This window comes from Ruegeria sp. CRTD044, assembly GCF_059613485.1.
Genome location: NZ_JBXWSP010000004.1, coordinates 500,394 through 557,321, shown reverse-complemented (window position 1 = coordinate 557,321; position 56,928 = coordinate 500,394). Strand labels below are relative to the sequence as shown.

General features: G+C 61.0%; 54 protein-coding genes (1 of these 54 cut by a window edge). 22 read left to right on the top strand and 32 right to left on the bottom strand.

From position 1 onward, the window contains the following. The 3 genes from tig to AC2FNL_RS05695 form a co-directional block, all read right to left on the bottom strand. On the bottom strand, nt 1-645 hold the start of the coding sequence (tig, locus tag AC2FNL_RS05705; RefSeq protein WP_170338051.1) for a trigger factor. 687 nt of this gene lie to the left of the window's left edge; only the first 645 of its 1,332 coding nucleotides appear in the window; it begins with the start codon at nt 643-645; the stop codon falls past the left edge of the window. Between the two features lie 186 nt (nt 646-831). Further along, complete coding sequence (locus AC2FNL_RS05700) at nt 832-1,953, bottom strand: porin (RefSeq protein ID WP_170338049.1); 1,122 nt, start codon at nt 1,951-1,953, stop codon at nt 832-834. 308 nt (nt 1,954-2,261) lie between these two features. Further along, nucleotides 2,262-3,854: an NAD(P)H-hydrate dehydratase gene (locus AC2FNL_RS05695; protein ID WP_496832795.1), complete on the bottom strand. Its 1,593-nt coding sequence runs from the start codon at nt 3,852-3,854 to the stop codon at nt 2,262-2,264. A gap of 169 nt (nt 3,855-4,023) precedes the next feature. Here AC2FNL_RS05695 and AC2FNL_RS05690 point away from each other — a divergent pair, with 169 nt between their 5' ends. From AC2FNL_RS05690 to AC2FNL_RS05670, 5 genes are all read left to right on the top strand, one after another. After that, complete coding sequence (locus AC2FNL_RS05690; protein WP_093962420.1) at nt 4,024-4,362, top strand: P-II family nitrogen regulator; 339 nt, start codon at nt 4,024-4,026, stop codon at nt 4,360-4,362. Nucleotides 4,363-4,393: 31 nt separating this feature from the next. Next, a complete protein-coding gene (gene glnA / locus AC2FNL_RS05685) occupies nt 4,394-5,800 on the top strand; it encodes a type I glutamate--ammonia ligase (protein WP_093962421.1) in 1,407 nt (468 codons plus the stop codon). A gap of 142 nt (nt 5,801-5,942) precedes the next feature. Then, entirely contained in the window at nt 5,943-6,779 is an 837-nt protein-coding gene (locus tag AC2FNL_RS05680; protein ID WP_496832794.1) for an amino acid ABC transporter substrate-binding protein, read from the top strand. A 16-nt stretch (nt 6,780-6,795) separates the two neighbouring features. Continuing rightward, nucleotides 6,796-7,590, top strand: coding sequence for a lytic murein transglycosylase (locus AC2FNL_RS05675; RefSeq protein ID WP_480774889.1), 795 nt, complete (start codon nt 6,796-6,798; stop codon nt 7,588-7,590). Nucleotides 7,591-7,788: 198 nt separating this feature from the next. Continuing rightward, entirely contained in the window at nt 7,789-8,697 is a 909-nt protein-coding gene (locus AC2FNL_RS05670) for a hypothetical protein (protein ID WP_496832793.1), read from the top strand. 37 nt (nt 8,698-8,734) lie between these two features. On the opposite strand, the gene AC2FNL_RS05665 is transcribed toward AC2FNL_RS05670, so the two are convergent. Continuing rightward, nucleotides 8,735-9,478, bottom strand: coding sequence for a heme-dependent oxidative N-demethylase family protein (locus tag AC2FNL_RS05665; protein WP_496832792.1), 744 nt, complete (start codon nt 9,476-9,478; stop codon nt 8,735-8,737). Nucleotides 9,479-9,601: 123 nt separating this feature from the next. On the opposite strand from AC2FNL_RS05665, the gene dddP reads away from it, so the two are divergent. Continuing rightward, on the top strand, nt 9,602-10,945 hold the full coding sequence (dddP, locus tag AC2FNL_RS05660) for a dimethylsulfonioproprionate lyase DddP (protein ID WP_496832791.1): 1,344 nt from the start codon (nt 9,602-9,604) through the stop codon (nt 10,943-10,945). A gap of 3 nt (nt 10,946-10,948) precedes the next feature. Here dddP and AC2FNL_RS05655 read toward each other — a convergent pair whose 3' ends face one another. Continuing rightward, complete coding sequence (locus tag AC2FNL_RS05655) at nt 10,949-11,143, bottom strand: hypothetical protein (RefSeq protein ID WP_496832790.1); 195 nt, start codon at nt 11,141-11,143, stop codon at nt 10,949-10,951. Nucleotides 11,144-11,379: 236 nt separating this feature from the next. Here AC2FNL_RS05655 and AC2FNL_RS05650 point away from each other — a divergent pair, with 236 nt between their 5' ends. Continuing rightward, entirely contained in the window at nt 11,380-12,618 is a 1,239-nt protein-coding gene (locus AC2FNL_RS05650; RefSeq protein WP_496832789.1) for a bifunctional alpha/beta hydrolase/OsmC family protein, read from the top strand. 392 nt (nt 12,619-13,010) lie between these two features. Here AC2FNL_RS05650 and AC2FNL_RS05645 read toward each other — a convergent pair whose 3' ends face one another. Together AC2FNL_RS05645 and AC2FNL_RS05640 are read right to left on the bottom strand one after the other, a co-directional pair. Beyond that, on the bottom strand, nt 13,011-13,670 hold the full coding sequence (locus tag AC2FNL_RS05645; RefSeq protein WP_496832788.1) for a hypothetical protein: 660 nt from the start codon (nt 13,668-13,670) through the stop codon (nt 13,011-13,013). 6 nt (nt 13,671-13,676) lie between these two features. Then, on the bottom strand, nt 13,677-14,009 hold the full coding sequence (locus AC2FNL_RS05640; RefSeq protein WP_496832787.1) for a hypothetical protein: 333 nt from the start codon (nt 14,007-14,009) through the stop codon (nt 13,677-13,679). An 87-nt stretch (nt 14,010-14,096) separates the two neighbouring features. Here AC2FNL_RS05640 and purB point away from each other — a divergent pair, with 87 nt between their 5' ends. The 5 genes from purB (at nt 14,097) to AC2FNL_RS05615 (ending at nt 18,531) form a co-directional block, all read left to right on the top strand. Further along, complete coding sequence (purB, locus tag AC2FNL_RS05635) at nt 14,097-15,401, top strand: adenylosuccinate lyase (protein WP_496832786.1); 1,305 nt, start codon at nt 14,097-14,099, stop codon at nt 15,399-15,401. Nucleotides 15,402-15,528: 127 nt separating this feature from the next. Beyond that, a complete protein-coding gene (locus AC2FNL_RS05630) occupies nt 15,529-15,681 on the top strand; it encodes an adenylosuccinate lyase (protein WP_141138470.1) in 153 nt (50 codons plus the stop codon). Nucleotides 15,682-15,782: 101 nt separating this feature from the next. Continuing rightward, complete coding sequence (locus tag AC2FNL_RS05625; RefSeq protein ID WP_496832785.1) at nt 15,783-16,322, top strand: tetratricopeptide repeat protein; 540 nt, start codon at nt 15,783-15,785, stop codon at nt 16,320-16,322. A gap of 66 nt (nt 16,323-16,388) precedes the next feature. Then, a complete protein-coding gene (locus AC2FNL_RS05620; RefSeq protein ID WP_496832784.1) occupies nt 16,389-17,489 on the top strand; it encodes a flagellar motor switch protein FliG in 1,101 nt (366 codons plus the stop codon). 118 nt (nt 17,490-17,607) lie between these two features. Then, entirely contained in the window at nt 17,608-18,531 is a 924-nt protein-coding gene (locus tag AC2FNL_RS05615) for a lysophospholipid acyltransferase family protein (protein ID WP_496832783.1), read from the top strand. A gap of 8 nt (nt 18,532-18,539) precedes the next feature. On the opposite strand, the gene AC2FNL_RS05610 is transcribed toward AC2FNL_RS05615, so the two are convergent. Further along, nucleotides 18,540-19,241, bottom strand: a complete 702-nt coding sequence (locus AC2FNL_RS05610) for a DUF1223 domain-containing protein (protein WP_480694699.1) — start codon at nt 19,239-19,241, stop codon at nt 18,540-18,542. A gap of 226 nt (nt 19,242-19,467) precedes the next feature. Here AC2FNL_RS05610 and acnA point away from each other — a divergent pair, with 226 nt between their 5' ends. Beyond that, entirely contained in the window at nt 19,468-22,158 is a 2,691-nt protein-coding gene (acnA, locus tag AC2FNL_RS05605; protein ID WP_260063187.1) for an aconitate hydratase AcnA, read from the top strand. Between the two features lie 110 nt (nt 22,159-22,268). Beyond that, the gene (locus tag AC2FNL_RS05600) at nt 22,269-22,970 is read left to right on the top strand and encodes an SDR family NAD(P)-dependent oxidoreductase (protein WP_496832782.1); all 702 of its coding nucleotides are present in this window, start codon (nt 22,269-22,271) and stop codon (nt 22,968-22,970) included. A gap of 8 nt (nt 22,971-22,978) precedes the next feature. Here the strand turns inward: AC2FNL_RS05600 and AC2FNL_RS05595 are convergent, their stop codons facing one another. The 10 genes from AC2FNL_RS05595 to yajC all read right to left on the bottom strand — a co-directional run bounded on the left by AC2FNL_RS05595 (nt 22,979) and on the right by yajC (nt 29,945). Next, nucleotides 22,979-23,518, bottom strand: a complete 540-nt coding sequence (locus tag AC2FNL_RS05595; RefSeq protein WP_496832781.1) for a DsbE family thiol:disulfide interchange protein — start codon at nt 23,516-23,518, stop codon at nt 22,979-22,981. Next, nucleotides 23,511-23,669 carry a heme exporter protein CcmD gene (gene ccmD, locus AC2FNL_RS05590; protein ID WP_005982370.1) on the bottom strand — a complete coding sequence of 53 codons (159 nt, stop codon included), beginning with the start codon at nt 23,667-23,669 and terminating at the stop codon, nt 23,511-23,513. Before ccmD ends, AC2FNL_RS05595 begins: the two co-directional genes overlap by 8 nt. After that, nucleotides 23,666-24,439: a heme ABC transporter permease gene (locus AC2FNL_RS05585; protein WP_005982368.1), complete on the bottom strand. Its 774-nt coding sequence runs from the start codon at nt 24,437-24,439 to the stop codon at nt 23,666-23,668. The genes ccmD and AC2FNL_RS05585 overlap by 4 nt, the downstream gene beginning before the upstream one ends. Nucleotides 24,440-24,498: 59 nt before the next feature. Next, entirely contained in the window at nt 24,499-25,155 is a 657-nt protein-coding gene (gene ccmB, locus AC2FNL_RS05580) for a heme exporter protein CcmB (protein WP_093962439.1), read from the bottom strand. After that, nucleotides 25,152-25,766 (bottom strand): heme ABC exporter ATP-binding protein CcmA, encoded by a 615-nt coding sequence (gene ccmA, locus AC2FNL_RS05575; protein ID WP_093962440.1) that lies wholly within the window; start codon nt 25,764-25,766, stop codon nt 25,152-25,154. The genes ccmB and ccmA overlap by 4 nt, the downstream gene beginning before the upstream one ends. A 125-nt stretch (nt 25,767-25,891) precedes the next feature. After that, a complete protein-coding gene (locus tag AC2FNL_RS05570) occupies nt 25,892-26,245 on the bottom strand; it encodes an Mth938-like domain-containing protein (RefSeq protein ID WP_496832780.1) in 354 nt (117 codons plus the stop codon). 8 nt (nt 26,246-26,253) lie between these two features. After that, nucleotides 26,254-27,000, bottom strand: a complete 747-nt coding sequence (locus AC2FNL_RS05565) for a TSUP family transporter (protein WP_496832779.1) — start codon at nt 26,998-27,000, stop codon at nt 26,254-26,256. Beyond that, the gene (secF, locus tag AC2FNL_RS05560) at nt 26,993-27,961 is read right to left on the bottom strand and encodes a protein translocase subunit SecF (protein WP_093962443.1); all 969 of its coding nucleotides are present in this window, start codon (nt 27,959-27,961) and stop codon (nt 26,993-26,995) included. The genes AC2FNL_RS05565 and secF overlap by 8 nt, the downstream gene beginning before the upstream one ends. Before the next feature lies 1 nt (nt 27,962). Continuing rightward, on the bottom strand, nt 27,963-29,624 hold the full coding sequence (secD, locus tag AC2FNL_RS05555; protein ID WP_496832778.1) for a protein translocase subunit SecD: 1,662 nt from the start codon (nt 29,622-29,624) through the stop codon (nt 27,963-27,965). A gap of 33 nt (nt 29,625-29,657) precedes the next feature. Then, complete coding sequence (gene yajC, locus AC2FNL_RS05550) at nt 29,658-29,945, bottom strand: preprotein translocase subunit YajC (protein ID WP_093962445.1); 288 nt, start codon at nt 29,943-29,945, stop codon at nt 29,658-29,660. A gap of 203 nt (nt 29,946-30,148) precedes the next feature. Between yajC and AC2FNL_RS05545 the strand changes: the two genes are divergently transcribed. Beyond that, complete coding sequence (locus AC2FNL_RS05545) at nt 30,149-31,810, top strand: mechanosensitive ion channel family protein (protein WP_496832777.1); 1,662 nt, start codon at nt 30,149-30,151, stop codon at nt 31,808-31,810. 85 nt (nt 31,811-31,895) lie between these two features. Further along, nucleotides 31,896-33,188, top strand: a complete 1,293-nt coding sequence (serS, locus tag AC2FNL_RS05540; RefSeq protein WP_496832776.1) for a serine--tRNA ligase — start codon at nt 31,896-31,898, stop codon at nt 33,186-33,188. A gap of 57 nt (nt 33,189-33,245) precedes the next feature. Here serS and AC2FNL_RS05535 read toward each other — a convergent pair whose 3' ends face one another. From AC2FNL_RS05535 to AC2FNL_RS05515, 5 genes are all read right to left on the bottom strand, one after another. Beyond that, nucleotides 33,246-33,809, bottom strand: a complete 564-nt coding sequence (locus AC2FNL_RS05535) for a helix-hairpin-helix domain-containing protein (RefSeq protein ID WP_496832775.1) — start codon at nt 33,807-33,809, stop codon at nt 33,246-33,248. 90 nt (nt 33,810-33,899) lie between these two features. Then, nucleotides 33,900-34,886 carry a fatty acid desaturase gene (locus tag AC2FNL_RS05530; protein WP_496832774.1) on the bottom strand — a complete coding sequence of 329 codons (987 nt, stop codon included), beginning with the start codon at nt 34,884-34,886 and terminating at the stop codon, nt 33,900-33,902. A gap of 163 nt (nt 34,887-35,049) precedes the next feature. Beyond that, nucleotides 35,050-36,504 (bottom strand): ribosome biogenesis GTPase Der, encoded by a 1,455-nt coding sequence (gene der, locus AC2FNL_RS05525; protein WP_170438848.1) that lies wholly within the window; start codon nt 36,502-36,504, stop codon nt 35,050-35,052. Between the two features lie 48 nt (nt 36,505-36,552). Next, on the bottom strand, nt 36,553-37,875 hold the full coding sequence (locus AC2FNL_RS05520) for a PQQ-like beta-propeller repeat protein (RefSeq protein ID WP_170337998.1): 1,323 nt from the start codon (nt 37,873-37,875) through the stop codon (nt 36,553-36,555). A 46-nt stretch (nt 37,876-37,921) separates the two neighbouring features. Next, nucleotides 37,922-38,593 (bottom strand): hypothetical protein, encoded by a 672-nt coding sequence (locus tag AC2FNL_RS05515; protein WP_496832773.1) that lies wholly within the window; start codon nt 38,591-38,593, stop codon nt 37,922-37,924. A gap of 226 nt (nt 38,594-38,819) precedes the next feature. On the opposite strand from AC2FNL_RS05515, the gene AC2FNL_RS05510 reads away from it, so the two are divergent. Both AC2FNL_RS05510 and AC2FNL_RS05505 read left to right on the top strand, forming a co-directional pair. After that, the gene (locus AC2FNL_RS05510; RefSeq protein ID WP_093962453.1) at nt 38,820-40,046 is read left to right on the top strand and encodes an efflux RND transporter periplasmic adaptor subunit; all 1,227 of its coding nucleotides are present in this window, start codon (nt 38,820-38,822) and stop codon (nt 40,044-40,046) included. Further along, nucleotides 40,043-43,831, top strand: a complete 3,789-nt coding sequence (locus tag AC2FNL_RS05505) for an efflux RND transporter permease subunit (RefSeq protein ID WP_496832772.1) — start codon at nt 40,043-40,045, stop codon at nt 43,829-43,831. The genes AC2FNL_RS05510 and AC2FNL_RS05505 overlap by 4 nt, the downstream gene beginning before the upstream one ends. Before the next feature lie 57 nt (nt 43,832-43,888). Here the strand turns inward: AC2FNL_RS05505 and AC2FNL_RS05500 are convergent, their stop codons facing one another. Further along, complete coding sequence (locus tag AC2FNL_RS05500) at nt 43,889-45,679, bottom strand: ABCB family ABC transporter ATP-binding protein/permease (protein ID WP_496832771.1); 1,791 nt, start codon at nt 45,677-45,679, stop codon at nt 43,889-43,891. 91 nt (nt 45,680-45,770) lie between these two features. Further along, complete coding sequence (locus tag AC2FNL_RS05495) at nt 45,771-47,186, bottom strand: LysM peptidoglycan-binding domain-containing protein (protein WP_496832770.1); 1,416 nt, start codon at nt 47,184-47,186, stop codon at nt 45,771-45,773. A 126-nt stretch (nt 47,187-47,312) separates the two neighbouring features. On the opposite strand from AC2FNL_RS05495, the gene AC2FNL_RS05490 reads away from it, so the two are divergent. After that, the gene (locus AC2FNL_RS05490; RefSeq protein ID WP_093962457.1) at nt 47,313-47,864 is read left to right on the top strand and encodes an LOG family protein; all 552 of its coding nucleotides are present in this window, start codon (nt 47,313-47,315) and stop codon (nt 47,862-47,864) included. A 48-nt stretch (nt 47,865-47,912) separates the two neighbouring features. On the opposite strand, the gene AC2FNL_RS05485 is transcribed toward AC2FNL_RS05490, so the two are convergent. From AC2FNL_RS05485 to AC2FNL_RS05475, 3 genes are all read right to left on the bottom strand, one after another. Beyond that, nucleotides 47,913-48,374 (bottom strand): host attachment family protein, encoded by a 462-nt coding sequence (locus AC2FNL_RS05485; RefSeq protein ID WP_093962458.1) that lies wholly within the window; start codon nt 48,372-48,374, stop codon nt 47,913-47,915. Between the two features lie 216 nt (nt 48,375-48,590). Continuing rightward, nucleotides 48,591-49,472, bottom strand: a complete 882-nt coding sequence (locus tag AC2FNL_RS05480) for a metallophosphoesterase (RefSeq protein WP_496832769.1) — start codon at nt 49,470-49,472, stop codon at nt 48,591-48,593. Nucleotides 49,473-49,475: 3 nt separating this feature from the next. Further along, nucleotides 49,476-50,075: a superoxide dismutase gene (locus AC2FNL_RS05475; protein WP_093962459.1), complete on the bottom strand. Its 600-nt coding sequence runs from the start codon at nt 50,073-50,075 to the stop codon at nt 49,476-49,478. A 97-nt stretch (nt 50,076-50,172) separates the two neighbouring features. On the opposite strand from AC2FNL_RS05475, the gene AC2FNL_RS05470 reads away from it, so the two are divergent. Together AC2FNL_RS05470 and AC2FNL_RS05465 are read left to right on the top strand one after the other, a co-directional pair. After that, on the top strand, nt 50,173-50,934 hold the full coding sequence (locus AC2FNL_RS05470; protein WP_496832768.1) for an FkbM family methyltransferase: 762 nt from the start codon (nt 50,173-50,175) through the stop codon (nt 50,932-50,934). 105 nt (nt 50,935-51,039) lie between these two features. Further along, entirely contained in the window at nt 51,040-51,426 is a 387-nt protein-coding gene (locus tag AC2FNL_RS05465) for a hypothetical protein (protein ID WP_496832767.1), read from the top strand. A 55-nt stretch (nt 51,427-51,481) separates the two neighbouring features. On the opposite strand, the gene AC2FNL_RS05460 is transcribed toward AC2FNL_RS05465, so the two are convergent. The 3 genes from AC2FNL_RS05460 to AC2FNL_RS05450 form a co-directional block, all read right to left on the bottom strand. Beyond that, a complete protein-coding gene (locus AC2FNL_RS05460) occupies nt 51,482-52,048 on the bottom strand; it encodes a sarcosine oxidase subunit gamma (protein WP_496832766.1) in 567 nt (188 codons plus the stop codon). Further along, nucleotides 52,041-55,055 carry a sarcosine oxidase subunit alpha family protein gene (locus AC2FNL_RS05455; protein WP_496832765.1) on the bottom strand — a complete coding sequence of 1,005 codons (3,015 nt, stop codon included), beginning with the start codon at nt 55,053-55,055 and terminating at the stop codon, nt 52,041-52,043. The genes AC2FNL_RS05460 and AC2FNL_RS05455 overlap by 8 nt, the downstream gene beginning before the upstream one ends. 67 nt (nt 55,056-55,122) lie before the next feature. After that, the gene (locus AC2FNL_RS05450; RefSeq protein WP_496832764.1) at nt 55,123-55,452 is read right to left on the bottom strand and encodes a sarcosine oxidase subunit delta; all 330 of its coding nucleotides are present in this window, start codon (nt 55,450-55,452) and stop codon (nt 55,123-55,125) included. A gap of 50 nt (nt 55,453-55,502) precedes the next feature. Between AC2FNL_RS05450 and AC2FNL_RS05445 the strand changes: the two genes are divergently transcribed. Continuing rightward, the gene (locus tag AC2FNL_RS05445; RefSeq protein ID WP_170337973.1) at nt 55,503-55,664 is read left to right on the top strand and encodes a hypothetical protein; all 162 of its coding nucleotides are present in this window, start codon (nt 55,503-55,505) and stop codon (nt 55,662-55,664) included. Nucleotides 55,665-55,666: 2 nt separating this feature from the next. On the opposite strand, the gene AC2FNL_RS05440 is transcribed toward AC2FNL_RS05445, so the two are convergent. Next, nucleotides 55,667-56,911: a sarcosine oxidase subunit beta family protein gene (locus tag AC2FNL_RS05440; RefSeq protein ID WP_170372272.1), complete on the bottom strand. Its 1,245-nt coding sequence runs from the start codon at nt 56,909-56,911 to the stop codon at nt 55,667-55,669. Between the last annotated feature and the right edge of the window lie 17 nt (nt 56,912-56,928).

Genomic DNA, 56,928 nt, shown 5'->3' with positions numbered 1-56,928 from the left:
TTTGACTTCCTCAGCCTTCACGCCAGCAAGTTGGTCCTCGAAACCGGGGATGAAACTGTTCGAGCCCAGCACCAACGGGTAATCCTCGGCCGAACCGCCTTCGAAGGCTTCGCCGTCAACCTTGCCGACGAAATCGATGACGACCTGATCGCCTTCCTTCGCCTTTGATCCCTTGCGGCGGGCTTTGAAATCCTGAGCGGTTTCAGCCAGGTTCTGCAGGGCTTCTTCCACGGCTGCGTCGTCCGCCTTGACGACCAGCTTCTCCAGCTCGACCGATTTCAGGTCAACTTCGGGGATTTCCGGCAGGGCTTCATAGGACATTTCGACGTGAACGTCGTCGCCCTCTTTCCAGTCTTCATTGGTCATCTTGACCTGAGGCTGCAGCGCCGGACGATCACCACTGTCTTCGAAGTGCTTGTTCATCGCACCGTCGATGGTTTCCTGCATTGCTTCGCCCAACAGGCGCTGGCCAAACTGCTTTTTCAGCAGTGCCATGGGAACCTTGCCCTTGCGGAAGCCTTTCATCTCGATTTCCGGCTGAGCTTCGATCAGTTTCTCATTGACCTTCTCGTCCAGCTCGGCGGCGGTGACAACGATGTTGTAGCCGCGTTTCAGACCCTCGTTCAGCGTCTCGGTAACCTGCATTCTGGTAGTCCCCATAGGTTTCGGGGCGCGCAAAACGGGCGCGCCGGGCAAATTTGACGCCTTCTATTTGCCTAGCCGCCGAAGGGCAAGGGGCAAGGTGCCAGATTGGCCTTGTTTTGCCACCCTGCCCCACAAAAAACGCCCCGGACAGAGCCGGGGCGCCATGAATTTAAAACAACGTCGGGATCAGAACTTCCAGCGGGCCCCCAGGACCCAAGCTTCGTTCTTGTCAAACGACGTCCCGTCGTTGAAGTCGTGGTTGCGATACTTCAGGTAGGCATCGGTGTTGATGCTGTCGATGCGCTGCACCACTGCGATACCCCAGGACTCGGTGCTGGACCCGTCCGTGTTGAAATCGGAACCATCATAGTAGTCGATGCCGATACCGGTCTTGCCCCAGGACACCCAATTATCTTCGTAAGCGATTTTTGTGTACCAGAAGTTGGGATCGCTTTCGCCAGACACGTTGTTTCGGGTACCGGCAGCAGCGGTGAAGCTGAAGCCGCTGGGCAGCAGTACCGACGCCGAGCCGATCGTGTCTTCACGGTCGCCCGAACCGTCGTCGAAATCACGCACCGCATAGGCCACGCTTGCCGCGAACTCGATGCCACCGGCAAAGGTGTTGTTGTAGTTCAGAGCAACGTCGTAATAGTCGTCGTCATCGCTGCTGGACAGGATGTTCTGACCATAGGCGAAGCTGGCCGAAAAGCCGCTGAAATCCGGCGTGTCATACCGCACGCGGCCACGGCGCGCGCCGTCAAAGTTGCTGCTGGAGTCGCCGACGGTGATGTCGCTGAGGGTTCCGTCGGTTCCGCGGTAGAAGAAGCCCGAGTTTTCATCATTGGTGAACGAATACAGCGCGGTGCCGACATAAGACAGGTCAGTCTCCGCTGCACCGTCAGACGCCATGCTGCCCTGACCGGCCGAGAATTTACCCCAGCCACCTTTCAGCGCAAAATCCACGTGACGAATGTCTTCCCGGGTCCAGCCGCTGAAATCGGTGCCCAACTGGTTCCACTCACTGGAGTTCGGCAGACCCAGCGCGGTTTCAAAGCGGAAGGTGAATTCGTTCTGGCCAAACGGCTGCATCAGGCTCAGGCCGACGCGGCTGTTGGACAGGTCGTTGTCCAGCAGGCGGGTATCGGTCTCTTGGCCGTCGTCAACCGAGATGATTGCCGGGTTGAACTGCCCATACAGCAGAACATAGCCACCGCTGTTGTTCTCGTATTTCAGCTCTGCCGCGGCGGGGATGGCCGTGGTGGCCGCAAGAACAGCAGCGACTGAGGAGAGTTTGATATTCAATGTCATAGCACTCACCATGAAAGGTTCGGGTTTCAGGTACTGCCCAGATGTTCAGTGGAACTGTCCGGTTCCAGAGGCCCCTACGCCATTCAGCTCGATCATTGCAAATCCGCCACAAAGACAAAGTGGCAGAAAAGCAAAATTTCCGTGTTATCAATACTTTAACAACAAACGTGCGCAGGCTTCAGACGGCCCGCAAGAGAATTCTGCCATCCGGCCATGCGTTTGGCAAACACTCGCTATGCATTTGCGCAGTCTTGACAGCAAAATCCTGCCGATATTCTAGCCTTGCGCCTTGGGAGCACGCAAGAACTTCATATCTGAAGACGCTTGAGCACACCGGGCAGTTGCTCGGGAAGGTCTTCCGCGATCAATCCCGGGCCAAAAGCGCGCGCACACTCCACGTGAAGCCAGACGGCGGTTTCGGCCGCTTTCAGCGGGTGCAATCCACGTGCCAGCAGCCCGGTCAAAAAACCCGCCAACACGTCGCCCGCGCCTGCAGTCGCCAGCCACGGCGCGGCCCGATCATAGTGGGCTGAATGGATCGAGCACTGACCGTCCGGACCCGCAATCACAGTGTCCGGTCCCTTGAAAAGAACCACGCACCCTGCCCTGCCGGCCGCCTCGCGCACGGCATCAACCTTTGAGAAAGCTGGTCCATCCTCGGGATGTAAGGAAAGCTTGGCCGAGATATCGGGGAACAGACGGGCGAATTCACCGCCGTGAGGTGTCAGGACGCAGTTTTGATGCAGGATCTTCATCAGTGACGCCGGATCCTCGGCAAATGCCGAAAGAGCGTCGGCATCCAGCACGGTTGCCCTTCCGGACTCCAATGCCACGGGGACCAGCGATCGGGCCCTGTCCAGGCCCAATCCGGGCCCGAGGCACAGCGCGTTCAGGCGTTGGTCCCGCAATGCAATGGCCAGCCCATCCGCGCCTTCGATCTGCTCAATCATGACCGCGGTGACTTGGCTGGCGACTTCCTGCAATGCGGCGGGAGGGACACCCAGCGTGATAAGACCAGCACCTACGCGCAACGCTCCGCGCGCAGCCAATCGCGCAGCGCCTGTTTTTCCAGTTTCGCCCGTCAGGATCAGCGCATGACCGTGACCGTATTTGTGATCGAAAGCCGATTTCTGCAGATCAGGCAGGTTTTCCGGGTCCAGCAACACGCTCGGCCGGCCATCTGGTGTTTCTTCAACTGACAGAGCCGGCAGACCGATATCGACAACGGACACCCTACCACAGCATTCTGGTCCCTCGGCCAGATAATGGCCCGGCTTTGCGGTATGAAACGTCACCGTCAGGTTGGCCGAAGCGGCGCAATCTTCGGGGGCAAATCCCTCTGACACCAAACGCCGACCACTGTCCGCACATAGGCCGCTGGGAATGTCCACACAAACGACACGTGGGTAACCAACTTCCGACTGTGACGCTTTCCACTGGCCCAATTTACGGATTGTCCGTGGCAGCCCGGCTACCGGTCTCGTCAGCCCGGTTCCGAACAAGGCATCTACCGCCAGAACAGTATCCGAACGGGCCGCGGCGTAGGCATCAAGCGCGTCATCGGACAGCGCATGGCACGAACCCATCGCGCACCAGCGCTCATAATTCGCCCGCGCGTCTGCAGGCAACTTCTCGGGGTCGCCCAACAGGAAAAGGTCCACGACCCACCCCCACTCTTTCAGAATGCGCGCAACTACAAAACCGTCGCCGCCGTTGTTGCCCGGCCCGCACAACACAACGGCCCGCCCTGACCCCGCCGCCAGGTCAGGCCAGGTTTCAAAGACGGCCTCGACCACCCCGCGACCTGCGCGCTCCATCAGCTCAAGGCCGGTGACAAACCCGGATTCGATTGCGGCGCGTTCGGCCGCCCTCATCTGGGACGAAGTCAGCAGTTTTGGCATCCGAAACCCTCGCACGATTCAAATCTGGTTACTTTTTGTGCAACTTGCCTAAAAATTGGACCACCGCCCAGAATCCCTTCACCAGCAGACGGTCAATTCGGCAATCGCATTGCCGCCCGATCTTAGACGTGATCACTGCCATTCTGACAACCATGCGAGGTGAGCCCGGATGAAAAAGATCGAAGCGATCATCAAGCCGTTCAAATTGGACGAAGTGAAAGAGGCCCTGCAGGACGTTGGCGTCCAGGGCCTCAGCGTGATCGAAGTCAAGGGCTTCGGCCGCCAGAAAGGACACACCGAACTGTACCGCGGTGCGGAATATGTCGTGGACTTTCTGCCCAAGGTCAAAGTTGAGGTCGTTCTGGATGCCGATCAGGTCGACGCGGCCATCGAAGCCATCGTGTCGGCCGCCAAGACCGACAAGATCGGGGACGGCAAGATCTTTGTCTCGTCCGTTGAACAAGCCATTCGCATCCGGACCGGCGAGACCGGCTCGGACGCGCTGTAAAACCAATTCTGCAATCTAGAGGAACATAGTAATGAGCAAGGACGCAGTTCTTCAGCTGATCAAAGACGAGGGTGCCGAGTATGTCGACATCCGCTTCACCGATCCGCGTGGCAAGCTTCAACACGTGACCGTCATGGCCGACCAGGTCGACGAAGACTTCCTTGAGGAAGGCTTCATGTTCGACGGTTCGTCCATTGCCGGCTGGAAGTCGATTGAAGCATCGGACATGAAACTGATGCCCGATACCGAAAGCGCGTATGTCGATCCCTTCTATGCGGAAAAGACAATCTGCCTGCACTGCTCGGTCGTGGAACCCGATACCGGCGAAGCCTATGAGCGTGACCCGCGCGGCACCGCGCAGAAGGCCGAAGCCTACCTGAAGTCTTCGGGCGTTGGCGACGTGGCTTACATGGGCCCCGAGGCCGAGTTCTTCCTGTTCGACGACGTGCGTTTCTCGAACAGCATCAACAAGGTGTCCTACGAAGTTGATGCAACCGATGCATCCTGGAACACCGACACCGAATACGAGATGGGCAATATGGGCCATCGTCCGGGCGTCAAGGGTGGCTACTTCCCGGTCAACCCGATCGACGAGGCGCAGGACCTGCGTTCGGAAATGCTGTCGACCATGAAGCGTCTGGGCATGAAGGTCGACAAGCACCACCACGAAGTGGCCTCGTGCCAGCACGAGCTGGGCCTGATCTTCGACAGCCTGACCAAACAGGCGGACGAGCTGCAGAAATACAAGTACGTCATCCACAACGTCGCGCACGCCTACGGCAAGTCGGCCACTTTCATGCCGAAGCCGATCGCGGGTGACAACGGCACCGGTATGCACGTCAACATGTCGATCTGGAAGGACGGCAAGCCGCTGTTTGCAGGCGACAAATATGCCGATCTTTCGGACGAAGCTCTGTGGTTCATCGGCGGCATCCTCAAGCACGCCAAGACCCTGAACGCCTTCACCAACCCGTCGACCAACAGCTACAAGCGCCTGATCCCGGGCTTCGAAGCGCCGGTTCTGCGCGCCTACTCGGCCCGCAACCGCTCGGGCTGCGTCCGTATTCCATGGACGGAATCGCCGAAAGCCAAGCGCGTCGAGGCCCGCTTCCCCGATCCGTCGGCAAACCCCTACCTGGCGTTTGCGGCACTGCTGATGGCCGGTCTGGACGGCATCAAGAACAAGATCGATCCGGGCGAAGCCATGGACAAGAACCTGTACGATCTGCCCGCCGAAGAACTGGCCGGTATCCCGACCGTCTGCGGCAGCCTGCGCGAGGCGCTGGAATGCCTGGCGGCTGATCACGACTTCCTGCTGCAGGGCGACGTGTTCACCAAGGACCAGATCGACGGCTACATCGCGCTGAAGATGGAAGAGGTCGAAACCTACGAGCACACTCCGCACCCGGTCGAATACGGCATGTACTACAGCTGCTGACCCCGGTCGGAAGTCCAATGAAAAGACCTTGGGGGCGTCCTGTCGGGCGCCCCTTTTCAGTGCCGCAGGGTCCCCATATTTCCCTTTGTGACAGGCGCCTTTGCCGCTAGGCTGAAGATCAATTCAATTATCAGGATTATTCATGCGCCTTCTCGCCCTCACCCTTTCCGCTGCACTTCTTGTTTCGGGCGCTGCTGCGCAGACGATCGACCGGATCAAAGAAACGGGCGAAATCCGATTTGGGTTTCGCACGGATGCTGCCCCGCTTTCGTTCATCAATGACAAGGAGCGTCCGGACGGGCTGTCCGTGATGATCTGCGACCAGGTTGCCCGAGCCATCGCCAGCCGACTGGGTGCGGATGACCTGACCGCACAATTCATTCCGGTGCAGTCGGATACGCGCTTTGACATGGTCGCCTCTGGCCAGATCGACCTGTTATGCGGCGCGGCGACAATCACTCTGTCGCGGCGGGAAACCGTTGATTTCTCGATCCCGATCTTCGTAGACGGAACATCCGTTTTGCTGCCGATAGATGCGGATGTCACGATGGCGTCGCTTTCCGGCAAGAAAGTCGGCATGCGCAGCAGCACGACCACCGAAGAAGCCGTATTCAACTCGTTCGGATCAGCGGGTATCGAGGCAAAGCTCGTTCGGTTCGCCTCACATCCCGACGGGATCAAGGCTTTGAGGGACGGAGAGATCGACGCCTATTTCGCCGACCAATCCATTCTTTTGGTCAACTATTTGGCAGCCGGATTGAAGGACGACTTCAAAATCTCGCAAGAGATTCTGACGATTGAAAAGCAAGGTCTGGCCCTTGCGCGCGGCGAGGATGACTTTCGCCTGATGGTCGATGAGATCCTGTCGCAGATGTATGCCCAAGGCACGATGGAAGAGATCTTTCGCGCCGCACTGCCCGGGATTGAACCCAGCGAGGCCCTGAAAGCCCTGTACGTTATCGCACCCACCCTGCCCTGATTTCCAGGAGGTCCCCATGCGCCTTACGGTCCTGTCCGTTTTCATTGCACTGAGTGCCCCCGTGGCGGCGCAGTCCGCTCCCTGCGGGAACACAGGCGCTGGTTTTGAAGCCTGGAAGGCCGATTTTGCCAAGCAGGCGCGCAAAGCCGGAGTAAAGAAAAAAGGGCTGCAGGCTCTGGCGCAAACCCAATACGCCACACGGACCATCGCCGCGGATCGGGGGCAGAAAAGCTTCAAATACTCCCTCGACAAGTTCATGAAGGTTCGAGGGGCGGATACGATCGTGGCCCAGGGGCGCAAGCGCAAGGCCCGAAACCCGGAATTCTACGCGGCGCTGGAGCGTCAGTACGGTGTCCCGGCCGGCGTTCTGATTGCCATTCACGGCATGGAAACCGGGTTCGGAAACTTCATGGGCGACAGCCAGGTTGTTTCCGCAATCACAACATTGGCCTACGATTGTCGACGGTCCGACTTCTTTGTTCCCCATGCCATCGGAGCGCTGAAACTGGTCGATCAGGGGGCGATCACGGTGGCAACAAAAGGGGCAAAACATGGCGAGTTGGGCCACACCCAGTTTCTGCCCGGCAATGCTCTGACCTATGGCGTGGACGCCACGGGTGACGGGCGCGTGGACTTCTACAACATGACGGATGCCTTGGCCTCAACCGCAAATTTTCTTCGGCAGAAAGGGTGGAAACCCGGCCGGGGCTATCAACCCGGCGAAGCGAATTTTGCGGTGATCCAGCAATGGAACGCCGCCTCGGTTTACCAAAAATCGATTGCGATCATGGCAGCTCGAATCGACAACTGAGGCTTTGTCGGCAACCGGGCCACCGCACTCAATTCCGCCACATTGCTGCCACAGTGTCAGGCGGAACGCTCTAATTTCTTGGTTTCCAAAGCGTAATCAATCGTCGCAAAAATTCATTTTTTTGCAATATGGTCAAAATTTGACCCTCATCACCGACTAGAGTGTTGGTTCAGTATTCGTACGGCAGAGGGCAAGACTGTGACCACGAAGCACAGATACCACGGTGGCCTGCAATTCAACGGCGACACGAACGGCGCGTTGGAGCGGTTCGGCCATATCGTGGTGGCAACTCTTGAGGACTACGGGCATCTTGTGGAACGCAAGACCCTGCTGAGCCAGACCGAGGCAACCATCGTGTCCAGCCAGTACCTTGTCCGTTTGACCCTCGAGTCCGAACCCCGGGAGACCAGCGACCGCTATGGGCGTCTGGACCGTACGGTTGGTCTGAAGACCATGGTGCGCCCATCGGCGACACGCCCGCGCAACCGATTGGTGATTTCGGTCTCGCCTGTTTCAGGCCTGATGGATGATCCCGAGATTTCCGAGTTGATGCTTGTCGTCATGCTGTATCGGATGGTCGACATCTGCTCGACGCAACGAGTGGAATGGCTGTCGCCGAAAACCGTTTTGACGATCGAACAGTTCATGGGCGCGTTTGACTCGTTGATGCCACGCAAGCAGCGGAACCGCCGTGAGGCGTTCGAGGCGGTCAGCGGACCTTTCGCAGGCCTTGAGCCCGCAGCAACTGATGACCATGAAGCCGTCAAATCACCGGCAAAACCGCCACGCCCGATTCAACTGACCGATGAGCAGCTGCTCAGCATCGCCTTCCGTTCCGACGAGGCCGACGCACCCGTTTCCGATGCACCGGCCGCGACGGATGGCGATGAAGACCGGCCCAGTGACGCGTTGCGACTGACCAGCTGGGCCCTGACCGGTGCCGTTGCCAGCCTGTCGGCCCCGATCGCTCTGTCGATGGCCGCTGTGAACCTCATCCGGGGCGAAGACTTTCGCCTGAACACTCAGGTCCTGGCCTATACGGTCGCCATCGTGTCGCTGAACTCAAGTGGTGCGTTTGCCGATGTCGCCAATGCGATCGGACTGTAACTGAATTACCAGAAGACCCTCCTTGGAGGCCCCGCCATCAGGCGGGGTTTTCCATTTCTGGCAGGTGCTCGACCGACACGACATAGGTGTGGATCGAGAACACCACGGCCCGTGTCTCGGGCAACCGCAAAAGCGTTTGTCGCTCGCTGCGCAGATACCGGGTGGTACCACGGTCACGGATCTCGCGCGGGGCGCTGGCGCTTCGGGGCTGGTGCAGTTCGGGGTCGTCGTACCACAGCGCGTTGAAGCGCCACAAAGGCCGGTCGACCTGAATCCCGTCGAACAGGCGCTGAACCCGGCGCGCGATGTTGGGGTCATAGCTGTCGACCGGCTCGTGAATGGCAATCAGCGGGCGCATGAATTTCTCGGACAGACGCCAGCTGGCGGGAAAGCACAGGATGGCCCCGGTCAGTACATGCTGGTCGCCCTGTTTCTGCAGGATGCAGAAATCCTCCTGCGCCAGCAGGCAAAGCGTATCCAAAGGGGTGTCGCGGTCAATCGGCACAGCGACCCCGTCCGGGCGCTGCGCGGTGTCGGTCGCCTCGGGATAGGCCTGCGCCAAGACCAGATCCAGCAGTTCGACGGCGGCCGGGTGCGCCTGCGCGTCCAGCGCCAGAACGTCGTCCCGGCGGGTTTCAAGCAGTTGTTGGCGGTGGCGCATCTGCGCGGCAAAGGCATCATCGCGATGCAGCCAGTCCTCCATCGTGGTCGGCGCGATCCCCGGCAGCGGGCGCTGTTGGGTCGGATCGTAGGGCAGAGTCTGTTGCAGAATGACTGTCATGGCGTTGGGTTAGCACTCAAAACAGGCCATGTCGGTCAAAAAGCGACTGGCAAATCGTCGCAATTCACCCAGACGGGGCCGCCCTGCCCCTTCAGGCTGAACCGGCAAGCAGGGAGGCGCGCCGTGAACCACCACTACCGAGACACCCGCAAGATCGACCCCAGCCGCGGCGCGACGCTGGGCGACGGCACGCCGAACGACAATGACCGGATCGAGATCGGCCCCACCCAACTTGCATTCAACGAATGGGCCGCCGCCGGTTTGCAGTTGCCCAACCTGGACCGGATGCGCGAATATCGCTGGAAGCGGTTGACCCAGGCGATCGTCGATCGGGGCTATGGCGGGCTGCTGATGTTCGACCCGCTCAACATCCGCTATGCGACCGACAGCACCAACATGCAGCTGTGGAACACGCACAACCCGTTCCGGGCGGTGCTGCTGTGCGCCGATGGTTATTTGGTGATCTGGGACTACAAGAACTCGCCCTTCCTGTCGAAATTCAACCCGCTGGTGCGCGAGCAGCGCTCGGGCGCGGACCTGTTCTATTTCGACCGCGGCGACAAGGTGGACGTACAGGCGGACGTGTTCGCCAATGAGGTGCGCGGGCTGATGCAAGACCACGCCCCCGGCCACACCCGGCTGGCGGTGGACAAGATCATGCTCCACGGCCTCCGCGCGCTCGAGGCGCAGGGCTTCGAGATCATGGAAGGGGAAGAGGTCACCGAAAAGACCCGCGCCATCAAGGGCCCTGACGAGATCCTGGCCATGCGCTGCGCCAGCCACGCCTGCGAAACCGCCGTGGCCGAGATGGAGAAGTTCGCCCGCGCCAATGTGGGCGACGGCAAGACGTCCGAAGATGACATCTGGGCCGTTCTGCACGCCGAGAACATCAAGCGCGGCGGCGAGTGGATCGAAACCCGTCTGCTGGCCTCGGGGCCGCGCACCAACCCGTGGTTTCAGGAATGCGGGCCGCGGATTACTCAGAAGAACGAGATCATCGCCTTTGATACCGATCTAATCGGCAGCTACGGCATCTGCGTCGACATCTCGCGCACCTGGTGGATCGGGGATCAAAAGCCGCGCCCCGACATGGTCTATGCCATGCAGCACGCGCACGAGCACATCATGACCAACATGGAGATGCTGAAGCCCGGCGTGATGATCCCCGAGTTGACCGCCAACTGCCACAGGCTGGACGACAAGTTCCAGGCGCAGAAATACGGCTGCCTGATGCATGGCGTGGGCCTGTGTGATGAATGGCCGTTGGTGGCCTATCCCGACAAGGCGGTGCCAGGCTCATATGATTATCCGCTGGAACCCGGCATGGTTCTGTGCGTCGAGGCTGCCGTGGGCGAAGTCGGCGGCGATTTCTCGATCAAGCTGGAAGATCAGGTTCTGATCACCGAAGACGGCTTTGAGAACCTGACCCGCTATCCGTTCGATTCCGCGCTTATGGGGCTCGACTAGGTCTCAATCCGCCCAGTGAGAGCGACGCACATTTCCGTGCCAATCCTCAAGCACCGGCTCTGCCGATGCGCCCGGTGAAAACGTGTCTTGGGGCCAGTGCAGTCCGGCGGCAAATCCGATGGCCGTGGCCAGAAGGACAGCAACCGCCGTACCGACCTGTACAGCTTCGAAATGCGCTGCGTTTGTCGAATTTGTCATCTCCGCGCTCCTTGATCCTTTGTTTCGGTTAGGCCGAACATGGGAGCTTCTGAATCATTGTAAAAACGAATTGTTGTTCGCTTAGACTTCACAAATTGTGATCACTTCCCGGACAAAGGGCGCCTCACGATCACCGCCTGCGCCCTCACCTTCCCGTGACGGTCCTGTCACAAGGGTTGAGACTGCACTGCCTTGTTCACAGTATTGCGCCTAGCATCACAGCCTGAGGACTCGACATGCCCACAGAACGCGTCACATTTTCCGGTCACGATGGTGGCAAACTGGCTGCTCGGCTGGATCTCCCCGATGGGCCGGTGCTGGCAACTGCGCTGTTTGCGCATTGCTTTACCTGCTCCAAGGACATTCCCGCGGCCCGACGCATCAGCGCGCGGCTGGCCGCGATGGGATTTGCCGTTCTAAGGTTCGACTTCACCGGGCTGGGCCATTCCGAGGGCGAGTTCGCCAACACGACGTTCACTTCGAACGTTGAAGATCTGATCGCCGCTGCGCAGTTTCTTGTGGGCCGGAACATGGCGCCCGACCTGCTTGTCGGGCATTCTTTGGGCGGGGCCGCAGTCTTGCGGGCGCGGGCCGGAATCCCCTCGGTCAAGGCGGTGGTCACGATCGGCGCCCCGGCCGACCCCGGCCATGTGGCTCATCACTTTGAAGACGCGCGGGGCCAGATCGAACAGGATGGCAGCGCGGAAGTTCTGCTGGGTGGGCGCCCCATCCGCATCGGTCGAGAGTTTGTGCGCGACATCTCTGAATCCAAACTGACGCCCTCGATTGCCGAGTTGAAGGCCGCGCTGCTGATCCTGCATGCGCCGCGCGACGAAACCGTAAGCATCGACAATGCCAGCACGATCTTTCTGACCGCCAAGCACCCCAAAAGCTTTGTCACGCTGGACGACGCAGACCACCTGATCACCCGTTCAAAGGATGCAGAATACGCCGCTGACGTCATCGCCGCATGGGTATCGCGCTATGTGCCGCTGTCGCCGCCCGCCCCGCCGCCGGGCGCCCCCGAAGGCGTTGTGCGCGTGACCGAGGTGGACCCGGGCGGTTTTCTTCAGGACATTCAATCAGGTCCAAGCCATCATGCCGTGGCCGATGAGCCGGCCTCTTACGGCGGGACCGATCGCGGCATGTCGCCTTATGGCTTCGTTTCCGCCGGGCTTGGGGCGTGCACTTCGATGACGATCCGCATGTATGCGCGACGCAAGCAATGGCCCCTGACCGGGATCAGCGTGGATGTCTGTCACAACAAGGTGCACGCGCAGGACGCGGGGCTGGCGGGGGATGGAAAGATCGACCAGTTCCGCCGCAAGATCCGACTGGACGGACCCCTGGACAATGACCAGCGGACCAAGCTTCTTGAGATCGCCGACAAATGCCCGGTGCACCGCACGCTCGAGAATTCCGCGCATATCACCACCGAACTGCTGCCGCCGGAACCGGTTGCGGCTCCGGCGTGAACCGATATCCGTTCCGAATGGCCTATCGCCGAGGCGCAGGCCTGTGAATCGGGGGCCTTGCCGCTGGTGGGCGGGCCACGGGCGGTCGAGGGCGCGCCGGCGGCTTGGCGATCGGAGGTTTCGGCCGCGCAGGCGGTTTCGCAATTGGCGGCTTGGGTTTGGGCGGCGGTTTTCCACCCGGCGGTTTACCCGGCGGCGGAGGACGGTCCACGTCAATGTCAACATTCACGTTGCGGTAATAGTCGTTCCACAGCATCGAGTCATAGAACGGGTCATATCCGTATCCTACGCCGACCGTGACACCCTCACAGCCCGAGAGGGTAAATCCACCGGCCCCAAGCCCCAGAACGATGACGGATCGCTTCAAAAATGTTCTTGCCATTGTCACGCCCTCACTGCATCGACCGGAATGACGCGAAGATGGCATTCAGATCCTCGACATAGCCAGGATCTGCACCGTCGCGCAGGATGGTCACCACAACCGCGACACGGTTGCGCGGCAGGTCGATCACCGTTGCGGTGAAGTTGACCCCGCGCCCGTCACGGGTGCCGATGCCGCGAATGACCCGGGCCGGCAAACCGCCGATGCGCATGTTCGCATCACTTGTCACCTCTGGGTTTTTCACCAGAAACTTGTCGACATCCTGCAAGTAACGGACCCCGTCCTCGATGCTGGCAACGCCGAACGGCGACACGAATCCGATCCAGACCGAGTCATCTGTGACCGGGCGCGCGGCCATCACCCGGCTTACGGACCGGGTATCGCCCAGTTGCGTATCCTCAAGATCGCGTGGGCCGCCCGTACGAAGCATCCAAAAATCCGGGACATCGAACTGAAACAGCGCACGCCCCCCTTCGGTGTAGGTGACCGGCGTATCGCTCACCCCCGCATCCGCCATCCCGACCCAAAAAGCCGCTCCGATGGCAAAAAGGTTTTTCTTAAACAAGCTGATATCTCTATTTGTTGGTGTCATCGTCCCGAGGATGAGCGATGCAACCCGCGCTTGTCCAGTTTTTAAAGAGTTTTGCTCTGGGGCCAGCCCGACCTGCATTGCCGCCTAGTCTGCATATACCCCGACTGTCGCATCGCCCGCCTCACCCACAAATCGGATCCGCGTACCGTCCGACTGAACATCGTAACAGGCCCAAAAGTCAGACGGTGGCCAGATCGAACAATATCTGTCATCCCGCACCGCCCAGCGCCCCGAGCTAGGTCGACCCGAGAAATACTGCGTGGCCATAGACGGCTCGAAGACCTGTGTGGCTCCGTTGTCATAGTCCAGCGTCCGGCCTGACAGGGCGTTGAGAATCTGCGCGCCCGTCAGCGGTCGGAACGTGTCGGCCGCCAGAATTCCGGGCCAAACCAACAAAATCAGGGCAAACCGTCTCATCCCGCGTCTCCTGCCTTGTCCCAACGGTCCGGCGAGTCTATCACCCGCGCCAACACCCATTGCCAACCGAAAAAGGTGCCGCCGCCCATGATTCCCCGCTATTCCCGCCCCGAAATGGTTGCCGTCTGGTCGCCCGAGACCAAGTTCCGCATCTGGTACGAGATCGAGGCCCATGCCTGCGACGCGATGGCCGATCTGGGCGTCATCCCGCGCGAAAACGCCGAGGCCGTCTGGAAGGCCAAGGACGTGGAATTCGACGTGGCCCGCATCGACGAGATCGAGGCCGTCACCAAGCATGACGTCATCGCTTTTCTGACCCATTTGGCCGAGCATGTCGGCAGCGATGAGGCCCGCTTTGTCCACCAAGGCATGACCAGCTCGGACGTGCTGGACACCTGCTTCAACGTGCAGCTGACCCGCGCCGCCGACATCCTGATCTCCGATCTCGAAGGCCTGCTGGCCGCACTCAAGCGCCGCGCCTACGAGCACAAGGACACTGTCCGCATCGGCCGCAGCCACGGCATTCATGCCGAGCCCACCACCATGGGCCTGACCTTCGCGCGCTTCTATGCCGAGATGGACCGCAACCTGTCACGGATGCGCGACGCGCGCGCCGAGATCGCCACCGGCGCCATCAGCGGTGCGGTCGGCACCTTCGCCAATATCGATCCGCGCGTCGAAGAGCATGTCTGCGAAAAGCTGGGCCTGGTGCCCGAGCCGATCAGCACGCAGGTCATCCCGCGCGACCGCCATGCGGCCTTCTTTGCCACGCTGGGCGTGATCGCCAGCAGCATCGAGAACATCGCCATCGAAATCCGCCACATGCAGCGCACCGAGGTTCTGGAGGCCGAGGAGTTTTTCTCCAAAGGCCAAAAGGGCTCGTCGGCGATGCCGCACAAACGTAACCCGGTGCTGACTGAAAACCTGACCGGCCTGGCCCGGCTGGTGCGCATGACCGTGATCCCGGCGATGGAGAACGTGGCCCTTTGGCACGAGCGCGACATCAGCCACAGCTCGGTCGAGCGCAATATCGGCCCCGACGCCACCGTGACCCTGGATTTCGCCCTGTCGCGCCTGACCGGGGTGATCGACAAGCTGGTGGTGTATCCGGACAACATGCTGGCCAACATGAACAAGTTTCGCGGTCTGGTCATGAGCCAACGCGTGCTGTTGGCCCTGACTCAGGCCGGCGTCAGCCGCGAGGACGCCTATCGTCTGGTGCAGCGCAACGCGATGAAGGTCTGGGAAGAAGGCAAGGACTTCAAAACCGAACTGCTGGCCGACCCGGACGTGACCGCAGCGCTGAGCAAGGAAGAGATCGAAGAGAAATTCGACCTTGGCTATCACACCAAGCATGTCGACACGATCTTCGAGCGGGTATTCGGCGAGTAACCCTCGACGCAGGAACGGCTTTTGCCGGGGCCCGGGTCGCACAGCGCGATCCGGGCCCCTGTCTTTTGCGGAAACGTCGGAAATCGGCTATGCTGGGTGGGCAATTTCCGTTCAAGGAGAGCCCACCATGATCCGCACGACCCTCTGCGCACTGGCCCTTGCCCTGTCCGCCTCGTCCGCTTTCGCCTGCCAAGGCCACAGCAAGCAATCGCAATCCTGTGCGCCCGGTACGACTTGGGATTCGGCCTCGGAAAGCTGCGTGAAAAACGCCAGCAGCTGAATTCTTGTCCTACTTGTGAATAAAAGCGAGCCATTGGTTGTTAGCTTTTTTGAAGAACGCACTATGCTTCTTGCGAGCAGCCCTTGGAACGGAGTAGGACAATGCGCCTTTTGATGGCCACGGCACTAGCCCTTCAGACCTTTGCCTTTGCCCCTGCGGTCAGCGCCGCCGGCGGTGACAGCAGCCCCCCAAAACCAACAAATACCACCAAGAAATGCCTGTTCGGCCGCGTCTATGACGAAGCAGCCGGCCGTTGCGTCAAGCCGAACAAGACCAATTTCAGCGAAGAGCAATTGTATCAGGCCGTGCGCGAGCTTGCCTATGACGGCCAGTTCGAAAATGCGCAGAACGTGTTGCGGGTCATGGATCAAGACGATGATCGCGTTTTGACGTATTGGGGTTTCACCTACCGCAAAATGGGCGAAGCCGAGCTGGCCAACACCTATTACCAACGCGCAATCGAAACCAATCCTGACAACATTCTGGCCCGCAGCTACATGGGCCAGGGATATGTCACCGAAGGGAAAACCGAACTGGCCATCACGCAATGGCGCGAGATCAAGGCACGCGGAGGAGAAGGGACCTGGGCCGAAGCGTCTCTGCGCGAGGCGATCCGCACGAGGCTGACTTACAGCTACTAGGTTCAGTCTTTCTTTACTCGACTCTCGCTAATCTGCCTGCGGAACAAAAATTGACACCGCAGGCAGATGCAAGATTCACATGCTTTGGTACAGACCGCGCCGGGCAATTCTGCTCCGGCCGCGAAACAGACGGATGACGCCCCTCGCGTCGTTCCTCGTCAACTCACGCCCGGCCAGAAGGCCGCCATCATCGTACGCCTGCTGTTGAACGAGGGGGCCGATCTTCCGTTGGAGGAGTTGCCCGACGAACTGCAGGAACGGCTGACCCTCCAACTGGGCCGGATGGGGCTGGTTGACCGCGTGACCCTCGCTGCTGTCGCGCAAGAATTCGCGGATGCATTGGACAGCGTCGGACTTGCCTTTCCGCACGGCTTGGCCGGGGCGCTGGACGCGGTAAATGGCAAGATTGCCCCGGCGACCGCTGCCCGGCTTCGCAAGGTCGCGGGTGTGCGCCAGGTCGGCGATCCATGGCTGCGCCTGCGTGACACCCCTGCAGAAGACCTCGCGCATATGGCTCAGGCGGAAAGCACAGAAGTTGCAGCCGTTATGCTATCCAAGCTCGATACGGCAAAGGCAGCACAGTTGTTGGCGCAATTGCCCGGGCCGGTGGCCAGACGGATTACCTATGCCGTGTCAAAAACCGTCAACGTGACGCCCGAGGCGGTGGAACGGATCGGCTGGTCGCTGGCCGCGCAACTCGATCAACGCCCGGTTCCGGCCTTCACCGATTCACCCGACGCGCGTGTTGGGGCGATCTTGAATCAATCCCCCCCAACCACGCGTGACGGGCTGCTGAACGCGCTTGACGAGGAGGATTCTGAGTTCGCCAGCGCTGTCCGCAAGACCATTTTCACCTTTGCACACATCGCCACGCGTATCGCTGCACGGGATATGCCTGCCATCCTGCGCGAAGTCGATCAGTCACTTCTGATAACCGCTCTGGCTGGCGCAAGAGCCGAGGATGACAAAGCCTCGGTCGACTATCTGTTGTCCAACATATCCGCACGGATGGCCGACAGCCTGCGCGAAGAAATTGCTGAACGCGGCAAGGTCAAGCAGGCCGAAGCAGAGGAGGCCATGACCCAGATCGTCGGGGCGATCCGCACACTCGTGGACGCCGGCACAATCACCTTGGTCGAAGCGGATGCCGACGGCAATGACGACTAAGGGCTGCCTGCCGCTGGCTCGGATGCCGTAGAACCCGGGATCGGGACAATACTTGTGGTTGTTGCGCGCGAGCTGTATGTCTGAATCCGCAATTCACAACACCCGGTGAGATCCCCCGATGCCCGTCGAAAAGTCGGAACTGAGCCGTTTTGAGCTTGGTCAATACTATGTCGCCAACCTGTTCCTGAAAGGCATGATCGGCGCAATGCGTCTTTTGCCCTATGAGCCGCGCATTGCGACGATGGGGGCGTTCGTGCGCGGGTTGGCTCCGGCGGTTGGGTTCACCAAACGCGTGCGCAGCAACCTGAAACTGACCTGCCCTGACCTGCCCGAGACCGAAGTGAAACGCATTTGCCGTGCGGTGCCCGATAACGCGGGCCGCGCGATCATGGAACACTTCTCGCCCGAGGATTTCACTGAACGGCAGAAGAACGCAAAAGTATCAGGTTCAGGAATCGCCGCCTTTGAACAAGCGGTGGCCGAAGGTCGGCCGGTGATGATGATCACCGCACATTTCGGCCACTACCTTGCTGCGCGGATCGCATTGCAGGCGCGCAGCGGCAAGCCGATTGGCTGCCTGTACCGCCGCATGGCCAATCCGTATTTCAACGAGATGTATGTCGACGCCTTCCACAAAACCGGCGAGCCGATGTTCGAACAAGGCCGGCGCGGCATGGTGGAAATGGTTCGGTCCCTCAAGAAGGGCGGCATCATCGCCATTGTATCTGACCTGCACGCCCATGGCGGTGAAGAGCTGACGTTTTTTGGCAAACCCGCAGTCACGTCGGTTTTGAACGCGGAATTGGCAATGAAATACGATGCCGTTCTCATTCCTTGTTATGCAGTGCGCCAAGCCAACGGTATCGATTTCGAGATCGTTTTGCATGATCCGGTGCCGCATACGGACCCCAAGACCATGACCCAGTTCATCAACGATGACCTGGAAGGCATGGTGCGGAAACACATGGGCCAATGGTTCTGGATTCACCGACGGTGGAAAGCCTGGAATGGGCTGGGTGTTCAGCCTCAGGACATGCCCTGAGCCGCCGTCTATTTTACCCTTGTTGAGGCGATGATCGGGCCATTGCCGGTACCCTGAATCAGAACCACCGCAGGCAGGTCCGAAGACAGTTCGATCTGAAAATCCTGTTCAGCCGACCCGTTCCATCGGCCCGCATTGTGCCATTCCTCAACGACATTCGCGTAGTCCAGATCGTGTCCGGCCAGCTCGCCCCGTCGAATCGACGCGTGGCGCAAGGGCGTGTATTGCACGACCACCACGTCATAGTTTTTCGCAGCGGCGAGATCGACCGGAGCAACGCGGACCGTTACCATGTTCCCGGACCTCTGCGCCGAAACCGACGCGGTGGGCGCGGCGGTCAAATGCGCGTCGATCAATCGGTTCAAATCGCGGGTTTTGGCACCGACGACATCCTGCTGTCCATTGATCACCATCTGAGGGGTATAGATCATCGAACGGCCGCCGCGCCGCGCATACGCTCGTTGACGGTCCGTATGCGCCGGATCGGCATACTCGTCCTTCCAACCGATGTAGTCCCAATAGTCCACGTGCAGCGCCAAGCCGATCACGTCGTCGCGCTTGGCGAGATCGTGCATGATCGCATCTGCCGGCGGGCAGGACGAACACCCCTGCGAGGTAAACAATTCGACCACCACTGGGCTGTCCGCCCAGGCCGAAGACGCCGACAGGAATACGGACGCAAGAACTGTGGTCAGGGCTGATCTTTTCATTTCACTCTCGGTTTGAGGGGCCTGCAAGCACCGGTGTACTCCGCCACCGCATCAAGCGCCAATCAAGGTTTCTTGAGACAGGTTTCGGCGGCAATCCGCAAAAATGTGTGCAATGGTATACAAAAATTGCCGCACCCGCCCTGTTGGACCTTGAACCGCAGGCCATGGTGATGCAGATACCGCTCAGCGAATCCCAATTCCACGTCATTTGAGAGGGAGGCCACAGATGCCCATCAAAGTCGGACAGGATACCGCCAAGACACGCCGCAGCCTGAGCGTGAATGGCAAGTCCATCTCGTATTACTCGATCCCCGCCGCGCAAGAGGCCGGCCTGGGCGATTTCTCCAAGCTTCCCGCCGCGCTGAAAGTGGTGCTGGAAAACATGCTGCGGTTCGAGGACGGCGGTTTTTCGGTCTCGGTCGATGACATCAAGGCCTTTGCCGAATGGGGTGCCAACAACGGGAAGAACCCGCGCGAGATCGCCTATCGCCCGGCACGCGTGCTGATGCAGGACTTCACCGGCGTTCCTGCCGTAGTGGACCTGGCCGCGATGCGCGACGGCATCAAGGCACTGGGTGGCGACGCCCAGAAGATCAACCCGCTGAACCCGGTTGACCTGGTCATCGACCACTCGGTCATGATCGATGAATTCGGCAACCCGCGCGCCTTCCAGATGAACGTGGACCGCGAATATGAGCGCAACATGGAGCGCTACCAGTTCCTGAAATGGGGCCAGAGCGCGTTCAACAACTTCCGCGTGGTACCGCCGGGCACCGGCATCTGCCACCAGGTGAACCTGGAATACCTGGCCCAGACCGTCTGGACCGACACCGACCAGAACGGCGAAGAAGTCGCATATCCCGACACGCTGGTCGGCACCGACAGCCACACCACCATGGTCAACGGCATGGCCGTTCTGGGCTGGGGCGTTGGCGGGATCGAGGCCGAGGCCGCGATGCTGGGTCAGCCGATATCGATGCTGATCCCCGAAGTGATCGGGTTTGAACTGACCGGCGAGATGGTCGAAGGCACCACCGGCACCGACCTGGTTCTGAAGGTCGTGGAGATGCTGCGCGCCAAGGGCGTGGTGGGCAAGTTCGTTGAATTCTACGGCGAAGGCCTGGACCGTCTGCCGCTGGCCGACCGCGCGACCATCGCCAACATGGCCCCCGAATACGGCGCGACCTGCGGCTTCTTCCCCATCGACAACGAAACCCTGCGCTACCTGCGCAACACTGGCCGTGACGAGGACCGCATCGCGCTGGTCGAAGCCTACGCCAAGGAAAACGGTTTCTGGCGCGACGAGAACTATGCCCCGGTCTACACCGACACCCTGACGCTGGACATGAGCACCATCGTTCCGGCGATCTCGGGTCCCAAGCGTCCGCAGGACTATGTGCCCCTGACCAACGCCAAGGCTGCCTTCCGCCAGGAAATGGAAAACACTTTCAAGCGCCCGATGGGCAAGGAAGTGCCGGTCAAAGGCGAAGACTACACCATGGAATCGGGCAAGGTCGTGATCGCTTCGATCACGTCGTGCACCAACACCTCGAACCCCTATGTGATGATCGGTGCGGGCCTTGTCGCACGCAAGGCGGCGGCTTTGGGCCTGAACCGCCAACCGTGGGTCAAAACCTCGCTGGCCCCGGGATCGCAGGTCGTATCCGCATATCTTGAGGCCGCTGGCCTGCAGGAAGATCTGGACAAGATCGGCTTCAACCTCGTTGGTTATGGCTGCACCACCTGCATCGGCAACTCGGGCCCGATCCAGAAAGAGATCTCGGAAGCCATCGCCGAGGGCGACCTTGTGGCGACCTCGGTCCTGTCGGGCAACCGCAACTTCGAAGGCCGGATCTCGCCCGACGTGCGCGCCAACTACCTGGCTTCGCCGCCGCTGGTGGTTGTCTATGCGCTGGCCGGCACGCTGGACATCGACCTGACCTCGGAACCGATCGGTCAGGACAAGGACGGCAACGACGTCTACATGAAAGACATCTGGCCGACCCAGAAAGAGATCGCCGAACTGGTCGAGGCAACCGTAACCCGCGAGGCATTCCAGTCGAAATACGCTGATGTCTTCAAGGGCGACGAGAAATGGCAATCGGTCGAAACCACCGATGCCGAGACCTATGACTGGCCGCCAACGTCGACCTATATCCAGAACCCGCCCTACTTCCAGGGTATGGGGGCACAGCCGGGCACCATCTCGAACATCGAAGGCGCCAAGGTTCTTGCCATTCTGGGCGACATGGTCACCACCGACCACATCTCGCCGGCTGGTTCGTTTGCAACCACCAGCCCCGCGGGCAAATACCTGCTGGAGCGCCAGGTGCAACCGCGCGAGTTCAACTCGTACGGGTCGCGCCGTGGCAACCACGAGGTCATGATGCGCGGCACCTTCGCCAACATCCGCATCAAGAACGAGATGCTGGACGGCGTCGAGGGTGGTTACACCAAAGGCCCCGATGGTCAGCAGACCTCGATCTATGACGCATCGATGGCCTATCAGGCTGAAGGCACTCCGCTGGTCGTGATCGGTGGCGAGCAGTATGGCGCCGGTTCCTCGCGGGACTGGGCGGCCAAGGGCACCGCGCTGCTGGGTGTCAAGGCCGTGATCGCAGAAAGCTTCGAGCGTATCCACCGCTCGAACCTGGTGGGCATGGGCGTCATCCCGTTCGAGTTCACCGCCGGCGACAACCGCAAGACGCTGGGCTTGAAAGGCGACGAGACCTTCTCAATCCACGGTCTGGACACGATCCAGCCGCTGCAGGAGGTGCCCTGCACCATCACCTATGCAGACGGGACCGAGAAGACCATCACGCTCAAGTGCCGCATCGATACCGCACCCGAGATCGAATACATCGAAAACGGCGGCGTGCTGCACTATGTGCTGCGGAACCTGGCCAAGGCCAGCTGAGCCGGCACAAAGCCAAGAACGCAAGGGCGCCCCGACCGGGCGCCCTTTTTCGTTTCAGGTCTAGCCACTATCGCGTTGTGTTCCGTGCAGATAAGCGGTCTGCTGGGGGCATGGAAAAAGTTGCCTTGATAACTGGTGGTGCTCGCGGAATTGGCCGGGCCATCGCGGTTGATCTGGCCGTGGATCATCGCGTCGCCCTGACGTGGCACACGACCGAACCGCAGCCCTTGCCCGATGACCGACCGGCCCTGACCCTGCACAGCGATCTTACGCAAGAAGGTCAGCCAGAAGACGTGGTGCGCCGCGTCATCGACAGGTTCGGCCGGTTGGATGTGATCATCAACAATGCCGGGCTGGTTCAGGCCACGCCGAAGGAACGGTTCAGTCAAAAGGACCACAGGGCCATTCTTGATCTCAACCTGCTGGCTCCGGCCGCGCTGCTGGCTGCCGCGTTGCCTCACCTGCAGCGGGGAGCGTCGATCGTCAGTATCTCGTCAGTCAATGCCCAGCTTCCCCCGCGCGACGCCGCGACCTATGGGGCCAGCAAGGCTGCGCTGAACCTTTGGACCCGCGCCATGGCGAAAGAATTGGGTCCGGACGGCATTCGCGTCAACGCGGTGGCGCCCGGAGCGATCAATATCCCCGAAGCCCCCAGACCCGACGATCTGACCGACTTGTTCGTTCAGAACACCGCGCTGGGGCGTGTTGGCACCCCCGAAGACATCGCGCGCGCAGTTCGCTTCCTCGCATCCGAAGACGCGTCCTTCATCACCGGAGAGGTGCTGACCGTCTCTGGCGGGTATCGCCTTTAGCCTCGGCGTTACTGCGCGGCGGCTTTTTCCAATGCGGGTCGGATAGTACTCTCGATCACGCGCTGGGTGATCGGGCCGGCAAACCGCAAGATGATCGTGCCGTCACCATCGATCACGTAGGTCTCGGGCACGCCGTAGACGCCCCAGTCCAACCCCATGCGGCCATTTTCATCGCGCCCGATGGCGGCGTAGGGATCGCCCAGCTCAGCCAGGAACGCATCGGCATTCGCTAGTTTGTCCTTGTAGTTGATGCCGTAGACCGAAATACCTTCCTGCGCCAGTTGCTCAAGGTTCGGATGCTCGGCACGGCAGGGCGCACACCAGCTGGCCCAATAGTTCACCAGCTTGACTTGGCCGTCGCGCAGGGTTGCGTCGTCGAACCCCTGCTTGCCCGGAAACTCGGTCAGGACAACGGGCGGCGCGGGCTGGCCTTCGCGGGCCGACGGCAGCGCGTTGGGGTCTTCGCGGAACATGCCGATGGCAGCCAACACTGCAAAGGCTCCGAAAATCAGCGGCGGAGCAATCATCAACGGCGAGATCTTAGCCATTGCGCGACATCCTCTGTTCGATCTTTTCCATCTCGGCCCGGACCTTGCGACCGCGAAGGATGCTGAAAACCACCAGCGCCACCAGCAGCACGATCGAGGCCGCGTATGAGGACAGAACCGTTTCGGCGTATTTTCCCAGATCAGGCATCATCCGTTTACCCTTTCCCGTGCCAGCAGCGCCTTGATGCGCCGCGCGCGGATTTCGGTTCCGGTCCGGTACAGGACCAGCGCGATGAACAGCAGCACGAAGCCGATGATGCAGGTCAGCAGCGGGTAGAAGAACACGTTGCTGACCTTCTCGGTGGTGTCCGTGCCGGTGATCGCACCTGCGCGCATCACCGATGCGCCCTGATGCAGGCCCTGGTTCCAGAAATTCACCGCATAGCGGCTGAGAATGGCAAAGACTGATCCCACGATGCACAGGACCGAGGTCAGGTCGGCCGCCGTGTCGGGGTCTTCGATCGCCTCCCACAGGGCGATGTAGCCCAGATAGAACAGGAACAGGATCAGGAACGAGGTCAGGCGCGGATCCCAGGCCCACCAGGTGCCCCACATGGGCTGCCCCCAGATGGCGCCGGTGGCCAGCGCGATCAGGGTCATCACGATGCCGATCGGCGCTGCGGCGCGTGCGGCAAGCGCGCTGACATGGTGGCGACGCACCAGCCAGACCAGCGAGGTGACCAGCATCATCAGCCAGCAATTGATGGCCATCAGCGCCGATGGCACATGCAGGTAGATGATCTTGACGGTCGACCCTTGCTTGTAGTCATCCGGCGTGAAGAAGAACCCCCACACCAGCCCGACGACCAGAAACAGGGCCGAGCTGATCCAGAAGAACGGCAGAACCCGCTCGCTGGTGGCGAGGAACTTGCGCGGGTTGGCGTATTCCCACAGGGCGTTGGCTTTGGCTGCTATCGACATGGGCCTTATCTAGTCCGAGTCGGGGTGTATCTCAATTGACATCGGTCAACGTGCCCCACTCATCTGAGGTTGATGCGCAGAACCGCCGCGCTGGCAAAAGGCAGAAGGGCAACCGTGGCGGCGGTGATCCCGGCCAGCATCAGCAGCGGGGTCTGAACCTCCATCCCGGTGGCACCGCGACGGGCCACCTCGGCCCCGAAGATCAGCGTGGGCACATAGAGCGGCAGCACCAGCAGCGACAGCAGCAGGCCTCCGCGCTTGAGCCCCACAGTCAGGGCTGCGCCGAAAGTGCCGATCACGCTGAGCGCGGGCGTGCCGATCAGCAGAGAGACGACCAGCCAGCCGAAACCGGGGCCGGGCAGGTTCAGCAGCACCCCCAGCACCGGCGCGGCCAGCACCAGCGGCAGGCCGGTGGTGATCCAATGCGCCAGCGCCTTGATCGTGACCACCGATTCCAACGGCAGCGGCGCGGTGGCCAGCAGATCGAGCGACCCGTCCTCCCAATCCAAGGCCAGCAGGCGATCGAGCGACAGCAGACAGGCCAGCAATGCGCCCAGCCACAGCACCCCCGGCGCGATGGTCGCCAACAGCGAGGATTGCGGACCCACCGAAAACGGCACCAGAACGGTGACGATCAGGAAGAAGGCCAACCCGAGGCCGAACCCTCCCCCCGCGCGGAAGGACAGTTTCAGGTCACGCAACAGCAGGGCGATCACAGGAAGCCTCCGTCGAAGTCATCCAGCGCCTTTGGGCGCGCCTTGTTGGGGCCAACATCCAGGACCTCACCATCGAGGCCCAGGTCGATATGGGTGGCAATCAGGGCCGAGCCGCCCTGCCCCAGATGCGCCCGCACCGCATCGGCGAACATTGCCACGGCGGTCTTGTCCAGCGACACGGTGGGTTCGTCCAGCATCCAGATCGGGCGACCGGTCACCAGCATACGCGCCAGACCCAGCCGGCGTTTCTGACCCGCCGACAGGTTGCCCGCGTGACGATCGGCCAGTTCGTTCAGGGCAAAGGCCTCCAGCGCGGGCTGAATGTCGCGCGTGCCAAAGACCGAGGCCCAGAAGGTGAGGTTTTCGGTCACGGTCAGGGTGGGTTTGAGCCCGTCGGAATGGGCGGCATAGGCAATCCGGTCCTCGGCCCCCTCGATCCGGCCCGAGAGCGGCTGTTGCAGCCCGGCCAGCGTACGCAGAAGGGTGGTCTTGCCGATCCCGTTCGGGCCGCGCAGGATCAGCGCCTTGCCCGGGGGCAGCGCGAAACTGAGGCCTTCGAGCACGGGCACACCCCCTCGGGCGATGGCAAGGTCGGTCACGGTCAGTGTCATGAGACCCGCTTATCCGATTGGTTGCGGGGGAAAAAGGACGGATTTGCCGCAGGGCCTGTTGGCGGGTGGGATGTGAGGGGCCAGCCCCTCACGCTCCCGGGGATATTTGGGGCCGGATTAAGCGGTCAGACCGGCAACAGGGCCAGAGCGATACGGCGCCCCTCGGACAAGAGCACGTTGTAGGTACGACAGGCGGCGGGCGAGTTCATGATCTCAACCCCGATGCCGGCCTCTTCGAGGGTCGACCGCAAATCAGATGGTATGTGAGACAGATCGGCGCCGGTGCCGATGAACAGAACATCAACCTGATTGGCCAGCCCTAGAAGGCTCTCGCTGTCCGCAAAACCGCCCCACGATCTGGTGCCTCCGGGGCCTGTCAGAACACTGCCTTCGTGAACCTCGCCGCCTATGCGGAAGAATCCGGGCCCATAGCCATCGATCGGAACTGCGTTGGTATATGTGATCTCATTCAGGCGCATGTGATCTTCTATCCCCAAAGCGGCAAGCCCGACAAGGCCGCAGCAGCGATGACTGCATAGGCGATCACGCGGTAGACCCGTTCCCTCGCAGGCTGAAACATCCAGCCGCCCAGCCAATTCCCCACCAGATTCGGAACGGCAAGCGCCAGCCCGAGCCCGACAGTCGACCAAGTCAATTGCCCGAACGCGGCGAGATACCCGAAGATCAGAAAATCAAAGGCCAGAAGGAACAGCAGGATGGTGGCCCGAACAACTGCCACAGGCAACGGGCGAGACATGTAGAACAGGATTACCGCCGGACCCGGAATGCCTGCAATGCCCCCCAAAAAGCCTGCCGCAGCGCCGATGGCAGTTACCATGTTGCGCCGGACTGCGCCGTTGTAACGCAGCCCCGAAATCAGCACGACCAGCATGAACAGGGTCACGAGGCTGACAGCGTAGCGAAAAACCTCAGGCTGGACTCGGGTCAATATCGACAGTCCGACCGGCAGCAAAAGTGCACACCCGACGACAAGTCGCACGAGATCGCGTTTGTCGACATCAACCCAGGCGCGGCGCAGATTGGGAAGTGGCCCGAAGACATCCATACAGGTCAACGCGATCAAAGCCCCGAACGGACCAAGATAGGGCGTCGAGAGCGGCAGAAAGATCAGCGCGGTGCCGAACCCGGAAAACCCACGAACGATTCCACCCGCGAGGGCTGCAAAAATGATGACGGCCAATCCCGTTGGGGATTGGCCGAACACATCAGGCATCAATATTGGCAAACTGGTTGCCAGCCGTGTTCGACGGCTTGGACCAATCGCGTTTGACCCCCAGCCACAGCAGGATGGTCGAGGCCACGAAGACTGACGAATAGGTCCCCACGATCACGCCCCAGATCATCGCGAAGACGAACCCGCGGATCACATCGCCGCCGAGCACATACAGCGAGACAAGTGCAAGCAACGTGGTGACCGACGTCATGACGGTTCGGCTGAGCGTTTCGTTGATCGAGATGTTCAGAACTTCTTTCAGGTCCTTCTTCTTGTATTTTCGCAGGTTCTCGCGCACCCGGTCGAACACGACCACAGTATCGTTCAGCGAGTAACCGACGATTGTCAGAAGCGCGGCGATAATCGCGAGGTCGAACCGGATCTGCAGCTCGGAAAAAATACCGATCGTCAGCAACACGTCATGCACCAGCGCGGCGACCGCTCCCAGCGCAAACTGCCATTCGAACCGCAGCCAGATGTAGACCAGCACCGCTCCGATCGCCAGAACCACAGCAATCACGGCTGTTTGGATCAGCTCGCCCGAGACTTTCGGGCCCACGGATTCCACCGAAACGAACTGGATATCTGGGATTACCGCCTGCAAGGCGCCTTCGACTGCCGCGATGGTGTCGGCCGTGACAGACTCGGCACCGTCCTGCGCTTGAATGCGGATCATGGCCACGTTCTCATCAGGCCCGAATGTCGGGTCGAAGATCTCGGTGATGGTGACATCCCCGAGGCCCAGCGGCGCAATGGCGTCGCGATAAACTCCGACGTCCAGTTCCTGCGTGCTCTGCGTCCGGATCGTTGTACCGCCCCGGAAGTCGATCCCGAAGTTCAAACCCTGCAGCATGAACGACGCGAATGCGATGACCATCATCAGGCCCGAGATGCCCAGCCACAGCTTCCAGCGGCTGAAAAAATCGAACGAGGTGTTTTCGGGTACGAGTTTCAGTCTCATGTCAAACCTCGATCGTTTTCGGGCGGCGCCGTTCGAACCACATGATGATCATCAGCCGCGTCACGAAGATCGCGGTGAAGACCGACGTCAGAATGCCCAAGCCAAGAGTGATGGCAAAGCCGCGAACCGGGCCGCTGCCGATGGCGAACAAAATGACGGCAGTGATGAAGGTCGTGATGTTGGCATCCAGAATGGCCGACAGGGCCTTTTCATAGCCCAGGTCGATTGCCCGAGCGGGGCCTTTGGCCGATTTCAGCTCTTCGCGGATACGTTCGAAGATCAGCACATTGGCATCCACCGCCATACCGACCGTCAAGACGATCCCGGCAATGCCTGGCAAGGTCAATGTCGCGCCAATCAATGACAACAGCCCAAAGATCAGCCCGACGTTAATCAGCAAAGCGATGTTGGCGAAGACGCCAAAAAGACCATAGCTGAGCGCCATGAAGATCAAGACTGCTGCAAAAGCGACCGTGGTGGCGACCTTACCCGCGTCGATGCTGTCCTGGCCCAGTTCGGGGCCGATCGTACGTTCTTCGAGGAACTCAAGACCCGCCGGCAGCGCGCCGGCACGCAGCAGAACAGCGAGGTTCGTGCTTTCTTCGACGGTGAAGTTGCCGGTGATGATGCCGGAACCGCCAGGGATATGGCTTTGGATCACCGGAGCCGAGATCACCTCGTCATCCAGCACGATTGCAAAAGGGGCACCGATATTGTCACGGGTGTAATCGCCGAATTTGCGGGCGCCGGATGTGTTGAACCGGAAGCTGACCGCCGGGCGTCCGTTCTGATCGAAGGAAGGCTGCGCGTCGACCAATTCCTCGCCCGTCACGACGGGTGCGGATTCGATGGTGTAGTACACGCCGTTTTCGTCGATCGACGGCACGACCTCTTCACCGACGCCGGGCACGACGTCCGGATCGGTGCCGCGGGCCACGACCGGATTGAAGGTCAGTTGCGCCGTGGTACCGATGATGTCCTTCAACTCGCTGGCACTGCCGATCCCGGGCACCTGAATCAGGATCCGGTCGGTGCCTTGACGCTGGATGGTCGGCTCACGAGTGCCAACCTCGTCGATCCGGCGGCGCACGATTTCCAGAGCCTGACGCACCGTGCGATCATCCGAGGCCAGTTTTTCCGCCTCTGACAGCTTTACGATCAGGGTGTCGCCGGCGGCGCTGACTTCGATATCCGTGGCGCCGACGCCGGTCAGCGTCTGCACCTGACGGGCCAGCCCGCGCACCGCTTCCAGAGCGCTTGGCATCCCGTCCGGCTGGCTGATGCGAACGCGAATCTCATCAGGGGCCGAGGGTTGACGGCGGATGGTTCCGACCGTCGCCCGTTCGTCCCGCAGGGCATCACGAACTTCGGGCCACATGGCCTCCATCCGGGTCTCGTAGACATCGCCAACCTGAACTTCGGCCAACAGATGCGCCCCGCCGCGCAGGTCAAGCCCCAGGTTGACCAATGACGACGGCAACCAGTCGGGCCATTGTTCTGCTTGCGCCTGCATCTCGGGCGTGTCGATGCCCAGTTCGATGGCGGCCTTGGCGTCGTTCGATTGTTCGACCCGCGTGTAAAACGCGTTCGGCAGGGCCATCAGCAGGCCAACCACGCAGACCAGCCAGATCAGGACCCGTTTCCAGGTATCAATTTGCAGCATTACCCTGCCTTTTCAGGAAGTTGCGACGCGAAATTACTTCGCCGGTTCGGTCTTGTTCAGCACCTGAGCGATGGTCGACTTGACCACACGAACCCGGACACCGTCCGCGATCTCGACCTCGATCTCGTTTTCGCCTTCCTTGACCTTCGACACTTTGCCGATGAGGCCACCCTGAGTGACGACCTGATCGCCGCGGCGCACTGCCTCGACCATGGCCTGATGTTCCTTCATCTTCTTCTGCTGCGGACGGATCAGCAGGAAGTACATGATCGCGAAGATCAGGATGAGCGGGAGAAACTGGGCGATTGCGCCACCTTCCATGGGACATTCCTTTTTTCTTGAGGTCGCGGAGTGAGCACCGCGAATTTGCCGGGAAACTATGCCTTGAAATCAACCTTTGCAAGCGATGCCCGACTTGGCATGCCGTGCAACAGTGTCACGATCCCCGAAGATGATGAATTACACCGCAGATATCCACTAGGATGGTACGGGGCTTTGGGTATAGTCAAAGTCAGGGAGGACCCATGCGGAGTTTCGTCAAGGCCCCATTTCCATTGGGTGTTTTGCTGTCCATGCTGTTCGCGGCTTGGGCCTTTTCGGTGCCTGTCATGGCACAGGATGCCCCGCAGGACGTACCCGAAGCCGACAGCGCCGCCGCCGAGACCTTCATGGCTCCGGTCATCGTTGACGGCGACACCTTGTTTCACATTCGAGGCTCCAGCGCCCTGCCCGCTCCGGAAAGGGCCGAGAACATTCAGGACGCGATCATCAAGGTCGCCGAATCCTCGGATGCCACGGATGTCGACATCGCCTATCAGGACACCGAGATAGGCACCCGCATCCTGGCGGACGGGCAGATGGTCACCATCGTCACCGAGGCCGATGCCGAGCTGGAGCAGATGGAACTGAGCGTCCTGACGGTCTTGCATGGCGACGCCATCCGGGACGCGGTCATGGCTTACCGGGCAAACCGCACGGACGAGGCGCGTGTGTCGGGTGCGATCGAAGCGGCGGCGTGGACGTTGGGGTTCATCGTCTTCGTCCTGGTGATCCTGTGGTTGCACAGGCGCGTTCGGCGACGCACGCTGATCTTTGTCCGGCGATACCTGAGGGACGTTGAGGAAGCTACAGCCAAAAGCGTGCAGGCCGAGGCTATTGCCGCACTGATCCGATACGGGCTGAATTTTGGCCTGCTGATCATCTTCTTTCTGGGTTTCTATTACTATCTGTCGTTCGTCCTGCTGGCATTTGCCGAGTCGCGGTACTTTGCGCAGCTGCTGCTGACCTACCTGACCGAACCGGTTCTGCTGATTTTCCGGGGTATTCTCAGCTATATCCCGAACATGATCATGCTGGCGTTGATCGCCTGGGTGACGATGTACATCATCAAAGGCATGCGGGTGTTCTTCGACGCGGTCGAGGCCGGCACTTTCGACATGGGCGATTTCGAGAAACATTGGGTCAATCCCACGTTCAACATCGCGCGTGTCGTGGTGATCCTGATCGCCCTTGTCTTTGCGGTTCCGTACATCCCGGGCTCGGACTCGGCGGCCTTTCAGGGGCTGACCATCCTGGTTGGTGCAATGCTCTCGCTGGGCGCGAACTCGGTTGTCAGCAACATGCTGGCTGGACTGTTCGTAATCTATCGCCGGTCGACGTCGATCGGTGACCGCATCCAGATCGGTGACCACATCGGTGATGTCGTGCAGATCAAACTTATGGAAACCCACCTGAAGTCCATCAAGAACGAGCTGATCTCGATCCCCAACGCCCAATTGATGAACTCGGACGTGGTCAATTTTTCCAAGCAGACCGACGGCAAGGGCCTGCTTTTGCACACGACGGTCGGGATCGGCTATGAAGAGCCCCCCGAAAAGGTCGAAGCCATGCTGATCGAGGCAGCCCGTCGCACCGATGGCCTTCGCGCCCGCCCCGAGCCATTTGTCCTGTGGACCGCGCTGGCCGATTACGCGATCAACTACCAGATCAACGCCTACACGACCCGTGGCAACTCGATCCCGCGGATCAAGTCCGACCTCCACCGCAACATCGTCGAGGTGTTCAACGAGAACGGTGTTCAGATCATGACGCCGTCCTACATTGCCGACCCGCCCGCGCCGAAGATCCCGAACCATCCCTGGGACGGTCGACTGGCACATGAAGCGGTTGAAGACACCGACAACTAGGCCGATTTTCCAACCCGGTGCTACACCCTGCCGGTCAGATGGTGCATAAGCGGGCCTAGTGATTCACTTGCCAAGGATCTGACCTATGCACGACATCCGCGCAATTCGCGAAAACCCAGCAGCTTTCGACGCCGCGCTCGCGCGCCGGGGGGAAGCGCCGGTATCGTCAGACCTGCTGCGCCTGGATGAAAGCCGTCGGGCCAAGATTCTGGCAGCCGAAACGGCGCAGGCCGAACAGAACAAGGCCAGCAAGGAAGTCGGCGCAGCCAAGGCGCGCGGCGACGAAGCCGAGTTCGAGCGTCTCCGGGGACTTGTGGCCGAGAAAAAAGCCGAAATCGCCCGTATGCAGACCGAGGCCAAGGATATCGACGCCCTTCTGACTGACCAGTTGGTTCGCATCCCCAACTTGCCGGCCGAGGACGTACCCGACGGCAAAGACGAGAATGACAATGTCGAAGTCAAACGCTGGGGCACGCCGCGGGACTATGACTTTGAACCGAAAGAACACTTCGAGATCGCCTCGGTACAAAACGGCATGGATTTCGAGACTGCGGCCAAGCTGGCAGGATCTCGTTTCGTGCTTCTGTCGGGCGGTGTGGCGCGCATTCACCGGGCGCTCGCGCAGTTCATGCTGGATACACATACCAACGAGAACGGTCTGACCGAAGTGAATGGCCCGGTTCTGGTGCTCTCCGAGATGATGCAGGGCACCGGCCAGCTGCCGAAGTTCGGCGAGGACAGCTACCAAACCCGCGAGGGGTGGTGGCTGATCCCGACCTCCGAGGTGTCGCTGACCAACATCGTCAACAATTGCGTCATCGAAGAAAGTTATCTGCCGCGCCGCTACACGGCGCATTCGCTGTGCTTCCGCTCCGAGGCGGGCTCGGCCGGCAAGGACACGCGCGGCATGCTGCGCCAGCACCAGTTCGAAAAGGTCGAGATGGTCTCGGTCACGCATCCCGACAAATCGGACGACGAACAGGAGCGCATGCTACGCTGTGCCGAATGCATTTTGGAAAAGCTGGGCATTCCCTATCGTACCGTCGTCTTGTGCACCGGCGACATGGGGTTTGGCGCGCGCCGGACTTTCGACATTGAGGCCTGGTTGCCCGGCCAGAACACCTATCGCGAGATCAGTTCGGTTTCGACCTGCGGAGATTTCCAGGCCCGTCGCATGAATGCGCGCTTCCGGCCTGAAGGCGGGGGCAAACCTGAATTCGTACACACGCTGAACGGATCGGGGCTGGCGGTGGGGCGCTGCTTGATCGCGGTTCTGGAAAACGGCCAGAACGCCGATGGCACCGTGACCCTACCCGAGGTGCTTTCGCCGTATCTTGGCGGCAAGCTGACCCTGCAGCCTGACGGCACGCTGGCGTAAGATAAAGCGGTCACCCCAGCCGCGACCGCATTGCTTCGGATCAAGGCAAGGAAGTGACTACTTCTTTGCCTTTTTCTTGGCCTTCTTGTCCTTTTTGTCTTTCTTGGACTTACCGCTGACCGTCTCTTTTTCCTTCTTGGATTTCTTGTCTTTTTTCGACTTGGCCTTGGATTTTATCTTTTCCTTCGCCTTCGAGATCGCCGCTTCCATCTCTTTCTTTTTCTTCGCTGCCTTTTCGGCCTTGGCTTTGGCCTTGGCCTTTTTCCGGGCCTTGGCCTCTGCTTCAGCTTGCTCAGCCGCCACCTTGGCCTCTGCCTCGGCTTTCTCGGATGCCATCTTGGCCTCTGCTTCGGCCTTGCGCGCAGCAGCTGAGGTCCGAGGTTGCGCCGCCTTGCGCGTTGGGGCCTTCTGCGAGCGGGTCTTGCCCACGGGTGCAGCTCCGGACGTGGCCTGTTTGGCGGCGGCGATCAATCCGGGCGCCCGGCGCGCTCCGATACCGGGAACGGCGACCAGCGCAGCCGGCTTGGCCTTGGCCAAGTCCTCGGCCGTCTTGAAGCCATTGTCGTTGAGAGCGCGGCCAAGTGCTTCTCCGATGCCGCGAACCTTGGTCACCGCTGTCATTCCAAAACTCCTAAACGATCCAACTTAAAAACTACGTCCGACAGGCAGCAAGGCAAGGCTTTGCTCTGCACAACCTTCGGAAAACGGTCCTTAACTGCCCCGGGCCAACTCACCGGTTTCACCCTGCCGCGGAAAGGGAACCAACCGCTTGGCATCTTCATCCCACAGTTTCAGGTTCAGCGCGGCCACCGCCTCGGGAAACTTGATCCGGCGGGGTGTGTATTCAGGTGGCAGATTGTAGTGACAGGCGCGCAGCCGATAGGACGGGATGCGGGCATTGAAATGGTGGATGTCATGCAGAGTGATGCAAGCGACCGCGTTGTCGAACCACCATCCGAAATCCAGTGCTGACGAGCCCTGAAGCGCCGCCAGTTGCGGGTCCAGATCCGGGCGGCGATCCCAGTAGGTGTCCTCGAAATTGTGCTGCAGATACACTAGAAACACACCCAGCATTCCACCGAGAAACGAGAATGCCAGCCAGACGAGTATGCCTGTCATGCCAGCAATCCAATACAACAGCCCGAGGAAAACCACGATGGACAGGTTGTGCAGCACGACCCCGCGGACGCCGAACCGCACCGTGTTTTTGGGCCAGCGATAGCGGATGAAATAGGTGAAGAGGGCCCCGACCGGCACCAGGATGAAGGGATTGCGGTAAAGCCTGTAGAACAGACGGGTTTTCCAATCCGCTTCATTCCATTCCCGCAATGTCATCGTGTTGATTTCACCGGTCTCCCGATGCTCGAGATTGCCGATGCCCGCGTGATGCAGATTGTGGTTCTGTTTCATCACTTCGAACGGAGCGAAGGTGAACGGCGACAGCACGTGGCCAGCCCATTCATTCTGCCGTCGGGTTTCGAACAGCGAATGATGACCGCAATCATGCTGCAGAACATAGAGACGCACTGCCGAAAAGGCGAACACGATCCCAGCCGGGATCATGATGAACCACTGATCCACATAGACGATCGCCAGCGTCAGCGATGCGAAATACACCACGAACGTCCCGAAATAGCTGAGCCCGGCCAGCCGATTGTCCTGCACCGCGTACTGTCTCGTATATTCTCTCAGGTCCATCCAGCCCGCTCCCCACGATGGTCCGGTTCAATAGTCCTTGCGAAATTTTGCACGTCACTGGCACGCGCAAATCGCGCGCGAAATGAATGCACGCATGCGAATGCTAGCGCGATGCTTGGGGGCTGTCACGCCCCAAGCCCGAAAATGCTGAAAATTGGCGCAGTTACGCCTTGCCCTTGAGATGTTTGGCCAGCGCACCCGCGTTTTTCTTGCGGCGCCCCTTGTAGGGGTTCTTGTCCCCCTGCCCGCGCAGCGTCAGCCGGATCGGGGTTCCGGGCATATCGAAATCCTCGCGGAGACCGTTGACCAGATACCGCGAGTAGCTTTCCGGCATCTTGTCCGGGTGCGAGCACATGACGACAAAGCCCGGCGGGCGTGTCTTTGCCTGGGTCATATAGCGCAGCTTGATCCTGCGCCCCTGGGGGGCTGGCGGTGGGTGCTGCTCCAACATGGCGGTCAGCCAACGGTTCAAGGCCGCGGTGGGAACCCGACGGTTCCAGACATCGTGGGCGCGCAGGATCGCATCACGCAGCCGCTCCAAACCCCTGCCCGTCTTGGCCGACACGGTCACCAGAGGTGCACCGCGCAGTTGGGGAAGCAGGCGTTCGAACGAGGTCTTGAGCTCGCGCAGCTTCTCCTGCTTGTTATCCTCGACATCCCACTTGTTCACCGCGATCACCACGGCACGACCTTCACGTTCGGCCAGATCGGCAATGCGCAGGTCCTGCTGCTCGAACGGGATCGCCGCATCCAGCAGGACAACCACGACTTCGGCGAACTTGACGGCGCGCAGGCCGTCGGAAACCGAGAGTTTCTCGAGCTTTTCCTGCACCTTGGCCTTTTTGCGCATACCGGCGGTGTCAAAGATGCGCATGGGGGTGCCACCCCAATCCAACTTCAGACTGATGGCGTCACGGGTAATGCCGGCCTCGGGACCGGTCAGAAGACGATCTTCACCCAGGATCTTGTTGATCAGCGTGGACTTGCCCGCATTCGGACGCCCGACAACGGCCACCTGCAGCGGCTTTTCCGCAGTAATTGCAGGGGCTTCGCCCTCGGTTTCCCCATCCTCGTCCAGATCGATATCCGTTTGGGGAACGTCCTCTGGCTGCTTTTCTTCCATGGCGTCAGCCAAAGGCATCAACGCCGCATATAGGTCGGTCATGCCTTCGCCATGCTCACCCGACAGGCGGATCGGCTCGCCCAGACCCAGGTTGTAGGCCTCGAGCACACCGGCATCCGCCGCCGCCCCCTCGGCCTTGTTGGCCGCCAGGATCACATGCTTGGACCGCTTGCGCAGAATCTCGGCAAACATCTCGTCGGTCGGGGTCAGGCCCACACGGGCGTCGATCATGAACAGGCAGACATCGGCCATGTCCACGGCACGCTCGGTCAGGCGCCGCATCCGGCCCTGCAGGCTGTCGTCGGTGGCATCCTCCAGCCCGGCCGTGTCGATCACGGTGAAGCGCAGGTCACCCAGCCGCCCTTCGCCCTCACGCAGATCGCGGGTAACGCCGGGCTGGTCGTCTACAAGCGCAAGGCGCTTGCCCACAAGGCGATTGAACAGGGTGGATTTGCCCACATTGGGGCGCCCCACGATGGCGAGGGTCAAAGACATGATACTCAACTTTCAAGACTCAGACGCGCCCTTTAACGCATCTTGTCGTCAACGGAAAGCGTGCAGTTGCCCTTTGGTCGAAACCACGTAGAGGGTCTGGTTCGCGACGACCGGTGCCGTTGTCGCCCCGCCCGGAACCTCGACCTGATGCACCAGCGTGCCGTCGACTGGGTTGTAGAACCGCAGATAACCGTCGTTCGAGCCGATGACGATACGTCCGCCCGCCATGATGGGGCCGTAATGCGCAAAGATCGGTCCGCGACGGTTGGGCTTGTCCTTGACGAAGCCCGGCAGGTCGATGGCCCAGACCACAGACCCGTCTGACACGTCCAACCGCACCAACTGGCTGCGGTCGCTGATCAGGAATACGCTGTTGCCGACTGGCCAGACGGTATCGACCGCGCCTTCGAAGGCGGTCCAGATCCGTTCGCCCGAGCTGGCGTCGAAGGCGACCGTGCGTCCCGAGTGGTTGCCGATGTAGATCGAGTTTCCGGATACGATCGGGCCGCCCGTCACATCCACAATCTGCGCTGCGGCCCGCCCCCTGCGGCCGCCGGCGACAGACGCGTTCCAGCGACGGATACCGCCTTTGCGGAAAGCGGCCGCCACATCACCGGACCCAAACGCAAAGACTGCGAACTCGTTCGCCAATACTGGTGCCGGAGCGCCCAGAACGTTGCCCACGCTGGGCGTGCCCTCGATCTGCCAGGCAATGCGCCCGTCCTTTGCATCAACCGCCCAGCCAGTCTGATCCCCCGCCACAAGGTAAAGCAGGCCGCCAGAAACCAGCGGCGCTCCGCTACCGGTCGCGTTTAGTTTCTTTTGCCAGCGAATTCCGCCGGTGCGCGCATCCAGAGCGGTCAGACGGCCGAAACCGGACGAAACGTACAACGTGTTGTCTGCATAGGCGATGCCGCCCCCGGTTGCCTGCTCTTCGCCATCCGTGGCGGGGACGAGGTTTGTGCTCCAGACCAGTTGCCCCTGAGGAGAGACCGCGGAAACGGTTGCCGCCGCGTCCAGGGTGTAGATCAGGCCACCTGCGACGACCGGATCAGCGGTGATCCTTTGTTTGCGCCCGTCGCCGGCCCCGATCGAGGTTGACCAGATGCGCTGCGGCGCGGGGCTGAGCGCCGCGTTGGTGGTACGGAAAGCCGCGGTTCCCGGGCTCTGCGCCCATTCGGCGTTGCGCTTTGCGGCCGGCAGGCTGATCGGTTTGGCACCGGTTGTCTGAACGGTTTCCAGATCCTGGGCCGGGCGGATGTCTTCACGCTCGCCCGGCAGGATCACTTCGGGTTCCTCGCAGGCGCTCAGCGCCGTCAGCGCCAGGGCTGCGACCGGCAAACCAAATCGGGAAAATAGTCTTTTTGCCATGAAACTCCGAACTCGCCTGTCTTGGTTCACTGAAATGGGCCGCGTATCAACCCTGCTGTGCGGTGATCGGTTCGGGCGTTCCGCCCAGCGCGACGATCAATTGGGTTGCACGCTGCTGGATGTCGGCACTGACCTCAGCATCCTGACGGATGGACTGCAGACGTTCCAGCGCGGCCTGAGTGTCACCATCGGTGAGGTCGATCAGGGCCAGTTGTTCTTCTGCCAGTAGACGCAGCGGCGCGCCCGGAGCGGCCAGTGCCTCGAACTGTTGCCGGCGCTCGGCGGCGGGCATGGTTTCGGACTGCAACAATAGGGCCTTGAAGGCAGCGATCGAGCGGTAGATTTCCGGCAGATCACCCTGAACCGCAATCGCGTTCAGCTGTTCAACGGCCTGTTCGACCGATCCCGACTCGGTCATTGCGCCCGAGAGGAGAAAGCCCAAAACAGCCTGTTCGCCGGCCGAATTGGCCGTGACCTGCGCCAACGCATCCGCACGTTCGGCAGCGTCGTTCAACTGCATCGCGGCCAGAATATCGTCGCCCAGCTTCTGGGCCTGACTGGCATCGCGCGCCTTGCGGTATTCATTGAAAGCGGCGCCGCCCACGATCAGAACAACGGCCAGAACACCGACCCAGCCCCATCGACGCAGCTGCAGGTAGAGCCGGTCGCGGCGCACCTCTTCGGTGACCTCATCAATGAAACTGTCGACGTCGCTCATTACTGCCCCCGGGCGTTGCATTCAGCTTTCTGGCGCCATGTCATACCTCGGCGCCATCAGCAAGCCAAGTACCCGAAACGCACAATTGCTCAGCGTCAGGGCGCTCTTGCGAAAAAAAACAAACCGAACTATTCAGTTCAGTATGGACTTCGCGCACGCACACCCCCATGTCATTGCGTGCCCACCGGCATTTGTGCGGACATAATATTTTAAGGAGAATGACGGCATGCGATTGATATCCCTCGTCAACGCCGCATTGGTCATCGTTGCATTGTATTTCGTGGTTTTCGAGCGCGATGCCCTGTTTGCATTTGCCGGTCGCGAAGATGCTGCGAGCCAGTCTGACGCTGGCGCTGAGGCAAACGACGCCTCGGCCGTGCAGGCCGTTGGGGTTGTAGCGTTGCGCTCCACTGCGCGCGAAATCGACAGCGCCGTTTTGCTGCGCGGTGAAACCAAAGCAATCCGTCAGGTCGAAGTTTTGGCGGAAACCACGTCAACCGTCATTTCGGAACCCAAGCGTAAGGGCACCTTCGTCGAGGCCGGCGATCTGCTGTGCGAATTGGATCCCGGCTCACGCCCGGCACAGCTTGCCCAAGCCAAGGCGGCCAAGCTGGAGGCGGAAAGCCGTGTGCCCGAAGCCGAAGCACGGCTGGAGGAAGCGCATGCGCGCGTTGCCGAGGCCGAAATAAACCTGATTGCAGCCCGCAAACTGTCGGAAACTGGCTTCGGCTCCGAAACCCGGCGGATCGCGGCCGAGGCCGAGATGAGTACCGCAAAGGCCGGTATCAAGGCGGCCGAGGCCGAGTTGAAGGCCACCGAAGCCGGCATCGAGGCCGCCGAAGCGGCGGTTGCGGCTGCCGAACTGGAATTGGACCGCATCACCATCGAGGCCCCGTTTCAGGGCCTTCTGGAAAGCGATGCCGCCGAATTGGGCAGCCTGATGCAGCCCGGATCGCTGTGCGCAACCGTGATCCAGCTTGATCCGATCAAGCTGGTCGGCTTTGTTCCCGAAACCGAAGTGAACCGTGTCACCGTCGGCGCTCTGGCGCAGGCACAACTGGTGACCGGATTGCAGGTCGAGGGCCGTGTGACCTTCCTCAGCCGTTCGGCGGACGAAACCACACGCACGTTCGAGGTGGAAGTCACCGTCCCGAACCCCGAGCTTCTGATCCGGGACGGGCAGACCGCAAGCATCCGCATCGCGGCCGAAGGCGCCAAGGCTCACCTGCTGCCGCAATCGGCGTTGACGCTGAACAACGAAGGCCAGCTAGGCGTTCGGACGGTCGGAGCCGGTAATATCGTCGATTTCGTACCCATCCGCCTGTTGCGCGATACGGCCGACGGTGTTTGGGTCGGCGGTCTTGCGGAAACCGTAGACATCATCGTGGTCGGACAAGAGTTCGTGACCGCCGGTGTGGTCGTAGCGCCCACCTATAAGGACGTTTCCCAATGACGGGCATAGTCAGCTGGGCCGCCGACAGGGCCCGAATGGTTCTGGCATTCATTGCCATCTCGCTGATCATCGGCGGGTTTGCCTATGTCAGCCTGCCCAAAGAAGGCGAGCCGGACATCGAGATTCCGGCCCTGTTCGTGTCGGTTCAGTTTCCGGGCATTTCGGCCGAAGACAGTGAAAACTTGCTGATCAAGCCGATGGAAACCGAGCTTGCGGATCTGGACGGCCTGAAGGAGATGACCGCCACCGCCGCCGAGGGCTATGCGGGGATCGCACTGGAGTTCGACTTTGGCTGGGACAAGACAGCCATTACCGCTGACGTGCGCGACGCGATGAACAGTGCGCAGGCAGACTTCCCCGAAGGCGCCGAGCAATACACGCTGACCGAGATCAACTTCTCGGAATTCCCGATCGTCATCGTGAACCTGTCGGGTGCCGTGCCCGAACGCACGATGGCGCGGGTCGCCAAGGATCTGCAGGATGAACTCGAGGCGTTGGATTCGGTTCTTGAGGCCGGGATTGCCGGCAACCGCGATGAAATGCTGGAAGTGGTCATCGATCCGCTGCGGCTTGAGGCGTACAACGTCACCGCGGCCGAGCTGATCAACGTCGTGCAGAACAACAACCAGCTGATCGCCGCTGGTGAGGTCGAAACCGAACAGGGTGCGTTTTCGGTCAAGATTCCCTCCTCCTTCAAGACCGCACAGGATGTCTATGGACTGCCGATCAAGGTCAATGGCGACCGGGTCGTGACCTTGGGCGAACTAGCCGAGATCAACTATACCTTCGAAGACCGCGAAGGCACCGCCCGGTTCAACGGCGAACCGACCGTGGCGCTGCAGGTCGTCAAACGCAAGGGTTTCAACCTGATCGACACCGTGGCTCAGGTGAAAGAGACCGTCGCCAAGGCCGAGACCAAGTGGCCGGCCGAGCTGCAGGCTGCCGTGAATGTCGGCACTTCGAATGACCAGAGCCGCATCGTCGGCTCGATGGTCAGCCAGCTGGAAGGCTCGGTTCTGACGGCCATCGCGCTTGTGATGATCGTGGTTCTGGCTTCGCTGGGTACACGTGCGGCGCTGCTGGTGGGCTTCGCGATTCCGACCTCGTTCCTGTTGTGTTTCGCGTTCCTGGCCATCATGGGCGTCAGCATCTCGAACATCGTCATGTTCGGCCTGATCCTTGCGGTGGGGATGCTGGTCGATGGCGCGATCGTGGTCGTGGAGTATGCCGACAAACGCATCAAGGAAGGCGTCGGCCCGATGCACGCCTATGTCGAGGCAGCCCAGCGGATGTTCTGGCCCATCGTCTCGTCAACCGCCACGACGCTGTGTGCCTTTCTGCCCATGCTGTTCTGGCCGGGCATTCCGGGTGAATTCATGGGGATGCTGCCGGTTACGCTGATCTTCGTTCTGTCGGCCTCTCTGATCGTGGCGCTGATCTACCTGCCGGTGATGGGCGGTGTCTCGGGCCGGTTGAGCCGCGTGTTCGACCGCAGTTCGGATTGGTTGCGCGCGCGGACGCCCTGGTGGGCGCGTGCCGTCATGGTTCCACCCTCGGTCTACATGATCTTCCTGGGCGCAATGCAGCTGCTGAATCCCACCTACCTGTTGCCGGAAGGCGCAGGCGGAGGGTTCTTGCTGGGCGCGGTTCTGTTCCTGTTCGGCGCCTTCGCCGGATCGGTCACGCTGAGCGCAGCCCGGATCGAGCGCAAGCCGGACGAACGTGTCCACACAGCCAAGGAGCATACGCCCTTCGGCTATGTCATCAAGTTCCTGGTCGGCAATCCGATCATGCCGATCGTCTCGATCGTGGCGGTAGGCTTTGCGGTGATGACGGTGATGACCATGTACGGTCAGAACAACCGCGGTGTTGAATTCTTCGTCGAAAGCGAGCCGGAACAGGCCACCGCCTATGTCCGTGCGCGGGGCAACCTGTCGCTGGCCGAAAAAGACGCGCTGGTCTTTGAGGCTGAACAGGTGATCAGCCAACATCCGGCGGTGATCAACGTGTTCTCGTTCGCCGGTGAAGGCGGCCTGAACCAGAACAACGGCGGGGCGCAGGCTCCGGCGGACACGGTGGGCCGCGTGCAGTTCGAGATCATCCCGTGGGAGGATCGCCCGAACGTGTCAGAACCTGTCGCAGGCGGATTGTTCGAGAAGCAAACAGTTGCACCAGATTATGACGGCGATTTCGTGATCGAGCAGTTGAACGCCGAACTGGCCAAGCTGCCGGGTTTCGTTGTCGAGATCCTGCCGTTGGAACAGGGTCCGGCATCGGCCAAGCCCGTGCACCTGCGGATCAAGGGCGACAACTGGGACGACCTGACCGGCGCCACGCTGACCGCGCGCGAAGTGTTCGAAAACACCCCAGGCCTGATCAAGATCGAGGACACCCTGCCCTTGCCCGGCATCGATTGGCAGATCGACGTCGACGTGGCCAAGGCCGGCCGGTTCGGGGCCGACGTGGCAACCGTGGGCGCGATGGTGCAGTTGGTGACCCGTGGCATCCTGCTGGGCGAAATGCGCCCCGAAAGCGTGGATGAAGAGATCGAGATCCGCGTTCGCCTGCCCGATCAGGATCGGGTCCTGTCAACGTTGGATACGCTCAAAGTGCGTACACCGGACGGGCTGGTGCCCTTGTCGAACTTCATCACCCGCAAACCGGTGGCAAAGCTGGCCGAAATCAACCGCGTGGATCAAGAGCGCTATTACGACGTCAAGGCCGATGTGGAACCCAGCCTGAGCAAAGTGGTGATCGCCACCCCGGACGGAGAACAGCGGCTGGCCGTGGTGCGCGAAGTGACCGAAGGCTCGGAACCTGAAGGTGCGACGGTCAACGGTGCCGATGGTACGGCCTATTCTCTGGTTCAGTTGACCGGCGCCGAAACCCTCCAGGAGGTGCAGGCCGCCATTGATGACGGCGACGCCCGCCTGACGCTGATCAACCCGAACGAGCGGATCGCGGTACTGACCGAGTGGCTGGACACTCAGCCCTTTGCCAACACGATCACTTGGGAATGGACCGGAGACCAGGAAGACCAGGCCGAAAGCCAGGCCTTCCTCTCCAGCGCCTTCCTGGCCGCGCTGGGTCTGATGTTCGTGATCCTGCTGGCGCAGTTCAACTCGTTCTACAACTCGGTGCTGGTGCTACTGGCGGTGGTTCTGTCCACCACTGGCGTGCTGATCGGGATGATGGTGATGCAACAACCCTTCTCGATCATCATGACCGGGACGGGCATCGTTGCGCTGGCGGGGATCGTGGTGAACAACAACATCGTTCTGATCGACACCTACCAGGAATACAGCCGCTACATGCCCCGGATCGACGCCATCGTGCGCACGGCCGAGGCGCGGATTCGTCCGGTTCTGCTGACCACGCTGACCACGATGGCGGGCCTGACGCCGATGATGTTCGGCCTGTCACTGGACTTCATCAACGGTGGCTATTCGATCAATAGCCCCACCGCGCTGTGGTGGAAACAGCTGGCGACGGCGGTGGTGTTCGGCCTGGGCATCGCCACGGTTCTGACCCTGATCGTGACGCCCTCGTTCCTGGCGTTGCGGGTGTGGGTGACCACTTATGCCATATGGCTGGGCCGGCTTCTGGCGCGGGTCACCGCGGGCAAGTCGAGCCAGATCGCCCGCGACATGGCCATTGGTAGCACCGCCCGCCAGATGCAGGCAACCGAGATCATCTGGACCGAAGAACCGGACCGCCCGGATGGGACCGCTGCCGAGGGCCAGGACGAAACGCCGCCGGGCGCGCCCTTGAAAGCGGCAGAGTAAAACGACGAAGGGCCGGCAATCGCCGGCCCAATTTCTTTGTCCGCAACCCAATATCCGTCAGGCCGCCTGCGTATCCGATTGCTGGCGGTTCCACAGCTGGGCATAACGCCCTTCACGGCGCAGCAACTCGTCGTGGGTGCCCCGCTCGATGATCTCGCCCTTTTCCAGAACGACGATCTGGTCGGCCTCGGCGATCGTGCTCAGGCGGTGGGCGATGGTGATCACCGTGCGCCCCTCGCCTGCGCGGGCCAGGGCATCCTTGATGTCCTGCTCGGTGTCGGTATCCAGCGCGCTGGTGGCCTCGTCCAACAGCAGGATCGGCGGGTTCTTCAACAGCGTCCGCGCGATGCCCACGCGCTGCTTCTCTCCACCTGACAGCTTCAGGCCACGCTCACCCACCTTGGTCTCGTACCCCTCGGGCAGAGAGGTGATGAAGTCGTGGATCTGGGCGGCCTTTGCGGCGGCTTCGATATCGGACTGCGAGGCCCCTTCGCGGCCATAGGCGATGTTGTAGCGGATCGTATCGTTGAACAGCACCGTATCCTGCGGCACCACGCCGATGGCGGCGTGCAGGCTTTCCTGCGTCACGTCGCGCACGTCCTGCCCGTCGATCCGCAACGCGCCCTTGGTCACGTCGTAGAACCGGAACAGCAGGCGCCCGATGGTGGACTTGCCCGAGCCGGTCGCGCCCACGATGGCCACGGTCTGCCCCCCCGGCACCACCAGAGAGACACCGCGCAGGATCTCGCGGTCCGGGTCATAACCGAAATGCACATCGTCCAGTTCGACCCGGCCTTCGTTGATCTGCAGGAGCTTGGCGTCTGGCTTGTCCACCACTTCGGCGGGTTGCTCCAGCAGTTGAAACATCTGGCCCATATCAACCAGAGCCTGTCGGATCTCGCGATAGACGGTGCCCAGAAAGTTCAACGGCACGGTGATCTGGATCATGTAGGCGTTGACCATCACGAAATCGCCCACCGTCAACTGCCCGTTCTGAACGCCGATCGCGGCCAGAACCATCACCCCGATCAACCCGCAGGTGATCAGGAAGGACTGTCCGAAATTCAGGAAGGCCAGCGAGTATGCCGTTTTCAACGCGGCCTGCGCATAGGCCTTCATCGACACGTCATATCGCTCAGCTTCGCGCCGCTCGGCGTTGAAATACTTGACGGTTTCGAAATTCAGCAGGCTGTCGATGGCGCGCTGGTTGGCCTCGGTGTCCTGGTCATTCATCTCGCGCCGCAGCTTCACCCGCCATTCGGTGACCGTGAAGGTGAACCAGATGTACAGCGCGATGGTGACGGCCACCACGACCAGATACCAGACGTCGAACAGCCACATCAGAACCACCGCCACCAGCAGCAGTTCCAGGATCAACGGGCCGATCGAAAACAGCAGGAAGCGCAGCAGGAATTCCACGCCCTTGACCCCGCGCTCGATGATCCGGCTGAGGCCGCCCGTCCGGCGGGTCACATGGTAGCGCATCGACAGCTGGTGGATGTGCTGGAAGGTTTCCAGCGCCAGCGCACGCAGCGCGCGTTGACCCACCGGCGCGAACAGCGCATCGCGCAACTGCTGAAACCCCACGGTCATCATCCGCGCCACGCCATAGGCCACGGTCAGCCCCACGGCGCCCAGCGCAAGCGGCGGCACGCCCTCGCCCGCCAAGGCATCGACCGCGCCCTTGTACAGGATCGGCGTATACACCGCGATCAGCTTGGCCAGAACCAGCATGGCCATCGCGAAGACCACCCGCCGTTTGACCCACGGCTCATCTTCGGGCCACAGGTACGGAGCCACTTTTCGGATGGTCAGCCAACCCGACTTGCGTTCGTCCATCTGTGGCATGTCTGCGGAATGCATAGGCGCAAGTCTTCTCATGTCTGACCCGAAAAGTTTCGAGGCCGGGCGAGAACCCGGCCCCGCAAGACCTAAGCCTTTATTCCGGGATGGTGAAGACCTGGCCTGGATAAATCAGGTCGGGGTCGCGGATCAGGTCGCGGTTCGCATCGAACAGGCGAACATACAGAACACCGTCGCCAAAACGCTCTCGCGAGATCGCCCACAGGGTATCGCCCTTCTGCACGGTAACGGACCGGATCGGCGTGCTCTGGTCGGCGCCCGGCACCGCATCCTGCGCCTCGGCCGCCTGCAAAACTTCAACCGGTTCGCGCTTGAATGGCGTTTCCAGACGGCTCAGCACCGTTCCGTCCGTGTCGACTTCGTCAACGCGCAGAGTATAGACACCGGGATCGACTTCCCGGATTTCCCCGCGCCAATCACCGTCCTGTCCTGGTGTGATGTCGGCCACCAGCTTGTTGTTCAGATAGAGCCGAACCGCAGCACCCTCGGACACGCGGCCGGACAATTGGACATCGCCAGCGTCGGAATAGCCGATCGTATCAAGCGCAACCTGCTCAGGCGATGCGTCTTCGGACGACGGCGACTGGACGAGCTCAACTCCTTCCTCACCGGACCTCAAAACGGCCACCTGCTGGCTTTCGCTGGATTGAGTCTCGGTCGTGACCTCGGGTGAGGTTGCTTCTTCGTCCTGCGCCCCGGTAACGGTCTCTCTCGCTTGCGCGACCTCGGTGCCTTCTGCCGCTGCTGCCGCAGACGGCTGTTCCGCCGTTTCGTCCTGCGCTTCGGTGTCCGTGCTGGCGACTTGCTCGTCCGTAGCGGGTGGCGCAGGCGGCTTGGGCAACGCGGCAATCAGATAGTCATCCGATTGCGCAGACCGGGTACCGTCACCGGCTTCAAGGACCAGACCTCGCGCGGCCTCGCTGAAGGGGATGGTGACGAATTCGGCGAACTGGCCGCTGCCATCGACCGTGAAGCTGTGGATCGGCTCGCCATCCAGCAGGATACGGATTTGACTGCCCGGGCCGCCTTTGCCGGACAGAAGCGCATTGCCGTCTGGCTCCACGAATATCTGGTCGAGCGTCGGAGCAATTGCGGCCGCGGTAGCCTCGGGTGCGGGAGCCGCCTCTGCCGGCTGTTCTTCAACCGTCGCGTCCTGCGCAGTCTGCTCGTCGGTCGCAGTTGTCTCTTCGGCTTCCGGCGCGGTTGCTTCTTCGGTCTCGGTCGAAGTCTGAACCTCGTCCGCGTTGTCAGGTTCCGCAACGACCTGCGAGTCCCCAGCATCGGGGCTTGGTGCCGGTGCGGTGGCTGGCTCAGTCGTCTCTTCGCTGGCGCTTTCGGCGACGGCCTCTTTCGTAGTGGACTGTTCAGATTGCGGCGCAGGACCAAAGACACCCGAAAGATACAAGCCCCCGGCGCCAATCACAGCCAAGATACCCGCAAGGATACCCCAAACGAATGCACCCGACCTACCGCTTCCCGATTTGGCGTCCATGTTTTTTCCTTTACTCCGCAGCGCAAATGCCTTCACTCAAAAGCTTTCCGCCGAACGGTTGAGCCAATTTATCAATCCCGCTATCACGGGTCAAAACCTCTGACACAACCCCGGAGTCGCTGTTTGATGTCCCAGAAATCGATCTGTGTGTATTGCGGGTCACGCAATGGCGCGAATTCGGCCTACACAAAGGCCGCAGGCACCTTTGGGCGGCTGCTGGCCGCCGAAGGCTGGCGACTGGTCTACGGTGCAGGTGACGTGGGCCTGATGGGCGAAGTCGCCCGGGCTACGCAAGCGGCCGGAGGCGAAACCTTCGGCGTGATACCGGTTCATCTGCTCCGGCGGGAAGTGGGAAAAACAGATCTGACGCGTTTCGTGGTCACCGAAACGATGCACGAGCGCAAGAAAGTCATGATCATGAATGCGGATGCCGTGGTCGTGCTGCCCGGCGGACCCGGGTCGTTGGACGAGTTGTTCGAGGCGCTGACCTGGCGCCAGTTGGGCCTGCATGACAAACCGATCCTGGTGATGAATGTGGACGGATACTGGGACGCGCTTCACACGCTTTTGGATCAGGTAATCGACGCAGGTTTTGCGGATGCCTCCTTGGCCCGTTTCATTACCTGGGTAGACGACGCCGAGTCCGCAATGGATCAGTTGCGCAAGTTATTGAAATAATGGGCGTCACGGGCGGTTTCCTCGCCCGTGTGTCCTGAACCAGCAAGATCAGGCGGTCGAGGTGCGCAGCTGGCGTTGCAGCACCTTTTCGACCTTGTGAAGTGGATGGTTGGTCAGGGTCTTGTCGACTTCGGCGACGACTTTGGCCAGAACTTCGCTGTGAAGGCGCCGGCGCAGCAGGCCCAGGACCTGTGGGCTGGCGACCAGAACAAGCCGTTTGTACGCACCCTTCAGCCCTTTTTTGTTGAGCAGGTTGGCCACATCCTGAACAAACAGGGATTTGGCATGGGTGCGCCAGGTGTCTTCTTCCACCGCAGATTTCTGGTTCGGCCCGGTATCATTTCGCCGTCCCGCCCGATCCGAGGGCTTGCTCCGCGCGGCGAGATGATCCTGTTCCTCAACCGATACGACCACCAGATTGGGGTTCTCGGCATCCGTCACGTTTTCCGTGAACAGCGCTTTTTCCCCGTCGGCGATGATGACCCAAGTACCCTGTGCAAGTGCGACCATTGCGATCTCCCGTTGTGGTTTTCGTGGCCGTCCCCCGCCCGAACAAGAATAGACAACATCTTGCACCCACGGCACAATTTGGCAGCTTTTCCCTCATTGTTTTGGTTTTGGCGGTTCTCTCCTTCCGCATGTATCAGCTAATCACTCTTTGGCGTCTTGCAACGGCGCATGCGCGCAAAAGTTGACGTTTCGGCAAGTTTGCACCCGAGGCACAGATCAGGCAGAAATTTCGACAAGTGTTATCTCGGGTGTAACACCAAACCGGACCGGAAGGATCGAGCACCCGATGCCGCCGGAAATTACAAGATCCTTCCCACCTTCGCGCACCGGGCCGTAGGCATAGCGATTGCCAAACCGCGAGGGCACCACGGGCGACCACCCAAACAGTCTGATTTGCCCACCATGCGTGTGACCGGACAGTGTCAAGGCAACGCGATCTGGCACTTGGGGAAATATGTCCGGTTCATGCGCCATCAGGACGACGGGCGCATCATCGGTAATTTGCCGCAATGTGCCGGACAGATCGTCCAGGCCGCGGTATCGCCCATTGCCCTCCACAATCGCCAGTTGGTCTTCGAGGCCCGCCAGCCAGATTCCCGGGTCATCGAGTTTCTGCGCAGAATTGGACAGGACCGGGATGCCATTCGCGGCCAATGCATCGGCATATAAGTTCGGCCCACCGCCCCGGCGTTGCGCGGCCGTATCATCCCACCAATCATGGTTTCCCAGCACCGCGAAAACCCCATGCCGCGCGGTCAGCCCGGCAAGAACCGAGGTGATGTCCGCCATCGCGACCGGCTTCGAAACCATCCTGTGGCTGGCGGTGAAATCCCCCAGCAGCAAGACCAGATCGGCATCCAGCGCATTTGTGCGCCTTACGACCTGCCTGATACGCTTTAGGGTAACGAATGGCTCGCCGGCATGAAGGTCGGCGATGACCGCGATCCGCAGCGGAGGCGCCGTCCAGTCCGCGCGCTTAAGCTTCCATTTGCGAACCCGCAGCCGCATAGCCGGTTCGATAAAGAACCCGTGCAGCGAAACAACAAGGCCTGCCAGCGTCACCGCCAGCAGGCCCTTGATAAACCCTCGTCGGGTCAAGTCTTACATCCGCGATGCAACGTTTTCCCAGTTCACTAGGTTGTCGAGGAAGTTCGACAGGTAAGCCGGACGCTTGTTGCGGAAATCAATGTAGTAGGAGTGTTCCCATACGTCGCAACCCAGCAGCGCCGTCTGGCCGAAACACAGCGGGTTCACGCCGTTTTCGGTTTTGGTAACCGCCAGCGAGCCGTCGGCATTCTTGACCAGCCACGCCCAGCCCGAACCGAACTGACCGGCACCGGCCGCGCTGAACTGCGATTTGAATTCCTCGACCGAACCGAAGCTTTCAACCAACGCCTTTTCCAGCTCGCCCGGCATCTTCGACTCGCCCGGACCCATCATTTCCCAAAACTGGTTGTGGTTCCAAAGCTGGCTGATGTTGTTGAAGATACCGTTCTGTGCGACGGCCGACTTGTCATAAGTGCCGACGATGATCTCTTCCAGCGACTTGCCGTCCCACTCGGTCCCGGCGATCAGCTTGTTGCCGTTGTCGACATAGGCCTTGTGGTGCAGATCATGGTGATATTCCAGCGTTTCCGCCGACATGCCCTTGGCTGCCAGCGCGTCATGTGCATAAGGAAGATCAGGAAGTTCAAAAGCCATCTCGGCCCCCTGTAAATTTGTGTTGCGTTCCCAAGGTTAAATGCTTTGGCAACCGCCGCAGGTCAAGGCCCGAGCGCAGAAAACCCGGAGGTCCGCGATGCTGACGCAGGCGCGCAAGATGTTCTACCGCGCCCGCGGTCATTATGCAGGCAACCTGAATGGCGAGGCGTTCCGGCTGGACCCATACCATTCGAAATTCTGGCGCAAGGCCTCGGCCGGCGACTGGGAGCCCGAGACATTCGCGGTGCTGGACCAGCACCTGTCGCCCGACCGCGACTATCTGGACATCGGCGCGTGGATCGGCCCGACAGTTCTGTATGGCGCGCGCAAAGCCCGGCATGTCTGGTGTTTCGAACCCGACCCCACCGCCTTTCGCCATCTGGCCTGGAACCTCGACCTGAACGACATCCGCAATGTCTCGGCCTTCGGTGTCGCGCTGTCCGACCGGTTTGGCGTGGCGCGCATGGCTTCAGTCAGAGGCGAGCGCGGCGACTCGACCAGTTCGCTGCTGAATGACGGCGCGCATGGAACCGATGCCCTGACCATCGCCTGGAACCAGTTCGCCACATCGACGGACCTATCAGGCATTTCGCTGGTCAAAATGGATATCGAAGGGGCGGAGTTTGCGGTTCTGCCGACGCTTACCGACTGGCTACGGGAGCAGAAGCCAGCCCTGTATCTGTCTCTGCACGCGCCCCTGCTGGACAAAAGCAAGCGTTCCGAAGGGGTCGAAGCCCTGCTTGCGACGTTGTCTTTCTACTCGAACATGCACGATGAAGCCGGACGCCCAATCTCGGCCCAGGACTTGTTGAGCCCGAGCGCTTTGACCCAGTACCGCAGCGTCCTGTTCACGGAATAGCGTTTCGCCACGAAAACTCTACCCAAACGGGAGTTTGCCCTTGTGCACCCAACGACGCGGTGTTCATTTTCCTGTATTGACCACTGAAGTCACAGGAAAATTGACTTGCGACTTATTCTATTCCTCGCCGCGGCCCTGACGGCACAGGCGGCTGCCGCATCCCCCATGGCTTACAAGTGCACGATCACGAAAAAGGATAGCCACGGCTGGATCGCGCCCGAATATGCCTTTCAAATCGACCCCGAGGCCGGCACGGCCCAAGCCGCCGGCAACTACCATGACTGGACCAACGCGCAGCTTCGGGATCGTGGGGCCAAAGGCTATCGGATGATCTGGAACGTGACGCTCAAGAGTACCGAAGGTCAGGCCATTCGCATGCGCTATCAGGCGAATCTTGCAACAGACGGTGGGCTGAAGGTGAGCGGCAGTTTCGTGAATGTCGGAGCATCGAACAAACCTTACGGAACCGGCAGATGCGAGGTCGTCAAATAATGAAAAGCCCCGGTGATGTCCGGGGCTTGTCCTTTCTGCCAAGGTGGGGTCGGGTTCAGTAGTGTCCGACCTCGCTGCCGGGCTGCGCCGCAACCTTCAGCAGCTTGAACACGTAATCCGCAACTGATCGGAAGCACACCACGCGAAAGGCTTCCTCGTCGTCCATCCAGAACGCCCCCGCAACCTGCGCCAGGCGCGTGCGCTGGATCTGACCGGGCTGGAAGACATCGGACGAGAAATCGACGGGCGCAACCTTTCCCAGCACCTCACGCGCGGTCGGTCCCGAGACCCGGAACACCGCCCGCGCGTCCGAGACATTGACCGCCAATGCATGCACACCGCTCAGCGCGTCCTGCATGGCGGCCAGTTTGGCCTCGACCTCGGCGTAGGGAACAAGCACCAGCAGCTCGTCCGGCGACATCCAGCAGACGCCGGTTTCGCCATCGACGAAAGCCTCGCGCTGGCCGGGCATCTTCTGGCCGGTGGCATCCTTGACCGCTTTGGTCACCAGCTTGTCGGACAGATCGCCGCGCAGGGTGATCATCCCCTGCAGGCCGCATTCCTCGATCCGGGCGATGCCGTCAAAGCTTGCGTGGTTCAGTGCGCTGATGGGTTCAGACATTCTGCTTCTCCCCGTCCTTGTCGTAGAACACCGGGTCCACGATCTTGGCCTTGTAGATTTTGTCGTCGGTGCCCGGGAATTCGATCACTTCTCCCATGCGGTTCGGCCCGTTCTTGACCAGCCCCATGGCGATGCCCCGACCCAGGTTGGCCGAGTAATAGGTCGAGGTCACGCGACCGATCACGTTGCGCTGGCCGTTGGCGTTCACGCCCTCGCCCACCGCATAGGCGCCGTCGGGGATGACGGAACCATCCACAGTCTCGAGCCCCACCAGTTTCCAGCGGTCCGGGTCGGTCATGTGAGAGCGTTCCTGCGCGCGCTTGCCCAGGAAATCCTCTTTCTTCTTCGAGATCGCCCAGTGCAGCCCCAGGTCCTGCGGGATCACGGTGCCGTCGGTCTCGTCCCCGATCATGATGAAGCCCTTCTCGGCGCGCAGAATGTGCAGACATTCCGTGCCATAGGGCATCACGCCAAACTCTTTCCCGGCCTCCATCAGGGCATCCCAGAAGGCCTGACCCTGGCTGGCGGGAACCGCGATTTCATAGGACAACTCGCCCGAGAACGAGATGCGGTAGGCGCGGCAATCAAAGCCGCCGATCTGGCCGTCGCGCCACTCCATGAAGGGCAGCGCCTCGCGGCTGACATCCATGCCGCCGAGCTTCTCCAGCACCTTGCGGGCGTTGGGGCCCACAACGGCGACCTGGGCGTATTGCTCGGTCACGTTGGCGACATAGACCTTCCAGTCCCACCACTCGGTCTGCAACCACTCCTCCATATGGGCATGGATGCGCTCAGCCCCGCCGGTGGTGGTGTGGCACAGCCATGTGTCCTCGTCTATGCGGGCGACAACGCCGTCGTCGATGAGGAAGCCGTTTTCCGAGCACATCAAGCCATAGCGGCATTTGCCGACCTTCAGTGTGGACATCATGTTGGTATACAACATGTCCAAAAACTTGCCGGCATCCGGCCCCTTGACGATCAGCTTGCCCAGGGTCGAGGCATCCAGCAGCCCGAGGTTTTCACGGGTGTTTCGGACCTCGCGGTTCACGGCGTCATGCACGGTTTCCCCGGCCCTGACATAGGCGTAGGGGCGACGCCAGTGGCCCACCGGCTCCCAATCCGCGCCATTCCGGTCATGCCAGTCATGCATCGGCGTGCGGCGGATCGGCTGGAACACCTCGCCGCGCGCCTCGCCCGCGATGGCTCCCATCGAGATGGGTGTGTAGGGCGGGCGGAACGTGGTGGTGCCGACCTTGGGAATCTCCGACTCCAGAGCATCAGCAAGGATCGCCAGGCCGTTGATATTGCTCAGCTTACCCTGATCCGTCGCCATGCCTAGCGTGGTATAACGCTTGGTGTGCTCGACGCTTTCATAGCCTTCGCGCGCGGCCAGTTGCACATCCGAGACCTTTACGTCGTTCTGGAAGTCCAGCCACGACTTCATGCGCAGCTGCACCTCGGCCTTGGCGGGCATCAGCCAGACGGCCTGCATGGGCGCTTCGGTCTCGGCCTCGCCCTGCGGTGCCTTGGTGTTCTTCGGCTTGAAGCCGGCTGCCTTGGCCGCGGCCTTGCCCGCGGCGTGGGCATCGGCCAGCACCTCGCCCAGCGCCAGCGGCCCGCTTGCCGAGCCTGCGGCCACGACAAATCCTTCGCCATTCGCGCCCAGCGGCGGACGGTCAGGGTCGGGGCGGAAATGGGCGTTGGCTTCGTCCCAGATCAGCTTGCCGCCGCAATGTGACCACAGGTGCACTACCGGAGACCAGCCACCCGACATGGCAACCGCATCGCATTCGACCTCTTCCCGAGCGCCGCCGATGCCTTCCTGATTGCAGATCGCGACCTTCTTGACCCGCTTGCCGCCCTTGACATTGGCGATCGCCTTGCCGGGATCGACCCGGATGCCGAGGCTGCGCGCCTCGTCCGCCAGCGGCCCGGCCGAGGGACGGGCATCGACGACGCGCAGCACATCCACGCCCGCCTGTTTCAGGATGATCGCGGTGCGGTAGGCGTCGTCATTGTTGGTGGCGACGATCACGCGCTCGCCCGGGGTCACGCCCCAATTGACCACATAGTCGCGCATGGCCGAGGCCAGCATCACCCCCGGCACGTCATTGCCGGCAAAGGACAACGGGCGCTCGATTGCGCCGGTGGCCGTGACGACCTGTTTGGCGCGGATGCGCCACAGCCGATGGCGCGGGCCTTGGGTGCCCGGTTTGTGGTCGGTCAGCCGCTCGTATCCCAGCACGTAGCCGTGGTCATAGACCCCGGCCCCCATGCAGCGCGACCGCAGGGTGACGTTGTCCATTGTTTCGAGTTCGGAAACCAATTGTTCCACGAACTTATCCACAGGCTCGTCGTTGACGGTGCCGCCGTCGACAGGCGCGCGGCCACCCCAATGGGCGGTCTGTTCGATCAGCATGACCTTGGCGCCCGATTGCGCCGCGGTCTTGGCCGCCTGCAGGCCCGCAACACCGCCGCCGATCACCAGAACGTCGGTGAAGGCATAGAAATGTTCATACGTGTCCGCGTCGCGGCTGTCCTTGTCGGGCGCCTTGCCCAAACCGGCCGACTGGCGGATGAACGGCTCGTACACATGTTTCCAGAACGGTTTGGGGTGGATGAACGTCTTGTAGTAGAACCCCGCCGGCAGGAACCGTGCCAGCGCCGTGTTCACCGCGCCGATGTCATACTCCAGGCTGGGCCAGTGGTTTTGCGAGATCGCGGTCAGGCCGTTGAACAGCTCGGTCGTGGTGGCGCGCTGGTTCGGCTCGAACCGGTTGCCCTGCCCTAGACCGACCAGAGCGTTGGGCTCTTCGGCGCCGCTGGCCACGACGCCGCGCGGACGGTGGTATTTGAAGGACCGGCCGACCATCAACTGGTCGTTAGCCAGCAGGGCTGAGGCCAGCGTGTCGCCCTGATAGCCCTGCATAGAGGTACCGTTGAATGAAAACGTGACTGGTTTCGACCTGTCGATCAGGCGACCTTGATTTGCGAGACGGGTGCTCATTTTGCGGACCTTTCGCAAGTGGAGGCGTCAGGGCCTCCGGCAGATGTGTTCTTGAAAAGACGAAGCATCAGGAGAACTCTCTCCACGTCCAACCCGGCCGTTTGGCCGAAATCGCATCGCGGATTTCCTTTGGCGGCTCGGTGACCTGGGCCGAATAGGTGCCGAACACCTCAAGCGTCGCGGTGCACCGCGCGGCATGAAACCACTTGCCGCAGCCGTTGCTGTGCCGCCAGCGTTCGAAGTGCACGCCCTTGGGGTTTTCGCGCATGAACAGATAGTCATGGAACTCTTCGTCCGACGAGCCGGGACCGAAGCGTTTCATATGCGCTTCGCCGCCGGCAGTCAGTTCGGTCTCTTCGGCTTCGACGCCGCAATAGGGACAACTCAGGATCAGCATGATGCCACTCCTCGCTTGAAAAATAGGGACCACACGCCCAGATTTAGCGCATGGATATTTTGACCATTGTTTTGACCGTTGCTGGCACGCTTGCCGTTTTTGGACTGATCGCCTTCGTCATTTTCCGATCGGAAGAAAGGAAAACGATCAAACCAAGATCCGACAGGGCGAACAGTTCCGAAACCATTCACGGGGCGCATTGGGGCGACTGACATCAATGCGCGACCCCGGCGGCGACGCTTTCGTCGATGAAGCGGCCCTCTTTGAACCGGTCCAGCGAGAACGCCTCGGTCAGCGGGGAATGTCCGGTGGCCATCAGCTGCGCCATGCCCCAGCCGGAGCCCGGGATGGCCTTGAACCCGCCGGTGCCCCAACCGCAATTGATGAAACAGCCGCCCAAGGGCGTCTTGGACAGGATGGGCGACCGGTCGCCGGTCATGTCCACGATGCCACCCCACTGGCGCAGCATCTTGAGGCGCGAGATCATCGGGAAGGTCTCGACCAGGGCGCGGACGGTTTCCTCGATATGGTGGAAGCTGCCGCGCTGGGTGTAGTTGTTGAACCCGTCGGTGCCGCCGCCGATCACCATCTCGCCCTTGTCGGATTGCGACATGTAGCCGTGCACGGTGTTGGCCATCACCACCACGTCCATGCAAGGCTTGATCGGCTCGGACACCAGCGCCTGCAGGGCCAGCGCCTCGACCGGAAGGCGGAAGCCCGCCATCTCGGCCAGTTGGCCCGAATGGCCCGCGACCACGATGCCCAGCTTGTCGCACTCGATGGCGCCCTTGGTCGTCTCGACCCCTGTGACGCGACCGTTTTCAGACCGGACGCCCGTAACCTCACACTGCTGGATGATGTCCATACCCATATTCGAACAGGCGCGAGCATAGCCCCAGGCCACCGCATCGTGGCGTGCGGTACCGCCGCGCTCTTGCCATAGCGCACCCAGAACCGGATAGCGCGGGCCGTCGATGTTGATGATCGGGACCAGCTGCTTTACGCGCTCGGGCTCGATCCATTCGGTCTTGACCCCCTGAAGCGCGTTGGCATGTGCCGTACGCTGATAGCCGCGCACCTCGTGCTGGGTTTGCGCCAGCATCATTACGCCGCGCGGGCTGAACATCACGTTGTAGTTCAGATCCTGGCTCAGATCCTCGTACAGACCGCGCGATTTTTCGTAGATCGCAGCCGACGGGTCCTGCAGATAGTTCGAGCGGATGATGGTCGTGTTCCGCCCGGTATTGCCGCCGCCCAGCCAGCCCTTTTCGATCACTGCGACGTTCTGGATGCCGTAATTCTTGCCCAGATAATACGCCGTCGCCAAACCGTGCCCGCCGGCACCGACGATGATCACGTCATACCGTTTCTTGGGTTCAGGTGAACGCCAGGCGCGCTCCCATCCGGTGTGATAGCGCAGCGCCTCTCGCGCTACGGCAAAGGCTGAATAGTGTTTCATGAGCGAATCCGTCCGGT

Coding starts and splice junctions, on each gene's coding strand:
- AC2FNL_RS05700 (WP_170338049.1), bottom strand. CDS start 1,953: ATGACATTGAATATCAAACTCTCCTCAGTCGCTGCTGTTCTTGCGGCC.
- AC2FNL_RS05695 (WP_496832795.1), bottom strand. CDS start 3,854: ATGCCAAAACTGCTGACTTCGTCCCAGATGAGGGCGGCCGAACGCGCC.
- AC2FNL_RS05690 (WP_093962420.1), top strand. CDS start 4,024: ATGAAAAAGATCGAAGCGATCATCAAGCCGTTCAAATTGGACGAAGTG.
- glnA (WP_093962421.1), top strand. CDS start 4,394: ATGAGCAAGGACGCAGTTCTTCAGCTGATCAAAGACGAGGGTGCCGAG.
- AC2FNL_RS05680 (WP_496832794.1), top strand. CDS start 5,943: ATGCGCCTTCTCGCCCTCACCCTTTCCGCTGCACTTCTTGTTTCGGGC.
- AC2FNL_RS05675 (WP_480774889.1), top strand. CDS start 6,796: ATGCGCCTTACGGTCCTGTCCGTTTTCATTGCACTGAGTGCCCCCGTG.
- AC2FNL_RS05665 (WP_496832792.1), bottom strand. CDS start 9,478: ATGACAGTCATTCTGCAACAGACTCTGCCCTACGATCCGACCCAACAG.
- AC2FNL_RS05655 (WP_496832790.1), bottom strand. CDS start 11,143: ATGACAAATTCGACAAACGCAGCGCATTTCGAAGCTGTACAGGTCGGT.
- AC2FNL_RS05650 (WP_496832789.1), top strand. CDS start 11,380: ATGCCCACAGAACGCGTCACATTTTCCGGTCACGATGGTGGCAAACTG.
- AC2FNL_RS05645 (WP_496832788.1), bottom strand. CDS start 13,670: ATGCAGGTCGGGCTGGCCCCAGAGCAAAACTCTTTAAAAACTGGACAA.
- AC2FNL_RS05640 (WP_496832787.1), bottom strand. CDS start 14,009: ATGAGACGGTTTGCCCTGATTTTGTTGGTTTGGCCCGGAATTCTGGCG.
- purB (WP_496832786.1), top strand. CDS start 14,097: ATGATTCCCCGCTATTCCCGCCCCGAAATGGTTGCCGTCTGGTCGCCC.
- AC2FNL_RS05630 (WP_141138470.1), top strand. CDS start 15,529: ATGATCCGCACGACCCTCTGCGCACTGGCCCTTGCCCTGTCCGCCTCG.
- AC2FNL_RS05625 (WP_496832785.1), top strand. CDS start 15,783: ATGCGCCTTTTGATGGCCACGGCACTAGCCCTTCAGACCTTTGCCTTT.
- AC2FNL_RS05620 (WP_496832784.1), top strand. CDS start 16,389: ATGCAAGATTCACATGCTTTGGTACAGACCGCGCCGGGCAATTCTGCT.
- AC2FNL_RS05615 (WP_496832783.1), top strand. CDS start 17,608: ATGCCCGTCGAAAAGTCGGAACTGAGCCGTTTTGAGCTTGGTCAATAC.
- AC2FNL_RS05610 (WP_480694699.1), bottom strand. CDS start 19,241: ATGAAAAGATCAGCCCTGACCACAGTTCTTGCGTCCGTATTCCTGTCG.
- acnA (WP_260063187.1), top strand. CDS start 19,468: ATGCCCATCAAAGTCGGACAGGATACCGCCAAGACACGCCGCAGCCTG.
- AC2FNL_RS05600 (WP_496832782.1), top strand. CDS start 22,269: ATGGAAAAAGTTGCCTTGATAACTGGTGGTGCTCGCGGAATTGGCCGG.
- AC2FNL_RS05595 (WP_496832781.1), bottom strand. CDS start 23,518: ATGGCTAAGATCTCGCCGTTGATGATTGCTCCGCCGCTGATTTTCGGA.
- ccmD (WP_005982370.1), bottom strand. CDS start 23,669: ATGATGCCTGATCTGGGAAAATACGCCGAAACGGTTCTGTCCTCATAC.
- AC2FNL_RS05585 (WP_005982368.1), bottom strand. CDS start 24,439: ATGTCGATAGCAGCCAAAGCCAACGCCCTGTGGGAATACGCCAACCCG.
- ccmA (WP_093962440.1), bottom strand. CDS start 25,766: ATGACACTGACCGTGACCGACCTTGCCATCGCCCGAGGGGGTGTGCCC.
- AC2FNL_RS05570 (WP_496832780.1), bottom strand. CDS start 26,245: ATGCGCCTGAATGAGATCACATATACCAACGCAGTTCCGATCGATGGC.
- AC2FNL_RS05565 (WP_496832779.1), bottom strand. CDS start 27,000: ATGCCTGATGTGTTCGGCCAATCCCCAACGGGATTGGCCGTCATCATT.
- secF (WP_093962443.1), bottom strand. CDS start 27,961: ATGAGACTGAAACTCGTACCCGAAAACACCTCGTTCGATTTTTTCAGC.
- secD (WP_496832778.1), bottom strand. CDS start 29,624: ATGCTGCAAATTGATACCTGGAAACGGGTCCTGATCTGGCTGGTCTGC.
- yajC (WP_093962445.1), bottom strand. CDS start 29,945: ATGGAAGGTGGCGCAATCGCCCAGTTTCTCCCGCTCATCCTGATCTTC.
- AC2FNL_RS05545 (WP_496832777.1), top strand. CDS start 30,149: ATGCGGAGTTTCGTCAAGGCCCCATTTCCATTGGGTGTTTTGCTGTCC.
- serS (WP_496832776.1), top strand. CDS start 31,896: ATGCACGACATCCGCGCAATTCGCGAAAACCCAGCAGCTTTCGACGCC.
- AC2FNL_RS05535 (WP_496832775.1), bottom strand. CDS start 33,809: ATGACAGCGGTGACCAAGGTTCGCGGCATCGGAGAAGCACTTGGCCGC.
- AC2FNL_RS05530 (WP_496832774.1), bottom strand. CDS start 34,886: ATGGACCTGAGAGAATATACGAGACAGTACGCGGTGCAGGACAATCGG.
- der (WP_170438848.1), bottom strand. CDS start 36,504: ATGTCTTTGACCCTCGCCATCGTGGGGCGCCCCAATGTGGGCAAATCC.
- AC2FNL_RS05520 (WP_170337998.1), bottom strand. CDS start 37,875: ATGGCAAAAAGACTATTTTCCCGATTTGGTTTGCCGGTCGCAGCCCTG.
- AC2FNL_RS05515 (WP_496832773.1), bottom strand. CDS start 38,593: ATGAGCGACGTCGACAGTTTCATTGATGAGGTCACCGAAGAGGTGCGC.
- AC2FNL_RS05510 (WP_093962453.1), top strand. CDS start 38,820: ATGCGATTGATATCCCTCGTCAACGCCGCATTGGTCATCGTTGCATTG.
- AC2FNL_RS05505 (WP_496832772.1), top strand. CDS start 40,043: ATGACGGGCATAGTCAGCTGGGCCGCCGACAGGGCCCGAATGGTTCTG.
- AC2FNL_RS05500 (WP_496832771.1), bottom strand. CDS start 45,679: ATGCCACAGATGGACGAACGCAAGTCGGGTTGGCTGACCATCCGAAAA.
- AC2FNL_RS05495 (WP_496832770.1), bottom strand. CDS start 47,186: ATGGACGCCAAATCGGGAAGCGGTAGGTCGGGTGCATTCGTTTGGGGT.
- AC2FNL_RS05490 (WP_093962457.1), top strand. CDS start 47,313: ATGTCCCAGAAATCGATCTGTGTGTATTGCGGGTCACGCAATGGCGCG.
- AC2FNL_RS05485 (WP_093962458.1), bottom strand. CDS start 48,374: ATGGTCGCACTTGCACAGGGTACTTGGGTCATCATCGCCGACGGGGAA.
- AC2FNL_RS05475 (WP_093962459.1), bottom strand. CDS start 50,075: ATGGCTTTTGAACTTCCTGATCTTCCTTATGCACATGACGCGCTGGCA.
- AC2FNL_RS05470 (WP_496832768.1), top strand. CDS start 50,173: ATGCTGACGCAGGCGCGCAAGATGTTCTACCGCGCCCGCGGTCATTAT.
- AC2FNL_RS05460 (WP_496832766.1), bottom strand. CDS start 52,048: ATGTCTGAACCCATCAGCGCACTGAACCACGCAAGCTTTGACGGCATC.
- AC2FNL_RS05455 (WP_496832765.1), bottom strand. CDS start 55,055: ATGAGCACCCGTCTCGCAAATCAAGGTCGCCTGATCGACAGGTCGAAA.
- AC2FNL_RS05450 (WP_496832764.1), bottom strand. CDS start 55,452: ATGCTGATCCTGAGTTGTCCCTATTGCGGCGTCGAAGCCGAAGAGACC.
- AC2FNL_RS05445 (WP_170337973.1), top strand. CDS start 55,503: ATGGATATTTTGACCATTGTTTTGACCGTTGCTGGCACGCTTGCCGTT.
- AC2FNL_RS05440 (WP_170372272.1), bottom strand. CDS start 56,911: ATGAAACACTATTCAGCCTTTGCCGTAGCGCGAGAGGCGCTGCGCTAT.